General features: G+C 74.8%; 43 protein-coding genes and 3 pseudogenes. 19 read left to right on the top strand and 27 right to left on the bottom strand.

Annotated elements, in window-relative coordinates:
- The first annotated feature begins 200 nt into the window (after positions 1-200).
- Together ACZ56B_RS08045 and ACZ56B_RS08040 are read left to right on the top strand one after the other, a co-directional pair.
- Complete coding sequence (locus tag ACZ56B_RS08045; RefSeq protein ID WP_468787482.1) at positions 201-1325, top strand: LacI family DNA-binding transcriptional regulator; 1125 nt, start codon at positions 201-203, stop codon at positions 1323-1325.
- Positions 1322-2248, top strand: coding sequence for a carbohydrate kinase family protein (locus ACZ56B_RS08040; RefSeq protein WP_468787480.1), 927 nt, complete (start codon positions 1322-1324; stop codon positions 2246-2248). The genes ACZ56B_RS08045 and ACZ56B_RS08040 overlap by 4 nt, the downstream gene beginning before the upstream one ends.
- 187 nt (positions 2249-2435) lie before the next feature.
- On the opposite strand, the gene uvrA is transcribed toward ACZ56B_RS08040, so the two are convergent.
- Complete coding sequence (gene uvrA, locus ACZ56B_RS08035) at positions 2436-5426, bottom strand: excinuclease ABC subunit UvrA (RefSeq protein WP_468787478.1); 2991 nt, start codon at positions 5424-5426, stop codon at positions 2436-2438.
- A 223-nt stretch (positions 5427-5649) separates the two neighbouring features.
- Between uvrA and ACZ56B_RS08030 the strand changes: the two genes are divergently transcribed.
- Together ACZ56B_RS08030 and ACZ56B_RS08025 are read left to right on the top strand one after the other, a co-directional pair.
- Positions 5650-6339 (top strand): maleylpyruvate isomerase family mycothiol-dependent enzyme, encoded by a 690-nt coding sequence (locus tag ACZ56B_RS08030; RefSeq protein WP_468787476.1) that lies wholly within the window; start codon positions 5650-5652, stop codon positions 6337-6339.
- 64 nt (positions 6340-6403) lie between these two features.
- A complete protein-coding gene (locus ACZ56B_RS08025) occupies positions 6404-7060 on the top strand; it encodes an MBL fold metallo-hydrolase (RefSeq protein ID WP_468787474.1) in 657 nt (218 codons plus the stop codon).
- A 10-nt stretch (positions 7061-7070) separates the two neighbouring features.
- On the opposite strand, the gene aroQ is transcribed toward ACZ56B_RS08025, so the two are convergent.
- The 7 genes from aroQ to ACZ56B_RS07990 all read right to left on the bottom strand — a co-directional run bounded on the left by aroQ (position 7071) and on the right by ACZ56B_RS07990 (position 16339).
- Positions 7071-7544, bottom strand: a complete 474-nt coding sequence (gene aroQ / locus ACZ56B_RS08020; RefSeq protein ID WP_468787472.1) for a type II 3-dehydroquinate dehydratase — start codon at positions 7542-7544, stop codon at positions 7071-7073.
- Between the two features lie 148 nt (positions 7545-7692).
- Entirely contained in the window at positions 7693-8805 is a 1113-nt protein-coding gene (locus tag ACZ56B_RS08015; RefSeq protein ID WP_468787470.1) for a calcium:cation antiporter, read from the bottom strand.
- A 359-nt stretch (positions 8806-9164) separates the two neighbouring features.
- Positions 9165-10166, bottom strand: a complete 1002-nt coding sequence (locus ACZ56B_RS08010) for a TerC family protein (protein ID WP_468787468.1) — start codon at positions 10164-10166, stop codon at positions 9165-9167.
- Between the two features lie 288 nt (positions 10167-10454).
- Positions 10455-12458: a TerD family protein gene (locus ACZ56B_RS08005; protein ID WP_468787466.1), complete on the bottom strand. Its 2004-nt coding sequence runs from the start codon at positions 12456-12458 to the stop codon at positions 10455-10457.
- Between the two features lie 61 nt (positions 12459-12519).
- A complete protein-coding gene (locus ACZ56B_RS08000; RefSeq protein ID WP_004989517.1) occupies positions 12520-13098 on the bottom strand; it encodes a TerD family protein in 579 nt (192 codons plus the stop codon).
- A gap of 195 nt (positions 13099-13293) precedes the next feature.
- On the bottom strand, positions 13294-15435 hold the full coding sequence (uvrB, locus tag ACZ56B_RS07995) for an excinuclease ABC subunit UvrB (protein ID WP_468787464.1): 2142 nt from the start codon (positions 15433-15435) through the stop codon (positions 13294-13296).
- A 40-nt stretch (positions 15436-15475) separates the two neighbouring features.
- Positions 15476-16339, bottom strand: coding sequence for an MHYT domain-containing protein (locus ACZ56B_RS07990; protein WP_468787462.1), 864 nt, complete (start codon positions 16337-16339; stop codon positions 15476-15478).
- A gap of 280 nt (positions 16340-16619) precedes the next feature.
- Here ACZ56B_RS07990 and ACZ56B_RS07985 point away from each other — a divergent pair, with 280 nt between their 5' ends.
- Both ACZ56B_RS07985 and ACZ56B_RS07980 read left to right on the top strand, forming a co-directional pair.
- Positions 16620-17486 (top strand): glycerophosphodiester phosphodiesterase, encoded by an 867-nt coding sequence (locus tag ACZ56B_RS07985; protein WP_468787460.1) that lies wholly within the window; start codon positions 16620-16622, stop codon positions 17484-17486.
- Positions 17487-17609: 123 nt separating this feature from the next.
- A pseudogene (locus ACZ56B_RS07980) lies at positions 17610-18115 on the top strand (methylated-DNA--[protein]-cysteine S-methyltransferase); the annotation flags it as partial.
- A 13-nt stretch (positions 18116-18128) separates the two neighbouring features.
- Here ACZ56B_RS07980 and ACZ56B_RS07975 read toward each other — a convergent pair.
- Positions 18129-18557, bottom strand: coding sequence for a VOC family protein (locus ACZ56B_RS07975; protein WP_468787458.1), 429 nt, complete (start codon positions 18555-18557; stop codon positions 18129-18131).
- 101 nt (positions 18558-18658) lie between these two features.
- Here ACZ56B_RS07975 and ACZ56B_RS07970 point away from each other — a divergent pair, with 101 nt between their 5' ends.
- Entirely contained in the window at positions 18659-19570 is a 912-nt protein-coding gene (locus tag ACZ56B_RS07970; RefSeq protein WP_468787456.1) for a pseudouridine-5'-phosphate glycosidase, read from the top strand.
- A gap of 6 nt (positions 19571-19576) precedes the next feature.
- The gene (locus ACZ56B_RS07965; protein ID WP_468787454.1) at positions 19577-20479 is read left to right on the top strand and encodes a carbohydrate kinase family protein; all 903 of its coding nucleotides are present in this window, start codon (positions 19577-19579) and stop codon (positions 20477-20479) included.
- Positions 20480-20614: 135 nt separating this feature from the next.
- On the opposite strand, the gene ACZ56B_RS07960 is transcribed toward ACZ56B_RS07965, so the two are convergent.
- Together ACZ56B_RS07960 and ACZ56B_RS07955 are read right to left on the bottom strand one after the other, a co-directional pair.
- A complete protein-coding gene (locus tag ACZ56B_RS07960) occupies positions 20615-21043 on the bottom strand; it encodes a CBS domain-containing protein (protein ID WP_468787452.1) in 429 nt (142 codons plus the stop codon).
- Positions 21044-21166: 123 nt separating this feature from the next.
- Complete coding sequence (locus ACZ56B_RS07955) at positions 21167-21808, bottom strand: nucleoside/nucleotide kinase family protein (protein WP_468787450.1); 642 nt, start codon at positions 21806-21808, stop codon at positions 21167-21169.
- Between the two features lie 239 nt (positions 21809-22047).
- Here ACZ56B_RS07955 and ACZ56B_RS07950 point away from each other — a divergent pair, with 239 nt between their 5' ends.
- A complete protein-coding gene (locus ACZ56B_RS07950; RefSeq protein ID WP_468787448.1) occupies positions 22048-23538 on the top strand; it encodes a glutamate synthase subunit beta in 1491 nt (496 codons plus the stop codon).
- Between the two features lie 107 nt (positions 23539-23645).
- Here ACZ56B_RS07950 and ACZ56B_RS07945 read toward each other — a convergent pair whose 3' ends face one another.
- The 3 genes from ACZ56B_RS07945 to ACZ56B_RS07935 form a co-directional block, all read right to left on the bottom strand.
- On the bottom strand, positions 23646-24449 hold the full coding sequence (locus ACZ56B_RS07945) for an SAM-dependent methyltransferase (protein ID WP_468787446.1): 804 nt from the start codon (positions 24447-24449) through the stop codon (positions 23646-23648).
- Between the two features lie 101 nt (positions 24450-24550).
- Positions 24551-24835, bottom strand: a complete 285-nt coding sequence (locus ACZ56B_RS07940) for a DUF397 domain-containing protein (protein ID WP_468787444.1) — start codon at positions 24833-24835, stop codon at positions 24551-24553.
- Positions 24836-25696: a helix-turn-helix domain-containing protein gene (locus tag ACZ56B_RS07935; protein WP_468787442.1), complete on the bottom strand. Its 861-nt coding sequence runs from the start codon at positions 25694-25696 to the stop codon at positions 24836-24838. It lies immediately after the preceding gene.
- Between the two features lie 252 nt (positions 25697-25948).
- Here ACZ56B_RS07935 and ACZ56B_RS07930 point away from each other — a divergent pair, with 252 nt between their 5' ends.
- The 3 genes from ACZ56B_RS07930 to ACZ56B_RS07920 all read left to right on the top strand — a co-directional run bounded on the left by ACZ56B_RS07930 (position 25949) and on the right by ACZ56B_RS07920 (position 29448).
- The gene (locus ACZ56B_RS07930; protein ID WP_468787440.1) at positions 25949-26623 is read left to right on the top strand and encodes an ATP-binding protein; all 675 of its coding nucleotides are present in this window, start codon (positions 25949-25951) and stop codon (positions 26621-26623) included.
- Entirely contained in the window at positions 26620-27054 is a 435-nt protein-coding gene (locus ACZ56B_RS07925) for a hypothetical protein (RefSeq protein ID WP_468787438.1), read from the top strand. The genes ACZ56B_RS07930 and ACZ56B_RS07925 overlap by 4 nt, the downstream gene beginning before the upstream one ends.
- Positions 27055-27612: 558 nt before the next feature.
- Positions 27613-29448: an ABC transporter ATP-binding protein gene (locus ACZ56B_RS07920; RefSeq protein WP_468787538.1), complete on the top strand. Its 1836-nt coding sequence runs from the start codon at positions 27613-27615 to the stop codon at positions 29446-29448.
- A 68-nt stretch (positions 29449-29516) separates the two neighbouring features.
- Here ACZ56B_RS07920 and ACZ56B_RS07915 read toward each other — a convergent pair whose 3' ends face one another.
- The gene (locus ACZ56B_RS07915) at positions 29517-29699 is read right to left on the bottom strand and encodes a hypothetical protein (protein ID WP_468787436.1); all 183 of its coding nucleotides are present in this window, start codon (positions 29697-29699) and stop codon (positions 29517-29519) included.
- A 295-nt stretch (positions 29700-29994) separates the two neighbouring features.
- The gene (locus ACZ56B_RS07910; protein WP_468787434.1) at positions 29995-30771 is read right to left on the bottom strand and encodes a nucleotidyltransferase domain-containing protein; all 777 of its coding nucleotides are present in this window, start codon (positions 30769-30771) and stop codon (positions 29995-29997) included.
- A gap of 149 nt (positions 30772-30920) precedes the next feature.
- Here ACZ56B_RS07910 and ACZ56B_RS07905 point away from each other — a divergent pair, with 149 nt between their 5' ends.
- Positions 30921-31328, top strand: a complete 408-nt coding sequence (locus ACZ56B_RS07905; protein WP_468787432.1) for a RidA family protein — start codon at positions 30921-30923, stop codon at positions 31326-31328.
- Positions 31325-31483, top strand: a complete 159-nt coding sequence (locus ACZ56B_RS07900; RefSeq protein ID WP_468787430.1) for a hypothetical protein — start codon at positions 31325-31327, stop codon at positions 31481-31483. Before ACZ56B_RS07905 ends, ACZ56B_RS07900 begins: the two co-directional genes overlap by 4 nt.
- A gap of 20 nt (positions 31484-31503) precedes the next feature.
- On the opposite strand, the gene pip is transcribed toward ACZ56B_RS07900, so the two are convergent.
- The 4 genes from pip to ACZ56B_RS07880 are packed head-to-tail and all read right to left on the bottom strand — an operon-like array spanning position 31504 to position 35170.
- Positions 31504-32472 (bottom strand): prolyl aminopeptidase, encoded by a 969-nt coding sequence (gene pip / locus ACZ56B_RS07895; RefSeq protein ID WP_468787428.1) that lies wholly within the window; start codon positions 32470-32472, stop codon positions 31504-31506.
- A 36-nt stretch (positions 32473-32508) separates the two neighbouring features.
- Entirely contained in the window at positions 32509-33225 is a 717-nt protein-coding gene (locus ACZ56B_RS07890) for a uracil-DNA glycosylase (RefSeq protein WP_468787426.1), read from the bottom strand.
- Positions 33222-34568, bottom strand: coding sequence for an MFS transporter (locus ACZ56B_RS07885; protein WP_468787424.1), 1347 nt, complete (start codon positions 34566-34568; stop codon positions 33222-33224). The genes ACZ56B_RS07890 and ACZ56B_RS07885 overlap by 4 nt, the downstream gene beginning before the upstream one ends.
- Positions 34565-35170 (bottom strand): helix-turn-helix domain-containing protein, encoded by a 606-nt coding sequence (locus tag ACZ56B_RS07880; protein ID WP_468787422.1) that lies wholly within the window; start codon positions 35168-35170, stop codon positions 34565-34567. Before ACZ56B_RS07880 ends, ACZ56B_RS07885 begins: the two co-directional genes overlap by 4 nt.
- A 130-nt stretch (positions 35171-35300) precedes the next feature.
- Between ACZ56B_RS07880 and ACZ56B_RS07875 the strand changes: the two genes are divergently transcribed.
- A complete protein-coding gene (locus ACZ56B_RS07875; RefSeq protein ID WP_468787420.1) occupies positions 35301-35870 on the top strand; it encodes an RNA-binding S4 domain-containing protein in 570 nt (189 codons plus the stop codon).
- 123 nt (positions 35871-35993) lie between these two features.
- Here the strand turns inward: ACZ56B_RS07875 and ACZ56B_RS07870 are convergent, their stop codons facing one another.
- Complete coding sequence (locus ACZ56B_RS07870) at positions 35994-36692, bottom strand: class I SAM-dependent methyltransferase (RefSeq protein WP_468787418.1); 699 nt, start codon at positions 36690-36692, stop codon at positions 35994-35996.
- A gap of 151 nt (positions 36693-36843) precedes the next feature.
- Between ACZ56B_RS07870 and ACZ56B_RS07865 the strand changes: the two genes are divergently transcribed.
- Positions 36844-37119, top strand: a complete 276-nt coding sequence (locus tag ACZ56B_RS07865) for a DUF6343 family protein (protein WP_468787416.1) — start codon at positions 36844-36846, stop codon at positions 37117-37119.
- Between the two features lie 19 nt (positions 37120-37138).
- Here ACZ56B_RS07865 and ACZ56B_RS07860 read toward each other — a convergent pair whose 3' ends face one another.
- The 4 genes from ACZ56B_RS07860 to rpsA all read right to left on the bottom strand — a co-directional run bounded on the left by ACZ56B_RS07860 (position 37139) and on the right by rpsA (position 40991).
- Positions 37139-37519, bottom strand: coding sequence for a tetratricopeptide repeat protein (locus ACZ56B_RS07860; protein WP_468787414.1), 381 nt, complete (start codon positions 37517-37519; stop codon positions 37139-37141).
- Positions 37520-37570: 51 nt separating this feature from the next.
- Positions 37571-38191 (bottom strand): dephospho-CoA kinase, encoded by a 621-nt coding sequence (gene coaE, locus ACZ56B_RS07855; protein ID WP_468787412.1) that lies wholly within the window; start codon positions 38189-38191, stop codon positions 37571-37573.
- A gap of 129 nt (positions 38192-38320) precedes the next feature.
- Positions 38321-39259, bottom strand: a complete 939-nt coding sequence (locus tag ACZ56B_RS07850) for a PAC2 family protein (protein ID WP_468787410.1) — start codon at positions 39257-39259, stop codon at positions 38321-38323.
- Between the two features lie 238 nt (positions 39260-39497).
- Positions 39498-40991, bottom strand: a complete 1494-nt coding sequence (gene rpsA / locus ACZ56B_RS07845) for a 30S ribosomal protein S1 (RefSeq protein ID WP_004989441.1) — start codon at positions 40989-40991, stop codon at positions 39498-39500.
- 302 nt (positions 40992-41293) lie between these two features.
- Here rpsA and ACZ56B_RS07840 point away from each other — a divergent pair, with 302 nt between their 5' ends.
- Positions 41294-42193 carry a class I SAM-dependent methyltransferase gene (locus tag ACZ56B_RS07840; RefSeq protein ID WP_468787408.1) on the top strand — a complete coding sequence of 300 codons (900 nt, stop codon included), beginning with the start codon at positions 41294-41296 and terminating at the stop codon, positions 42191-42193.
- A 4-nt stretch (positions 42194-42197) separates the two neighbouring features.
- A pseudogene (hrpB, locus tag ACZ56B_RS07835) lies at positions 42198-44759 on the top strand (ATP-dependent helicase HrpB).
- A 116-nt stretch (positions 44760-44875) separates the two neighbouring features.
- Here hrpB and ACZ56B_RS07830 read toward each other — a convergent pair.
- Positions 44876-46696, bottom strand: coding sequence for a lytic transglycosylase domain-containing protein (locus tag ACZ56B_RS07830; RefSeq protein ID WP_468787406.1), 1821 nt, complete (start codon positions 46694-46696; stop codon positions 44876-44878).
- Between the two features lie 326 nt (positions 46697-47022).
- On the opposite strand from ACZ56B_RS07830, the pseudogene ACZ56B_RS07825 reads away from it, so the two are divergent.
- Positions 47023-47914: pseudogene (locus tag ACZ56B_RS07825) on the top strand (DUF4184 family protein).
- Here the strand turns inward: ACZ56B_RS07825 and ACZ56B_RS07820 are convergent.
- Complete coding sequence (locus ACZ56B_RS07820; RefSeq protein WP_468787404.1) at positions 47802-48245, bottom strand: hypothetical protein; 444 nt, start codon at positions 48243-48245, stop codon at positions 47802-47804. The pseudogene ACZ56B_RS07825 and the gene ACZ56B_RS07820 overlap by 113 nt on opposite strands.
- Between the last annotated feature and the right edge of the window lie 507 nt (positions 48246-48752).

Below are 48752 nucleotides of genomic sequence, written 5' to 3'. Positions count from 1 at the left end.
AGCCTGACGTGGGGTCGGGCGAAGGGGCGGCCCCCCAAGCGTAAAACGGGGGTACCCGAAAAGGCGGGCCGGGGGGGCGGGGCGGGTCCTGCGCTCCCCCCCGCGCGCAAACGCTTGCGCAAGCGTTTACGTCCGCCGCCGGATGGGATACCTTCCCGGCTCGGAGGGGGCCGCGCGGGGTGCCGGAGGGAGAGCGCACGATGGCGACGATGGCGGACGTGGCACGCAGCGCCGGTGTCTCGGTCGCGACCGTCTCGCACGTCCTGAACGGCACCCGGCCGGTGCTGCCGCACACCCGGCGGGCGGTGCTGGACGCCGTCGAGGAACTCGGCTACACGCCGAACACCCTGGCCCGGTCCCTGGTGACCTCCCGCACCCGCACGATCGGGCTGGCGGTGTCGGCGATCAGCAACCCGTACTTCACCGAGATCCTCCAGGGCGTCGAGGCCGGGGCCCTGGAGCAGGGTTACAGCCTGCTCATCGCCGACCCGCACGACGACCCGGAGCACGAGCGCAAGGTCGTCCAGCTGCTGCACGAGCGCCGGGTGGAGGGCGTGATCGCCGCGCCCTCCGCGCAGCCGCGCAAGCTCCTCGCCTATCTCGGGCGGCACCGGGTGCCGGCCGTGTTCCTGGACCGGGTGGTCGACGACCCGGGGGACGGCAGCGCGCGCTTCGACCAGGTCTGCGCCGAGAACACCGGGCCGACGGCCCGGCTGGTCACCCACCTCGCCGAGCTCGGCCACCGCAGGATCGCCCTGGTCGCCGGGGCGCCGGGGCTCAGCACCACCACCGAGCGGATCGCCGGGTACCGGCGCGGTCTGGCGGCCGCCGGGCTGCCGTACGACGAGCGGCTCCTGGCGCACGGCGACTCCGAGTCGGCCGGTGCCGAACGGGCCACCGCCGCCCTGCTGTCCCTGGGGGCGCCCCCCACCGCGCTGGTCACCGCCAACAACGCCATGACGATCGGCGCGCTGCGCGCCCTGCGGGACCGCGGGGCGTCCGTGCCCGGGGACATCGCGCTGTGCTGTTTCGACGACTTCGCCTGGGCGGACCTGTTCTCGCCCCGGCTCACCGCGATCGCGCAGCCCGGCAGGGACATCGGCGCCCGCGCGGTCCGGGTGCTCCTGGACCGCCTCGCCGAGCCGGACCGGCCCGCGCGGACGGTGCGGCTCCCGTGCGTCTTCGTGCACCGCACGTCCTGCGGCTGCCCGGACCGGCCGGCGTCCGGGCGCGCCGGTCCCCGCCGCACGTCCCGGCAGTCGGAGCAGCCGGAGCAGTCCGTGCAGTCCGTGCAGTCCGTGCAGTCGGAAAGGAACCTTCCGTGATCGTCGTGGCCGGTGAGGCACTGATCGACCTGGTACCGCGGGGCGCGGGCGCGCTCGCGGCGCTGACGCCGGCCCTCGGCGGCGGCCCCTTCAACACGGCGGTGGCGCTCGGGCGCCTCGGCTCCCCCACCGCCTTCTGCTCCCGGGTGTCCCGCGACGCCTTCGGCGAGGCGCTGCTGGACCGGCTGCGGGAGACCGGCGTGGACGTGTCGTCGGTGCAGCGCGGGGACGAGCCGACGACGCTCGCCGTCGCCGCGGTCGGCGCGGACGGCTCGGCGGCGTACACCTTCTACGTGGAGGGGACCGCGGACCGGCTGTTCACGGCGCCCCGGGCGCTGCCGGCCGGTACCCGCGCGGTGTCCTTCGGAACCTGCTCCCTCGTCCTGGAGCCGGGCGCGAGCGCCTACGAGGAGCTGCTGCGCACCGCGTCCGCCCGAGGCGTGTTCACCGCGCTGGACCCCAACATCCGTCCGGGGCTCATCCCCGATCCCGACGCCTACCGGGCCCGGTTCGAGAGCTGGCTGCCGTCGGTGTCGCTGCTGAAACTGTCCGCGGAGGACGCCGAGTGGCTCGGCGGGTCCCCCCGGGAATGGGCGGCCGCCGGTCCGGCGGCGGTGGTGGTCACCCGGGGCGGTGACGGGCTGACCGTGTTCACCCGCGGGGGCGGTGAGCACTCCGTGCCGGGCGAGCGGGTCGAGGTGGTGGACACCATCGGCGCCGGTGACACGGTGAACGCGGCCCTGCTGCACGGTCTCGCGGCCCGGAACGCACTCGGTGACGAGGGCGTGGCCGCCCTGGACGCCGACGGCTGGACGGGGCTGCTCGGCTTCGCGGCGCGCGCGGCGGCGGTCACCTGTTCGCGCGCGGGCGCGGAACCGCCGTACGCGCACGAGGTGGGACACGAGGTGGGAACGGGCCGCTGAGCCCGCGGCGGGTCCCGGCCGGCGGGGCGCCCAGCGTCCCCGGCGGGGTTCCCGGCGTCCCCTGCGGAGGTCCCCGGGCGGCGGAGGCGGCCGGGGCGCCGGCCCGGAAGGCGGCGGGACCCGGCGCCGTGTCCCGGGGAGGCGGGCTCCCGCGGGACACGGCGCGCGCCGGTGCGGACCGGCCCCGTCAGGCCTCGGAGGCCCCGGCCTTCTTCCTGGCGGCGGTGGAGCCGACCGCCTTGGTGGCGGTCTTGCGGGTGGTGGACCGGGCGGCGACCGTCTTCTTCGCCGCCGCCTTGCGCGGGGCCGGCGCCGTCCGGGTGGCGTCGCTGATCCTCTCCGGGCCCAGGATCTCCCGCAGGAACTTGCCGGTGTGGCTGGTCGGCACGCTCGCGACCTGCTCGGGCGTGCCCTCCGCGACGACCAGGCCACCGCCGGAGCCGCCCTCGGGGCCCATGTCGACGACCCAGTCGGCGGTCTTGATCACGTCGAGGTTGTGCTCGATGACGATGACCGTGTTGCCCTTGTCGACCAGGCCCGACAGGACCTTCAGCAGCTTGTTGATGTCCTCGAAGTGCAGACCGGTGGTCGGCTCGTCCAGGACGTAGACCGTACGGCCGGTGGAGCGCTTCTGCAGCTCGCTGGCGAGCTTCACGCGCTGCGCCTCACCGCCGGACAGGGTGGTCGCGGCCTGGCCGAGCCGGACGTAGCCGAGCCCGACGTCGTTGAGCGTCCTCAGGTGGCGGGAGATCGCCGGGACGGCCTCGAAGAAGTGCAGGGCCTCCTCGATCGGCATGTTGAGGACGTCGGCGATGGACTTGCCCTTGTAGTGGACCTCCAGGGTCTCCCGGTTGTAGCGGGCGCCGTGGCAGACCTCGCACGGGACGTACACGTCCGGGAGGAAGTTCATCTCGATCTTGATGGTGCCGTCGCCCGCGCAGTTCTCGCAGCGCCCGCCCTTGACGTTGAAGGAGAAGCGGCCCGGCAGGTAACCGCGGACCTTCGCCTCGGTGGTCTCGGCGAACAGCTTGCGGACGTGGTCGAAGACGCCGGTGTAGGTCGCCGGGTTGGAGCGCGGGGTGCGGCCGATGGGCGACTGGTCGACGTGGACGACCTTGTCGACGAGGTCGTCGCCGTCCACCCGCGTGTGCCGGCCGGGGACGCTGCGGGCGCCGTTCAGCTCGCGGGCCAGGTGGGTGTACAGGATGTCGTTGACCAGCGTGGACTTGCCGGAGCCGGAGACGCCGGTGACCGCGGTGAACACGCCCAGCGGGAAGGACACGTCGATGTCCTGGAGGTTGTTCTCGCGGGCGCCGTGCACCGTGAGCCGGCGCGACGGGTCGTGCGGGCGGCGGACCTCGGGCAGCGGGATGGACTTCCGGCCGGACAGGTACTGGCCGGTCTGCGACTCGGCGTTGTCGAGCAACTCCTTGTAGGAGCCGCTGTGCACGACCTTGCCGCCGTGCTCGCCGGCGCCGGGACCGATGTCGACGACCCAGTCGGCGGTCTTGATGGTGTCCTCGTCGTGCTCCACGACGATGAGCGTGTTGCCCATGTCGCGCAGCCGGACCAGGGTCTCGATCAGCCGGTGGTTGTCCCGCTGGTGCAGGCCGATGGACGGCTCGTCGAGGACGTAGAGCACGCCGACGAGTCCGGAGCCGATCTGGGTGGCCAGGCGGATGCGCTGGGCCTCGCCGCCGGAGAGGGTGCCCGCCGCGCGGTTGAGCGAGAGGTAGTCCAGGCCGACGTCGACCAGGAAGCGCAGCCGCTCGTTGACCTCCTTGAGCACGCGCTCGGCGATCTTCTTGTCGCGGGCGGTGAGCTTCAGCTCGCCCAGGAAGTCCGCGCAGTCGCTGATGGACATCGCGGAGACCTCGGCGATGGACTTGCCCATGACCGTGACGGCGAGGACGACCGGCTTGAGGCGGGCGCCCTCGCAGGCGGGGCAGGGCACCTCGCGCATGTACCCCTCGAAGCGCTCGCGGCTGGCGTCGCTCTCGGCCTCGCCGTGCCGGCGCTTGACGAAGGGGACGGCACCCTCGAAGGCCGTGGTGTACCGGCGCTCGCGGCCGTAGCGGTTGCGGTAGCGGACCTCGACCTGGGTCTTGTGTCCGTACAGCAGCGCCTTCCTGGCGCGCTGCGGCAGGCCCCCGAAGGGGATGTCCGTGCGGAAGCCCAGCGCCTCCGCGAGGGCGCCGATCAGGCGGTCGAAGTAGTCCTTGGTGTGGCCGTGCGACCAGGGGTGGATGGCGCCCTCGTCGAGGCTCTTGTCCGGGTCGGGGACGACCAGTTCCGGGTCGACCTCCATCCGCGTGCCGATGCCGGTGCACTCGGGGCAGGCGCCGAAGGGCGAGTTGAAGGAGAAGGAACGGGGCTCCAGCTCCTCGAAGGACAGGTCGTCGTACGGGCAGTACAGGTGCTCGGAGTACATGCGCTCGCGCTCGGGGTCGTCCTCGGGGAGGTCGACGAAGTCGAGCACGACCATGCCGCCGGACAGGCCGAGGGCGGTCTCCACGGAGTCGGTGAGGCGGCGCTTGGCGCTCTCCTTCACCGTGAGGCGGTCGACGACCACCTCGATGGTGTGCTTCTCCTGCTTCTTCAGCGTGGGCGGCTGGGAGAGCTGGACGGTCTCGCCGTCCACCCGGGCGCGGGAGTAGCCCTTGGTCTGGAGGTCGGCGAAGAGGTCGACGAACTCCCCCTTGCGCTCGCGCACCAGCGGGGAGAGCACCTGGAAGCGGCTGCCCTCCGGCAGTTCCAGGACCCGGTCGACGATGGCCTGCGGCGACTGCCGCGAGATCGGCCGGCCGCACTCGGGGCAGTGCGGCTTGCCGATGCGCGCGAAGAGCAGGCGCAGGTAGTCGTAGACCTCGGTGATGGTGCCGACCGTGGAGCGGGGGTTGCGCGAGGTCGACTTCTGGTCGATGGAGACCGCCGGGGACAGGCCCTCGATGAAGTCGACGTCCGGCTTGTCCATCTGGCCGAGGAACTGCCGGGCGTACGAGGAGAGCGACTCCACGTAGCGCCGCTGCCCCTCGGCGAAGATCGTGTCGAACGCCAGCGAGGACTTGCCCGACCCCGACAGGCCCGTGAAGACGATGAGCGAGTCGCGCGGGAGGTCGAGCGAGACGTTCTTGAGGTTGTGCTCGCGCGCTCCACGGACGATGAGACGGTCGGCCACGCGGGTCCGCACCTTTCTTGAGGGAAGTGACAGGGGCGGGGCCCCCGTGCTTTCTCAGACTAGGGGGAGCCACTGACAACGCCGGTCGGGTTCACGGGTTGAGAACAAACCCAGACCATCCAGCATGCCCGACGCCGCCCACGACCTTATAGCACGCGCATTCGATTTACGGCTCCGCTCGCCTCCCTTCACTCGAAGGTGTGGCGCGGCTAGGGTCGGCGCCATGATGGATCACGCCCATGACCTGGCGTTCGTGCAGACCGCGACCGAACGGCTGCTCACCGCGGTCGGCACCCTGGACAACGCGGCTGTGACCCAGTCGTCACGGTTGCCCGGCTGGACCCGCGGTCACGTGCTGACCCACCTCGCCCGCAACGCGGACGCCCTGGTGAACGTCCTCGAGGGGCGCCCCATGTACGTCTCCGGCGAGGCCCGGGAGGCCGACATCGAGCAGGGCGCGGGGCGCCCCCTCGACGCGCACCTCGCCGACGTGCGGGAGAGCGCGGAGCGCTTCCGGACCGCGTGCGCCGCACCGGCGGACTGGTCGCGCACGGTGGAGCTGCGCAACGGGGTCACCGACCGGGCGGCCCGGGTGCCCTTCCGGCGCTGGGTCGAGGTGGAGCTGCACCACGTGGACCTCGGCGTCGGCTACGAACTGGAGGACCTGCCGGCGGAGTTCGTGACCCGGGAGATCGACTTCCTGGCGCGGCGGTTCGCCGGGCACCGGGACGTGCCCGCGACGCGCCTGACCGACCCCGACGGCCGCTCCTGGAACACCGGGGGCGGGGCCGGGGGCGGCCCGGTCACGGTCGAGGGCGCGGCCGCCGACCTGCTCGGCTGGCTCGCCGGGCGCCGTGACGGCTCCGGGCTGAGGGTGGGGGGAGGCGCGCTTCCGGCGCTCCCGCCGCTGTAGCGGGGACGCTCCCCCGCCGCACCGGGGACGACCGCGCGGGGGTCGCCGCTATAGGCTGGCGGTCATGACGTACAGCGGTCGGGTGACGGTCGGCGGTCCGGCCGACGTGCACGAGCTCAAGGACCTGATGATCACCAAGGTCGCGGTCGGCCCCATGAGCAACAACGCCTATCTGCTGCGGTGCCGGGCCACCGACGAGCAGTTGCTGATCGACGCGGCCGACGACGCGCGGACCCTGCTGGGCACGATCGGTGACGACGGCCTCGCGTCCGTCGTCACCACCCACCGGCACGGCGACCACTGGCAGGCGCTGGCCGAGGTGGTGGCCGCCACCGGCGCCCGCACCCACGCCGGCCGGTACGACGCCGAGGGCATCCCGGTGCCGACCGACGTCCTGGTCGACGACGGCGACACCCTGCGCGTGGGGCGGGTGGAGCTGACCGCCCGCCACCTGGCCGGGCACACGCCCGGATCGATCGCCCTGGTCTACGACGATCCGCACGGGCATCCGCACGTGTTCACCGGGGACTGCCTGTTCCCGGGCGGTGTGGGCAACACCCACCAGGACCCGGAGGCGTTCGCCAGCCTGATCCGCGACGTCGAGACCAAGATCTTCGACGTGCTCCCCGACGAGACCTGGGTCTATCCCGGCCACGGCAACGACACCACGCTGGGCGCCGAGCGCCCGCACCTGCCGGAGTGGCACGCGCGCGGGTGGTGAGCGGCCGGGCTCACGCCTCGGCCACCCCCGTGCCGGCCAGCGCCGCGATCCGCTCCACGGCGAACACGTACCCCTGCACCCCGCATCCCGCGATGACGCCGTCGGCGCGCAGGGAGACGTAGGAGTGGTGCCGGAAGGACTCGCGCCGGTGGATGTTGGAGATGTGGACCTCCACCACGGGCAGGCCGTCGCAGGCGTTGAGGGCGTCCAGGATCGCGACGGAGGTGTGCGAGTACGCGCCGGGGTTGATGACGATCCCGCAGTGGTTCAGCCGCGCCTCGTGGATCCAGTCCACCAGCTGTCCCTCGTGGTTGGACTGGCGCAGGTCCACCGTGCCGTTGTGGGCGGCCGCCGCCCTGGCGCACCGTGCCTCCACGTCGGCGAGGGTGTCGGAACCGTAGATCTCCGGCTGGCGCTGTCCGAGCAGGTTCAGGTTGGGCCCGTTGAGGATCATGATCGGGGCGGTGGCCAGATTGCGGGGCACGGTTCCTCCGGTCCGTTCGGGGTGGGGCGCGGTCCCGCCGGGACCGCCGCTGGGACCCGGTCTATCACGGTGCGCCGCACGGCCGCCCGGTCCCGGGTGAACCGCACGCGGCGGCTCACCCGGGACCGTCGGTCCGCCTCCCGTACCGCTACGGGTTGATCGCCAGCTCCAGATAGGCCGCGAGCAGCACCAGGTGCACTCCGCCCTGGAGCGGTGTGGCCCGGCCGGGGACCACGGTCAGCGCGCTCACCACCACGGTCAGGGCGAGCAGCACCATGTGGGTGCTGCCCAGGCCGAGGACGAGCGGACCGGTGAGCCAGAGGGAGGCGAGCGCGACCGCGGGAATGGTCAGGCCGATGCTCGCCATCGCCGAGCCGAGCGCGAGGTTCATGCTGATCTGGACCTGGTCGCGCCGTGCGGCGCGCACCGCGGCGATGGTCTCGGGAAGGAGGACCAGCAGGGCGATGATCACACCGACGACGGCGTGGGGCAGACCGGCCGTGTCCACCGCGGACTCGATGGCGGGCGAGACCCCTTTGGCAAGGCCGACCACACCGATCAGAGCCAGTCCCAGCAGCCCCAGGCTGATCATCGCGGTGCGCAGGGACGGCGCCTCGGCGTGCTCCTCGACGGGCCCGTCGCCGGTGTCCCCCTCCCCCTGCCGGGCGACGGGCAGGAAGTAGTCGCGGTGGCGCATGGTCTGGGTCGTCACGAACAGGCCGTAGAGGACCAGGGAGATCACCGCCGCGAAGGTGAGCTGCACGGAGGAGAACTCCGGGCCCGGCTTGCTCGTGGTGAACGTCGGCAGCACCAGGCTGAGGGTCGCCAGCGTCGCGACCGTGGCGAGGGCGGATCCGCTGCCCTCCGGGTTGAAGACGGCGGTGCCGTGGCGCAGCGAGCCGACCAGGAGGCTCAGTCCGAGGATGCCGTTGCAGGTGATCATCACCGCCGCGAACACGGTGTCCCTGGCGAGCGTCGCGCTCTTGTCCCCGCCGTCCATCATGAGGGTCACGATCAGCGCCACCTCGATGACGGTGACGGCGACCGCGAGGACCAGGGAGCCGAAGGGCTCACCGACCCGGTGGGCGACCACTTCGGCGTGGTGCACGGCCGCCAGCACGGCCCCCGCGAGGACCACGGTGGCCACCGCCACGACCCCTCCGGGCAGCTCGCGTCCCCAGGTGAAGACCAGCAGGATCACCGCGAGCGGCGGCACCAGGGTCGTCCACCGGGTCGCGAACGGTCTGATCCGAGCGATCACGGGGCGACCGCCCCGGTCCCCGGAGGACGGTGCGCCGCGCCGGAGACCCCTTGGGGCCACCGGTGGACCGGGGCGGGGAGCATGGCCGCCGACGCCGCACGGGGTGCCGGTGTGCTCCGCCGTCCTGATCGCCTCGGGGTCATCATGGTCATGCATGGCCTCCTCGTACGGGTTGATTGCGATGGGCGCCGGCCGTTCGGCGCGGGGGCACGCGCGCTCCGGCCGGGTGTGGACGTGCCTCGGTGGCGTGCCCGTGCAACGCGACACGCCACCGAGACAGGCGGACAGCGGGGAGGAAGGGCCGCGAGGCGCTTCGTCCGTCCCCGGTCCTGGGTGTTGCCCCCGGTGCGACGGCGGGGTCAGGCGTCGATCTCGTCCTTCGCGGGGCCCTCTTCCCGGCCCGCCGCGGCTTCGGCCTCCGCCAGCTTGCGGGAGGCCCGCAGGCTGGTGATCGTGGTGACGATCAGGACCGTGCAGATCACGCCCAGCGAGACCGGGATGCTGATCTCGGGAACGTGGACCCCCGACTCGTGCAGTGCGTGGAGCACCAGCTTCACGCCGATGAAGCCGAGGATGATCGACAGGCCGTAGGAGAGGTGGACCAGCTTCTTCAGCAGGCCGCCGATGAGGAAGTACAGCTGCCGCAGGCCCATCAGGGCGAACGCGTTCGCGGTGAACACGATGTACGGGTCCTGGGTGAGGCCGAAGATCGCGGGGATGGAGTCGAGCGCGAACAGGACGTCGGTGGTGCCGATGGCGAGCATCACGACCAGCATCGGGGTCATGACCCGCTTGCCGTTCTGCTCGATCCACAGCTTGGTGCCGTGGTACCGGTCGGCCACGCCGAAGCGGCGCTCGGCGGCCTTGAGGAGCTTGTTCTCCTCGAACTCCTCGTCCTCCTCGTCGGCCCGGGCCTCCTGGATGAGCTTCCAGGCGGTCCAGATCAGGAAGGCCCCGAAGATGTAGAACACCCACGAGAAGCTGGCGATGATCGCGGCGCCCGCGGCGATGAAGACGGCGCGCAGCACCAGGGCGATGAGGACACCGACCAGGAGGACCCGCTGCTGGTACTGCGACGGCACCGCGAACTTCGCCATGATCAGGACGAAGACGAAGAGGTTGTCGACGCTCAGCGACTTCTCGGTGATGAAGCCGGCGAAGAACTCACCGGCGGGCCGGCCGCCGCCGAAGACCAGCAGACCGATCCCGAAGAGCACGGCCAGGGCGATCCAGACGACCGTCCAGATGCCGGCTTCCTTGATGGACACGTCGTGCGGCTTGCGGCCGATGAAAAAGTCGACCGAGATCAGGGCGGCGAGGCCCACGATCGTCAGGACCCACAGGGTCATGGAAACTTCCACTGCGCCTCCGGCAGATACGTCACACGGCAAATGTCAGCGTCGTCGCTGCCGGAGGTCTCTTCCACCCGGGCCCGGACACCGGAAAGAGCCGGGCGGACCCATGGGCCGACGCCCCGGGATCTGGCCTGATCCGTATTGACGGGGTCGCCGCACAGACGGGGAGTACTCCCCTCCGTACGAGGAACAGTACCCCGATCGCCAAGGATTGGTAAAGAGCTAGATAAGCACCGGTATAGAGGCGCAGGTCACAGTGGGTTCACCGAGGGCTCGGCACCGGGCGCGGGCCCGTCACCGGCCCTCCTGGCGGCGGGCGGCGGCGACCTGGGTGAGCACCTGGTCGAGGACCTGGCTGCCGGGCGGCACCACCGGGGGTTCGTACGTCCAGGCGTGCCCGACCCACGGGTCGGCCAGGTGATCGTCGGCCACCGGGGTCAGTCGCAGCAGCGAACGCCACAGCGGGTCGAGCAGCGGGCCGTGGCCGGCGGAATCCTCGCGGTCGGCGACCATCATCAGGTGCACGCCGGTGGACGGCCCCTCGTCGGCGAGGTAGCGCAGCTGGTTGACGGCCCGGTCGTCGAACCCGTGCGGGAAGTCGTTGACGACCAGCAGGTGCCGGGAGGTGTCGAAGCCGGGGGGCAGCGCGTCGGGCGCGCCTGCGCGCAGCGCCATCTGCACCAGGTCGACCCGCCGGGTGAGCCGGCCCAGGACGTCCGCCACGCCCGCGGCGCCCGGGGCGGGCGGGGCCGCGAGCACACCGGTGCGCGTCAGCGGTGCCAGCGCCCGCGCACCGGATCCGACGGGGTCGATGACGTGCACGGTGAACTCACCGGCCGGGTGGACGGCGAGCAGCCGGGCCGCGTGGGCCACCGCCGCCTCCAGGGCGAGGTGCCGCAGGTCGTGGGAGCCGGTGACCGGCCCGCCGGGCGAACCGGCCCGGCCGCTGTCGATCCACAGCCCGCGCTCCAGCGGCAGCCGGAGCAGCATGGGGATGCGGATCCGGTCGGTCTCGGGGAGGCGGAGGTCGCCCAGGCGCAGCGCCATGGGCGTCTCCACGGGCACCCGGTAGGCGTGCCAGACGGGGTTGTCCCAGCGTGCGAAGGCCCGGGGCAGCGCGGGCTCGACGACCTCGGCCTCGGCGACGAGCTGGACGAGGTCCCGGTCGAAGGCCTCCCGCGCCTGGCCGACGAGCAGGTCGTACCGGGCGCGGGCCGCCTCGCGCGCGGCGTCGCCCGGGCCGCCGATCCGGCTGCGCGGGTCGGACAGGGCCTGTTCCAGCTCCTTGTGCCTGCGCGACTCGGCGAAGTCGACGGCGCTCCGGTAGGCGGCGGTGGTGCGGGCCAGGTCCTCGAACATGCCCCAGACCTGGTTGTAGAGCCGCTCCTCCATGGACCAGCCGGTGGCGTCCCCCGCGACGGGGCGCGCGGGCTGTCCGGGCGGGGCCGGCGGGGCGGTCGGCGGGGGCGGCGGGGCGGAGGTCCGCCGCCGGGGGTGGCTGTAGTCGACCGGGCCGCCGGTGGCCGGGGACGGGTCCGCCGCGCCGGCTTCCCCGTACGCCGGCCGGGGGCCGTCCTGTCCCGGCCGGCCTGCCTGCCGTCCGCCGTGCGCGGACGGCACGGGGTCCGGGTCGTCCCGGGGCGCGGTGCCGCTCCGGTCCGGGCCGACGGCCGGTGCCGCGGCCCGGGGGGAGCGGTCGCCGCCGGACGGGCGGGGCGGGGGTGCCTGCACGGAGCGGGCGAGGCCCTGCGCGACCGCCTCGCCGATACCGGCCGCGAGCTGCCGGGCCTGGGGCAGGCCCTGGTCGGTGAGGAGTTCGGCCAGGCCGCCGGCGTACCCCTGGCCGACGGCGCGCACCTTCCAGGCGCCCTGCCGCCGGTAGAGCTCCAGGGCGACGACGGCCGACTCGGCCTCCAGGCCGGTGATGGTGTAGCTGGCGACCTCGGTGCCGTCCAGGCCGGTGACGGCGACGAAGGGGGCCGCCACGGCGCCGAACCGGGTGGGTCCCGGTCCGCCGTCCGGGGCGGGCAGGGCGAGCAGCACGCTGATCCGGTGGACCGCGTCCGTCATGGCGTCCAGGTCCACCGCGAGGCGGTGGTCGGCGGCCGCCTGCCGCGGCACCTCCAGGCCGGGCCGGGTGGGGGCACCCGGATGGGCCACCCACTCCGTCCCGTGGATCCGGCCGTTCCCGTCGCCGAGCGCGGCCGCGGCCACGACCGGTGTGCCGGTCGAGATCCGGATCTCCAGACGGGACCGGGAGAGCGGGTGGTTCTGCCCCCGCACCAGCTCGGCCGTCATCGCCTTCGTCCCCCCTGTGTCGCGTGTGATGGGCGCGTGTGTCACCCGGCCCCGGGTGCGCCTAGAGAACCGGCAGGATCGCCGGCATCAGGTCCTGGAAGGTGCGGCCGTTGGCCGGGTTGCCGAGGGCCGTCATCGTCCAGCCCGAGCCCGCGCGGTGCACCTTCGCCATGATCTGGGCCGTGTAGGCGCCGCCGCCGGCCAGCGTGTAGCGGGCGAGCTCCTGGCCGTTGGTCTCGTCGACGAGGCGGCAGAACGCGTTCTGCACCTCCTGGAAGGTCTGGCCCGTGAAGGAGTTCACGGTGAAGACGATCTGGTCGATGTGGACCGGGACGCGCGACAGGTCGACGAGGATGGCCTCGTCGTCGCCGCCCTGGCCGACACCGCCGACGAGGTTGTCACCGGTGTGCCGCACGGAGCCGTCGTCGCTCACCAGGTGGCGGAAGAAGACCACGTCGACCGGCTGCTTGTCCGCGAACAGGACGGCGGAGGCGTCCAGGTCGATCTCCCGGGTGCGCGAGCCGAACAGGCCGCGGCGGGGAGCCGCCTGCCAGCCCAGACCCATGCGGACCGCGGTCAGGCTGCCGCCGTCGTCCTTCTGAAGACTGATGGCCTGACCCTTGGTCATGTTGACGGTCACGCGCTGATTCCCCTCTCGAACTGTCCCCTGTTGCCGCGAAGCCGCGGTTGCCAGAACCCTACGCAGGAGCACTGACGGCGACGTACCCCGATCCGCACTTTGTGTCGGTCCTGCAACACACTCCGTGCGGCACGGGGCCGGGAGCGCGTCGGGGGCGCCGGCTGCGGGCTGCGGACCGGGCGCCGTCCGGGGCCGTCAGGACAGGCCCGCCTCCCTCATCTGCCGCAGCTCCTTCTTCATCTCGGAGACCTCGTCGCGCAGCCGGGCCGCGATCTCGAACTGGAGGTCCGCGGCGGCGGCCCGCATCCGTGCGGTGAGCTCCTCGATCTGCTCGGCGAGTTCGGCGGCCGGACGGTCGGTCGGCGCCGCTTCCGCGGCCTTGCCCCTGGCGCTCTTCGCTCCCTTGGCCGCCTTGGAACCGAGGGAGGGCACGGGGGCCTTGGTGCCCCCGCCGTCCTTGCCGGCCTTGCGGTAGCCGGAGCCGAGCAGCTGCTCGGTGTCGACGTCCTCGCGGGCGATCTGGGCGACGATGTCGTTGATCTTCTTGCGCAGCGGCTGGGGGTCGACGCCGTTCGCCCGGTTGTAGGCGATCTGCTTCTCCCGGCGGCGGTTGGTCTCGTCGATGGCCTTCGCCATCGCCGGGGTGATCTTGTCGGCGTACATGTGGACCTGGCCGGAGACGTTCCGCGCGGCGCGGCCGATGGTCTGGATCAGGGAGGTGCCGGAGCGCAGGAAGCCCTCCTTGTCGGCGTCGAGGATCGCCACCAGGGACACCTCGGGCAGGTCGAGCCCCTCCCGCAGCAGGTTGATGCCGACCAGGACGTCGAACTCGCCGCTGCGCAGCTCCCGCAGCAGTTCCACCCGGCGCAGGGTGTCGACGTCGCTGTGCAGGTAGCGCACCTGGATGCCGAGTTCCAGGAAGTAGTCGGTGAGGTCCTCGGCCATCTTCTTGGTGAGCGTGGTGACCAGGACGCGCTCGTCCTTCTCGACGCGCGTGCGGATCTCGTGCACCAGGTCGTCGATCTGGCCCTCGGTGGGCTTGACGACGACCTCCGGGTCGACGAGGCCGGTGGGGCGGATGATCTGCTCGACGACGCCGTCCGAGCGGGAGAGCTCGTACGCGCCGGGGGTGGCCGACAGGTAGACGGTCTGGCCGATGCGCTCCTGGAACTCCTCCCACTTCAGCGGCCGGTTGTCCAGCGCGGAGGGCAGCCGGAAGCCGTGGTCGACCAGGGTGCGCTTGCGGGAGGCGTCGCCCTCGTACATGGCGCCGATCTGCGGGACGGTGACGTGCGACTCGTCGATGACGAGGAGGAAGTCGTCCGGGAAGTAGTCCAGCAGGGTGTTGGGCGGGGAGCCGGGCAGGCGGCCGTCGAAGTGCATCGAGTAGTTCTCCACGCCGGAGCAGGTGCCGATCTGGCGGAGCATCTCGAGGTCGTACGTGGTGCGCATGCGCAGCCGCTGGGCCTCCAGGAGCTTGCCCTGCCTCTCCAGCTCGGCCAGGCGCTCGGCGAGTTCCTTCTCGATGTCGCCCACGGCCCGCTCCATGCGCTCGGGGCCGGCGACGTAGTGGGAGGCCGGGAAGACGTACAGCTGCCGGTCGTCGCTGACGATCTCGCCGGTGACCGGGTGGAGGGTGGACAGCGCCTCGATCTCGTCGCCGAACATCTCGATGCGCACGGCGAGTTCCTCGTAGACCGGGAAGATCTCGATGGTGTCGCCGCGGACCCGGAAGGTGCCGCGGGTGAAGGACATGTCGTTGCGCGTGTACTGGATGTCCACGAAGCGGCGCAGCAGCTCGTCCCGGTCGATCTCGTCGCCGACGCGGAGCGGGACCATGCGGTCCACGTACTCCTGCGGGGTGCCGAGGCCGTAGATGCAGGAGACGGAGGCGACCACCACGACGTCGCGGCGGGTGAGCAGCGAGTTGGTCGCGGAGTGGCGCAGCCGCTCGACCTCCTCGTTGATCGAGGAGTCCTTCTCGATGTAGGTGTCCGACTGCGGGACGTACGCCTCGGGCTGGTAGTAGTCGTAGTACGAGACGAAGTACTCGACGGCGTTGTTCGGCAGCAGTTCGCGGAACTCGTTGGCCAGCTGCGCGGCCAGCGTCTTGTTCGGCGCCATCACCAGGGTGGGACGCTGGAGTTTCTCGATCATCCACGCGGTGGTGGCGGACTTGCCGGTACCGGTCGCGCCCAGGAGGACGACGTCCTTCTCACCTGCTTCGATGCGCCGGGCGAGGTCGGCGATGGCCGCGGGCTGGTCGCCGCTGGGCCGGTAGGGACTGACGACCTCGAAGGGCGCCACCGTGCGTTCGATGTGGGAAACGGGCCGCATGCCATCCACCGTACGGCCCGCCACCGACAACCGGTCCGGGTCAGTGCCTCTGCGGGGTGCGGGAGCGGTGTTCCACGGGGCCCCGCACGCGCGGCCGCCGCCGCGCCGGGGCGTGGCGGACGGAGGAGTGGGCGGGGACGCCGGGCCTGCGCTCGGCGGGCGCCGCGACGGGGCCGCCCCGCACCATCAGCGGGTCGAAGAGCACCACGACGCCCGCGAGGACGAGGAGGGCGAGCGGGCCGACCAGCATCGGCCCGAGCAGCGCCGCCGCGGACTCCCCGGCGGCGGGGCCGGAGACGCTGTGGACGTGCACGTCGAGCGCGGCCATCCCCGTGTAGTGCATGCCGGTGACCCCCAGTCCCAGGACGAGGCTCGCGCCCACGCTCCACCGGAAGCCCCCGGTCCGCCCGGTCGCCCACAGGGCGGCGGTCGCGGCGGCCACGGCGACGGCCACGGACGCGGCGACGGTGGGGACGTCGTAGTCCAGGCGGCCGTCGAGGCTCATGCCGGCCATGCCCAGGTAGTGCATCGAGGCGATGCCGAGGCCCGTGACGGCGCCCCCGGTGAACAGGGCCGTCCCGGACGCGCCCCGGTAACCGACGATGAAGATCCCCGTGCCCACCATGGCGACGGCGATGGCGAGGCTCGCGAACGTCGTCGCCCGGTCGTAGTGGATCGGGGTCCCCTCGACGGTGAAGCCCATCATCGCGACGTAGTGCATCGTCCATATGCCGCAGCCGATGGCCGTCGACCCCAGGGCGAGCCAGCCGGGGCGCCAGGAGCGGGCGACCACCATGGCCCTGGCGGTGCAACGCAGGCCCAGGGCGCCGCCGAGGCAGGCCATGAGGTAGGCCACCAGGGGTGTGACCAGACCGTAGCTGAATCCGTCGACCGTGCTCTGCATGCCCGGCTGCCCTTCCCGCCCTGCGCGTCCCGCAGTCCCCGATATGAGCCCCCTTCCCAGGACCGCACCGGCGGCCGGGGTTGACGCAGAGGGTACGGCCCCCACCGGAACGGCCCAACGGCCGTCCGGCGAAGAAACACGCCTCTGCCCCATATGTGTGCCACCAGTGTGCGCGGAACGGGCCGCTCCGTTCAATCCGCGGCCATCCCTCACCCCTCTCGCGTTGACCCTCGGCTGTCACAGTGGAACCGTCCGTGACCGTCCGACGCGAGGAGTACGCATGCGTGCACGCGCCGTCTCCGTACCGACCGCCGCGCTCCTGGGGACCGCGGCCCTCCTGCTCCCGCCCTCCCCCGCCCGGGCCGCCGGCACGCCCCCCGCGGTGATAGCCCACCGGGGCGCCTCCGCGTACGCGCCCGAGAACACCCTGGCCGCCGTCGACAGGGCGGCCGCGCTCGGCATCGAGTGGGTGGAGAACGACGTCCAGCGCACCCGGGACGGTGAGCTCGTCGTCCTCCACGACGACAGCCTGCGGCGCACCACCGACGTCGAGGAGGTCTTCCCGGGGAGGGCGCCGTGGCGGGTGAAGGACTTCACCGCCGCGGAGATCGCCCGGCTGGACGCGGGCAGCTGGTTCGGCCCCGCGTACGCGGGCGCGCGCGTGCCGACGCTCGAGCAGTTCGTGCGCCGGGTCGAGCACCACCGCCAGAAGCTGCTGCTGGAGATCAAGAACCCGCGGCTGTACCCCGGCATCGAGCGGCAGACCCTCAAGGTCCTGAGCAACGAGGGCTGGCTCGACCGCCGGCACGTGCGGGACCGGCTGGTCGTGCAGAGCTTCAGCGCGGACAGCGTGCGCACCGTCCACGAGCTGAAGCCCGCGGTGAGGACCGGCCTCCTCGGTGCGCCGCCCGTGGCGGACCTGCCCGCCTACGCGGGCTTCACCGACCAGATCAACCCCCCGCACGGTTCCCTCTCCGCCGGGTACGTCACCGCCGTGCACTCCCACGACGGGGCGCACGGCGAGCCGTTGGAGGTCCTCACCTGGACCGTGAACGACGCGGCGGCCGCCCGGCGGGTCGCCGGGTTCGGGGTGGACGGGATCATCACCGACACGCCCGACGTGGTGCGGGACGCGGTGGGCGGCTGAGGCGTTCCCCCGCACCGCCCCGGCCCCGCCCCGGCCCGTCCCGCCCCGTTCCGCTCCGGCGTTGTCGGTGGCGGGCCGTGCGGTGAACACAGGGACGGCCACGGGCGGTGCGAACAGCGGGTCGTGTGGGCCGCCGTCGGCACCGGCACCGGTCCGCTGCTGCCGGCGGCGACGCGTCAGGGCCTGGTCGACGTCGTGTTCCACGCCACGGACACGGTGCGCGAGGGCGCGCCGGAGCGGCCGGCGTCCCGGTTCGGCACCGGGCCCGTCGAGGGTCCCGGCTCCCCTCTCCCGGCCGAGGCGATACGCCGGGTCGAGGCGTACCTCGCGGGCCGGCGGCGGGCTTTCGACCTGCCGCCGGACCGGTCGCCGGCCTCGGGCTTCCCCGCGAGGTCCCGCGGGAGCCGGCCTCCGGCGTGCCGTTCGGCGCGGTCGTCGGGTACGGCGGTCCGGCCGAGCGGGTCGGGCGGCCCGGCGCCGCCCAGGCGGTGGGCACGGCGATGGGCGCCCATCCGCTGCCGGTGGTCGCGCCCTGCCACCGGGTCGTGGAGAGCGGCGGCGGCATCGGCGGGTTCGGGGGCGGACCGGAGACCGGGCGCCGGCCGCCGGCCCTGGAGGGCGCGCCGCCCGGCGGGGCCCGGTTCAGTCGTAGTGGCGCGCTTCGAGGACGTTGCCGTCCGGGTCGCGGAAGTAGAAGCTGCGCCGGGCCGCGCCGCGCGCCCCGAAGGAGTCGTACGAGAGGTCCGTCACCGGTACGGACTGCTCCTCCAGGCGGCCGCGGAGGGCGTCGAAGCCGTCGGCCGTCAGCGACAGGCAGACGTGGTTGACGGGGTGCCCGGAGCTCTCGGCGGCGCCGGGAAGCATCCTCATGCGTTCCGCCATGGCCGACGGCATGAGGTCGAGGATGGTCTCCTCGTTGACGCGCGCCGAGGGGAAGGGGGCCTCGCCGGCCACGTACTCGGCGAGCCTGACGGGTTCGAGGCCCACCGCCTTCTCGTAGAAGCCGGCTGCGGCGACCGGGTCCCGCACCCAGAGGACGACGTGGTCGAGACGTGCCGTGTGATCCGTCATGGGTCCCAGCCTCCGTCGCGGCCGCGGCGGCGCACAAGGGGTTTGACCCGGCCCGCCGCCCGCCAGGGATGAGGGGAGAGCGGGAGACGGGAGGCGGGCACGTGGTGCTCATGGTGTCCGAAGAGGTGCGGGGGGCGATCGCCGCGGGCCGGCCGGTGGTGGCCCTGGAGTCCACGATCATCGCGCACGGGCTGCCCCGGCCGCGCAATCTCCGGGTGGCGCTGGAGCTGGAGGCGGCCGTGCGGGAGGAGGGCGCGGTGCCGGCCACGGTCGCCGTGCTGGACGGGCGGCCCCGGATCGGCCTGGACCGGGAGGAGCTGGAGCGGGTGGCGGGCGGGGACGGCATCCGCAAGCTGGGCCATCGCGACCTGCCGCTCGCGGTGGCCGGCGGGGCGAGCGGGGCGACCACGGTGTCGGCGACCGCCCTGCTGGCGTCGCTGGCGGGGGTGCGGGTGTTCGCGACCGGAGGGCTCGGCGGGGTGCACCGGGAGTGGACGGTGACCCAGGACGAGTCGGCCGACCTGGGACTGCTGGCGCGTACCCGGATCACCGTGGTGTGCGCGGGGGTGAAGTCGGTCCTGGACGTGCCGGCGACGTTGCAGCGGCTGGAGACGCTGGGGGTCGCGGTCGCCGGGTACGGCACGGACCGCTTCCCCGGCTTCTACCTGTCCGACTCGGGGCATCCCGTGGACTGGCGGCTGGACACCCCGGAGCAGGTGGCGGACGTGATGCGGGCGCAGGACGCGCTCGGCGGGCCCGGCTCGGCGCTCGTCGTGGCCAACCCGGTTCCCCCGCAGGAACAGTTGGATCCCGAGGTGCACGCACGGGTCCTCGACGAGGCGCTGCGCGCGTGCGAGGCGGAGGGCGTCACCGGCCAGGCGGTCACCCCGTTCCTGCTCGGCCACCTGGTCCGCCGCACCGGCGGCGCCTCCCTCGCCGCCAACCTGGCGGCGGTCCGGGGCAACGCACGCCTGGCGGCGCGCGTCGCGGCGGCCTGGGCCGCCGGGGGGTGAAGGGGCGTGCGGGGCGGGGCGCTGCTGGTCGTCGGTGACGTGATCACGGACGTGGTCGCCCGGTACCGGGGGCCGCTCGCCGCGGGGACGGACACGGCGGCGGCGGTCCGGACGCTGCCCGGCGGCGCGGGGGCCAACGTGGCCTGCTGGGCGGCGCGCCGGGGCGGCGAGGTGCGGCTCCTCGGCCGGGTGGGGGCGGACGCGGCGGCCTGGCACGAGCGGGAACTGGTCGCCCGGGGGGTGCGTCCCCTGCTCGTCGTCGACGGGCGGGCGCCGACGGGGACGGTGATCTGCCTCGTCGACGGGGACGCGGCCGGCGAACGGACCTTCCTCGCCGACGGCGGCGCGTCGCTGCGGCTGGGGCCCGGTGACTGGTCGGACGCGCTGCTGGACGGGGTGGCGCGGCTGCACCTGTCGGGCTATCTCCTGTTCACCGGAGCGAGCCGGGCCCTCGTCGCGGTGGCCCTGAGGGCGGCACGCGCGCGGGGGGTGCCGGTGAGTCTGGACCCGGCGTCGGCCGGGTTCCTCGCGCGGCTGGGCACCGACCGGTTCCTGGCGCTGGCCGAGGGCGTGGACGTCCTGCTGCCCAACCGTGACGAGGCGTGCCTGCTCACGGGAGCGTCCGACGCGGCGGACGCGGCGGCGCGGCTGAGCCGGCGCGTTCCGCTGGTGGTGGTCACCCGGGGCGCGCGGGGCGCCCTGCTCGCGCGGTCCGGCGAGGTGTGGGCGCGCGTCCCCGCGGTGCGGGCGGTCCCCCGGGACACGACGGGCGCCGGCGACGCCTTCACCGGCGCGTTCCTCGCGGCCCTGCTCGCGGGCGCCGATCCGGAGCAGGCGGCGCGGGAGGGGTGCGGGGCGGGCGCGCAGGCGGTGGAACGCACGGGGGGCCGCCCGCCCGTGCTTCCCTGACGTGCGACGGCGCGGCGGCGCGACGGCGCGGCGGTCGGGGGCGGCAGGGCGGACCGGGGTGGACCGGGGCGGGCCGGGGCGGGGCGGACGCGCCCGGCTCCGGTCCGCGCCGTGCCCGGCGTGCGGCGTCCGCGGTCAGTCCGCGGCGGTCCTGGCGTAGACGTTCTCGGCCCAGGTCGCGATCTGGTCGTCCGTCAGGTGCCGGGCGAGATCGGCCTCGCTGATCATGCCGACGAGGCGCTTGTCCTGGATGACGGGGAGCCGGCGGATCCGGTGCGTCTGCATCTCCTGGAGGACCTCGCTGACGTCGGCGTCCGCCGCGATCCAGCGCGGTGTCCCCTTGGCCATGTCGCCGGCGGTGACCCGGGCCGGATCGTGCCCCGCGGCGACGCAGCCGACGACGATGTCGCGGTCGGTGAGGATGCCGCACAGCCGTTCGTTCTCGTCGCTGATGGGCAGGGCGCCGACGTTCAGCTCGCGCATCAACTGGGCGGCCCGGTCGAGGGTTTCGTGGGCGGGGATCCACTGGGCGCCGCGGTGCATGATGTCTCCGGCGGTGGTCATGGAGTACCTCCCGGTGCCGGACGGCCGGCGCGGCGCGGGGCGCACCGCGAGTCCCGGCGCCCTTCATTCTCGTCGCCCCGTCCCACGGCGGCACCCCGGGGGGAACGGCCCGGACCGGCCGTCTCAGCCGCGCCAGGCCGGATGCCGGGGATCGTCGGCCCGTACCAGCACGTCCGCCGTTGCGGCCGGGTCCGTCTCCCGTTCGTAGCGTTCGAAGGCGGGGAGGGTCCAGTGCTCGGCCTCGGGGGTGCGGCGGCGCAGGGCGCCCGGGGAGAGGAGGACGTGGACGGTCAGGTCGAAGGGGAACCAGTGCCGCAGGAGGAGGGGGCCGTGCAGCACCAGCACCCCGCCGGGCGGGAGCCCGACGTAGGGGCTGCGGGTGGCGCGGTCGGTGACGGGGTCCCACAGGTCGGGCAGGACCCGTCCGCTCCCGCCGGGTTCGAGGGGACCGAACACCTCGCGCCACAGGGCACCGGTGTCGTACCAGCCCCCGTAGTAGGACTCCACGTCCCGGTGTCCGTGCTCGAGGCGGACGGAGGCGGGGCGCAGGAAGCCCTCGGCGCCCACGACGAGGGAGGGGCGGCCGCGTATCCGCAGCGCCTCGGCGACCCGCTCGGCGAGGTCCCCCGGGCGGGCCGCGGGGGCGCCGTCGACGGCGAGCCGCAGCCAGGGCCCGCCGTCGGCCGCCCTCAGTTCCAGCACGCGTTCGACGAGGAGGTCGCCGAGCCGGTCCCAGGTGATCGCTTCCAGTCGCACACGGCCCATGATGCGCCAACGGCCGGTCCGACCGCACGGTCGCCCCGGCCGGTGCGGCCCGTGCGGCCCGCCTCCCGGCGCTCGCCCGGCGGACTTGCCGCACCGGCCCCGGGGGGGAGCGCCGTCCGGCGTCCTGCGGACCCGCGCGGGCGGACGTATCGTGACCGGAGGGCGACCGGGAGGCGGCCGAGGAGCGCCGTCGTCCGGCGACGCACGGCCCGTCACCCGCGCACGCAAGGAAGACGGCCATGGCCGACCCCAGGGGTTTTCTGTCCACGCCGCGCCAGGACCGGCCGCGCAGGCCCGTGGAGGAACGGGTCCGGGACTGGAGGGAGGTCCACGCCCCCGGGGCGCTGCTGCCCCTCGCCGGCCCGCAGGCCGGCCGCTGCATGGACTGCGGCGTCCCGTTCTGCCACGAGGCCTGCCCGCTGGGCAATCTGATCCCCGAGTGGAACGACCTGGTCGCGCGCGGGGACTGGCGGGCCGCGGCGCAGCGGCTGCACGCCACCGACAACTTCCCCGAGTTCACCGGGCGGTTGTGCCCGGCTCCCTGCGAGGCGGGCTGCGTCCTCGCCATCGACCGGCCCGCCGTCACCATCAAGGACGTCGAGTGCGCCATCGCCGACCGGGCCTGGGAGGAGGGCCTCGCGCCGCCCGCCCCGCCGGAGCGGCTGTCCGGCCGGACGGTCGCGGTCGTCGGCTCGGGACCCGCCGGCCTGGCCGCGGCCCAGCAGCTGACCCGGGCCGGCCACACGGCCGCCGTGTACGAGCGGGACGACCGGATCGGCGGGCTGCTGCGGTACGGCATCCCCGAGTTCAAGATGGAGAAGCGCCATCTGGAGCGGCGCATCGGGCAGATGCGGGCCGAGGGCACGAGGTTTTGCACCTCCACGACGGTCGGACGCGACGTGGACGCCGCCGAACTGCGGGACCGTTACGACGCGCTGGTGATCGCCACGGGGGCGACCGCGTGGCGGGAACTCCCCGTACCGGGACGCGGGCTCACCGGGATCCACCAGGCGATGGAGTACCTGCCGCTGGCCAACCGGGTGTGCGAGGGGGACCTGGAGTCGTCACCGCTGTCGGCCGCGGGCCGGCACGTCGTCATCGTCGGCGGCGGCGACACGGGCGCCGACTGCCTGGGCACGGCCGTGCGGGAGGGTGCCGCGTCCGTGACCCAGCTCGACATCTACGGCCGGCCGGGCACCGAGCGGGACGACGACACCGAGCCCTGGCCGACGTACCCCCGGCTCTACCGGCTGTCCGCCGCGCACGAGGAGGCCCGTGATCTGCGCACGGCCCCGGCGGCGGACGCGGACGCGCGCCTGTTCGCGGTGTCCACCCTGCGCTTCACCGGTGACGCGGACGGGCACGTGCGTTCCTTGCACCTGGTCGGGGTGGACGCCGGGCGCCGGCCCGTACCGGGCACCGAACGCACCCTGCCCGCCGATCTCGTGCTGCTCGCGCTCGGCTTCTCGGGCCCGGACCGGGCGGACGGGCTCGTCGACCGGCTGGGGCTCGCACTGGAGCCGCGCGGCACGATCGCGCGGGACGCCGGCTTCGCCACCGGCGTGCCGGGCGTGTTCGCGGCCGGGGACGCCGCCCGGGGGCAGTCGCTCGTCGTGTGGGCGATCGCCGAGGGCCGCGCGGTGGCGGCGGCCGTCGACCGCCGCCTGTCGGGCGGCACCACACGGCTCCCGGCGCCCATCGGCCCGGACGACCGGCCGATGACGCTCTGACCGGCCGATGAGGGTCTGACCGCCCGCCCGCGGCCGGACCGCGGTGGGCGGGCGGTGGCGGAACGCGGGGTTCCCGCCCCGCCGCACCGTCGCCGCCCCGCCGGGGCTCAGGGCTTGCGTCCCACCGCCCCGTAGCCCGGGATCACCCCGTCGTCCTGCCCCTCCACCGGCTCCCCCAGCTCGGGGTGCCACTGGTGCGGCACCCGGACGCCGGGCTCGACCAGTTCGAGACCGTCGAAGAAGCGGGTGAACTCCTCGCGGGAGCGCAGCGCCAGGGTGACGCCCGCGGCCCTGAGCTTCTCGGTGGCCGCCTTCGACTCCTCGGGGGTGAAGTCGGCCGTCGCGTGGGTGACGACCAGGTGGCTGCCGGAGGGCAGGGCCGCCAGCAGCCGCCCGACCAGGTCGTGCGCCCCGTCCTCGTCGGGGACGAAGTGCAGCAGCGCGATGAGCGACAGCGCGACCGGCTCGGTGAAGTCGAGGACCTTCCGCGCGCCCTCCAGGATGGCCTCCGGATCGCGCACGTCCGCCTGGAGGTACTCGGTCGCCCCCTCGTCCGTGCCGCGCAGCAGTGCCTCCGCGTGGGCCAGCACGATGGGGTCGTTGTCGCAGTACACGACGCGCGCGTCGGGTGCGATCCGCTGGGCCACCTGGTGGAGGTTGGGCTCGGTGGGGATGCCGGTGCCGATGTCGAGGAACTGGCGTACGCCCCGGCCGGCCAGCCAGCGCGTGGCCCGGTGCATGAAGGCGCGGTTCACCCGCGCCATCACCGGCACCCTCGGGTCCAGGGTCAGCATCTGCCGGCCCATGGCCTCGTCGACCGGGTAGTTGTCCTTGCCGCCGAGGTACCAGTCGTACATCCGCGCGGGATGGGGCCTGCTCGTGTCGATCTCGGCGGGGTGCTGCCCGGTCATGAGGGACTCCGTAGGTCTCTGCGGTGGTGGGTGGTCGGTTCGGTGCCGCGTCACAGGTCAGGGATCAAGCCAGGGATTAAAAGGAAGAACGAGCAGGAGGTTCAGGACAGGAGGAAATCCGCCTCCCCCGCCTTCGCCCCCTCGATGAAGGCCGTCATCTCGGCAGTGGTGTAGATGAGCGCCGGCCCGTCCGGGTCGGTGGACTGCCGTACGGCGATCCGGCCGTCGGCGAGCTTCATCGCCTCCAGGCAGTTGCCCCCGTTGCCGCCGCTCCACGGTTTGTGCCAGCCCTCACTGCCCAGCTCCCGCGCGGGCATGCCGTTGTAGATCCGCTCGGCGCGGACCCGCGGCTGGGGCAGGGACGTCAGGGACTCCACGAGTTCCATTCACAGCTCCTTGCGGAGACCCCGGAGGATCTCCTTCGTGCGATGTGCCGTGGCGGCCTGCGCCGCCATGCGGTCCATGACCTCGAGATGGGTCGCCACCTCGGAGCGCGCGTCCAGGTAGACGGCGCCGGTCAGGTACTCGCTGTAGACCATGTCCGGCAGTTCGGGCATGGCGAAGCGGAACAGCACGAAGGGCCCGTACGTGCCGGGGTGCGGCCCGCTGGAGAACGGGGCGACCTGCAGCGTCACATTGGGCAACTTCGTAGCCTCGAGCAACTTGTCGATCTGGGCACGCATCACCTCCGGGCCGCCGACCGGGCGGCGCAGCGCGGTCTCGTCCATCACGACCCACAGCCGGGGCGCGTCCTCCCGGGTGAGCAGGGCCTGCCGCTGCATGCGCAGGGCGACGTGGCGCTCGATGTCATCGGGCCGCGTCTGCCCGATGGCGCCCGAGCGCAGCACCCCGCGCGCGTAGTCCTCGGTCTGGAGCAGTCCGGGGACGAAGTGGGGTTCGTAGCTGCGGATGAGCGAGGCCGCGCCCTCCAGGCTGACGTACATCGAGAACCAGCCGGGCAGGATGTCGTGGAAGCGCTGCCACCAGCCGGGCCGGTTGGCCTCCTCCGCCAGCTGCACGAACGCGTCGGCCTCGTCCTCGCCGACGCCGTACGCCTTCAGCAGGAGCTGGAGGTAGGGGATCTTCAGCGCGACCTCGGCCGTCTCCATGCGACGGACGGTGGCGGGTGCGACACGGAGGATGCGGGCGGCCTCCTCCCGCTTGAGTCCCGCGCGCTCCCGCAGGTCCAGCAGGCGCCGGCCGAGGACGACCTGGCCGACCGTCGGCGCGGATCGCGGTTCGCTCACGCTCCACCTCCACGAGAAGAGTCCCTGACAGCCCGGCGGCACCCGTCCGGCGATCCGCCCCGAGGGCCCGCCCGGCCGCCGCTCCGGCCGTCCGGCCGTCGCTCCGACCCCTGTCCGGACAAACCATCGGCGATCTCAACTGACGCCGCGCGAGGTGCTGTTGCGAGCAGTGTGCCACGACCGTCCGGACCGTCACGCAACACTCTGCATTTTTCAGAGTGACACTTGCCAAGTGTTCACGGCGGGGCGATAGTGGCAGGCGTGATTCCGTCCGCGCCCTTAGGAACAGACGCCGCCGCAGGCCCCCTCGGTCTCGGCGCCGCCTCGGGAGACGACCCCGTGGGGGCCGCCGCCGAGCGCCGGTTCCGTTTCGAACTGGCCGCCCATCCGGGTTCCCCCGCTCAGGCCAGACGCCTGACGAGATCACGGCTGACCGGCTGGTCGGTGGACGAGGACACCTGCGACACGGCGGCCCTGGTCGTCTCCGAACTGGTCACCAACGCCGTCGTGCACACGGCGAGCAGCCGCATCGTCTGCGAGCTGCACGACGGCGACGCCCTGGTGCGCATCGCCGTGCGCGACGAGGGCTGCGCACCGGGCCGGCCGCGGGCGAACACCCGGCAGCGGCCGGAGGAGGAGCACGGGAGGGGCCTGCTCCTCGTCGACTCCCTCTGCCACGCGTGGGGCGCCCACGAGCACGGTCCCGGGCTGCTGGTCTGGGCCGACCTGCCCCGCCGGGCCGGCACTCCGCCCGACCCCGCGGAGCCCCGCGACGACCTGGGCTGGGGCGCCCGCCCGACGCCCGGGCCGCCCCACGGCCCGGACGACGGCGGCGGTGACGGCGACCGGTCCGACGAGCCGCGCCGCGCGGCAGAGGGCCTGACCCCGCCCGCGCGCCGGCACCACCCGGACGGGAGGCGGCCGTGACGGCCACGTCCGGCTCCCGGGTGCTGAACCTGGACACGCTGGCGCGCCTCCGGCGCGGACACCGCGCCGGGGGCGCGCTCCGCCGGCTCCCGGTGCCCGAGGGCATGACGGCCCCGATGGGCTGCGACGCGGTGGCGGCCCCCGCCCGCCTCGGTGCCCTGGTGATGCCCCGGCTGCCCCGGGTGGGCTGTGTCTACGCCGATGCGGCCCACTGGTGGTGGCTGGTCCCGTCCGACTCGGACCACGCCCTGGAGTGGCCCGCCCCCGCGCACTACGCCGCCGGCGCGCTCCTCCCCGACGCCCCGGACCTGCCCGGTCTGATCCACCGCCCCGACGGCACGCTCCCCTACACGCCGCCGATCCCCCTCTACCTCGCCCTGTGCCGCCTGACCGGCACCGCACCGGCCTGGTCCCGCCCGGTCAGCGCGTAACCGGCGGGCCGGCGCCGTCCCGCCACTCCGCCCGGGCGGGCACCGGCCCGCACCGTCCGGGACGACGCGCACCGGGCCCGCGCCGTGCCCCCGGCCCCGCGCCCCCGCGTGCCCGGCCCCGCGCACGGCCCTCCGTCCGCGCACCCGGGGCCGGCCCCCGGCGCCCCCGTCCCGCCCGGTCCCCCGGCACGTGCGCCCGCACGCCTCCTCCGCCCCGTCCCGCGCCCTGCCCCGGCGGATCCCGCGCCGCCATAGTGGCCGTTCGTCGGAATCGGTGATCGGGGGAGGTCAGCGTTGGCAGGCACACGGAACGCGGGCGGGCCGGGAACGGACCGCCCGCCGGAGGCGGACCACCCACCGGGAGCGGACGGCCCGCCGGACCCGGACCGCCCCGCCGGGCGGAGGAGGTACCGGCGCTCCGCCCGCCGCGGGAAACGCCCCGGTCCCGACGGCCCGCCCCTCTCCGAGTCCGAGCGCCTGCTCTTCGGAGGGCCGCTGCGCTACGACACGGGCTGGAACCAGCACAGCGACGCCTTCCTCGAGCTGGGGTTCCGCGCCATGATCACCCGGCTGCCCGCCCTGCTGACCACCAGCCTCCGGCTCGCCCTGCAGGCCGACCGGCGGGCCGCGCGGACCGTGCTGGCCGCCGAGGCGGGCCGGGGCCTGGCCCAGGCGGTGAGCCTGCTCGCGGTCAACAGCGTCCTGGGCCGGCTGCTGGGCGGCGGCCCGATCGAGGAACGGCTGCGCGGCGCCGTGCCCGCCCTCGTCGCGGTGGCCGCCGTCATGACGGTCGCGGCGCTGCTGCGGGCGGCGAGCACCTACGCCACCGGACGCCTCGAACCCAAGGTCGAGCGGGTGGCGACCGAGCTGTACCTGGAGCGCGCCGCGGCCGTGGAGCTGGCCGCGATCGAGGACCACGCCTTCCACAAGCTGCTGGACACCGCCCAGTACGGCGCCTCCTCGGCCCGCCGCATGATCATGTACGGCACACGGGTGATCAACGCGATGATCTCGCTGGTCGCGGCGGCCGGCGTGCTCACCGTGCTGCACCCGGCGCTGCTCCCGCTGCTGGTGACGATGACGCTGCCGAGCGCCTGGGGCGCGCTGACGAACGCGCGCCGCCGCTACGCCTCGTTCCACACCTGGGTGCAGCACGCCCGCGCCGGCCACCTGATCAGCGGCCTGCTCACCGAGCCGGAGGCCGCGCCGGAGATCCGGGTGCACGGCGTCGGCCCCTTCCTGCTGCGCCACTTCCGGGCGATGTCGGAGACCGCGGAGGCGGAGCAGGCCCGGCTGGCCCGGCTGGCGGCCCGCACGGGTCTGATCGCGGCGACGTGGACGGGCCTGGCGACGGCGGCGACGTACGCCACGCTCGGCGGGCTGCTGCTGGCCGGGGCGATGGCGCTGTCGGTCGCGGGGACGGCGGTGATCGCGGTCCGCACCGGCTCGGCGAGCCTGGAGACCCTGGTCCTGGAGGTGAACCAGCTGCACGAGGAGGCCCTGTTCGTGGGCGATCTGCAGCGGCTGTACGTCGAGGCGGCCGAGCGCGCGATCCCCGTGGGCGGTCTTCCGCTGCCGGACGACCCCCGGGAGATCCGCTTCGAGAACGTCACCTTCCGCTACCCGGGCGACGCCGCCCGCCCCGCCCTGGACGACGTCTCGCTCACCCTCCCGCTGGGCCGGATCGTGGCGCTGGTCGGCGAGAACGGCTCCGGCAAGACCACCCTGGTCAAACTGCTCGCCGGGCTGTACACACCCGAGCGGGGGCGGATCCTGTGGGACGGCGTGGACGCGGCGGCCGTGGACCGGCACCGGCTGGCCGAGCGCATCGCGATGGTGGCGCAGGACTTCAAACGGTGGCCGTTCACGGCGCGGGTGAACGTCCTCCTGGGACGGCCGTCGGCCCCGGTGAGCGAGGAGCAGCTGGCCGCGGCGATCGCCGAGGCCGGAGCGGAAGCGGTGGTCGCGGACCTGCCGCGCGGCCTGGACACCCTGCTGGCCCGGCACTTCAGCGGGGGCCACGAGCTGTCCGGGGGGCAGTGGCAGCGGCTGGGCATCGCCCGGGCCGCGTACCGGCGCGGGCGCATCCTGATCGTGGACGAGCCGACGGCCGCCCTGGACGCCCGGGCCGAGCTGGAGGTCTTCGACCGGATCCGGGCCCTGGCGGACGGCGGCCAGACGGTGGTGCTGATCACGCACCGGCTGGCGTCCGTGCGCCACGCGGACCTGGTGCACGTGCTCGACCAGGGCAAGCTGGTGGAATCCGGCTCGCCGGACGAGCTGCTGGCCTCGGGCGGCCTCTACGCCGAGCTGTACGCGCTCCAGGCGGAGCAGTTCACCGCGCCGCCCTCCGCGCCCCCGCCCGGGAAGGTGCCGTCACCGAAGGCGGGCTGAACCGTCCGGCCGGCACCGTCCGCTCCGGCCGGTGCCCGGAGCCGTCCCGGCCCCTCGGGCGGCATCGCTCACGCCGCCGCCTCACCGCCGTCGCCGCTCCGTACGATCACCAGGAACATGTCGGTGGCCAGGTCCATGACGACCTCGGCGGGCAGGCCCTCCAGACGCCGCGCCTGCGCGAACTCCTCCGCCGGCCAGGATCCGCGCGGCCCGCCTGCGGGAAAGCGTTCGAGCACCGTTCGCCCGTTCACCCTGCCACCTCCATGTAGCGCTGTACTCGTAGAGTTAAACGCCAACCATGGGGCGGGCGCCTCGTCCGGTGACGGTACTGAGACGTAGTTGACACCCGTTCACCGCACAGTGTGAGCCAGCTCTCATCTCTTCGGAGCAACCCGTCGCGCTCCGTGCCGGCCGCCGCACTCGCCGTGATACCGGGTGTGCTCACTTCTCACAGGCGCCCCGCGAGCCGACGCCCGCCCCTCGGGTTCCCCCGGCTCCTCCCGCCGGCCGGCCCGCGGGGCGAGGTCGTGGCGCCCGCCGGCCGGGTCACCGCCGGGCCGCCTCCACGGCGCGGGCGAACCGCTCCTCCGCGGCCTCCACCGCCCGCGTGAGGGCGTCCGGGTCGCTCGTCAGGCCCTCCAGCAGGGTGTCCACGTCCCCGAGGCCGGCCCGTGCGACGAGTCCCTTCTCATTGGTCACCCACTCCCCCCGCGCCGCCGCCACCGCGTGCGCGGTGTGGGTCGCGGCGACGGCGATGCTCCCCGCGACCTGGGTGAGGGCGCCCTCGGGGGCGTGACCGGTCCTGGCGTAGGCGAGGGTGGCGGCGGCCGTGCCGTGCCAGCGGGGCGGGGCGGCCTCGCGCAGGGCCCGCGGGTAGGCGGCGGGGCGGGGCAGCTCGCCGCGCAGCACCCGGTTGACCGCGAGCTCCGCGACCAGCAGGTACGTCGGGATGCCGGCGAGGTGGAACAGCAGCGGCTCGACGCGGAACCGGCCCCGCTCCGCCTGCGCCAGCTCGTGCTCGACGACCCCGAGGTCGCGGTAGTGGACGTCCACTCGGCGTCCGTCGATCGTCAGCCAGGCGCCGCCGTTGAAGACGCCGCCGCCCCAGTCGCCGATCCCGCAGACCTCGCCCTCCCAGCCGACCGCGCGCAGGTCGTCGGGGTCGAAGGAACCCCGGTAGTAGACCGCCAGGTCCCAGTCGCTGTCCGGCCGTTCGGTGCCCTGGGCGCGGGAGCCGCCGAGGGCGACGGCCCGGACACCGGGGAGGGCGGCGAGCCGGTCGGCGGTCGTCTCGAGGAAGGACCGGTCGGGGAGGGAGGGCACGGCGGCGGCTCCTGACGGACGGAGGTGTGCGCTGGGAAGGCTACGGGGGCGTCCGGGCGGGCGCGAGGAAAATACAGGTGCGGCGGCGGGCCGGACATCGCATGATCGGTGGGTCGTCCACCACCCGTTCCCAGACGATCGGAGCCCGTGTGATCCGGCGTGTCACCGCCCCCGGCCTCTTCCCCCCGCCCACGTACTCCCACGCCTGTGTCGTCGAGGCGGGCACCCGACTGGCGTTCCTCGCCGGGTCGGTGCCGCTCGACGCCGGGGGGAGACTGATCGGCGAGGGGGACCCGGTGCGGCAGGCCGAGCGGGTGCTGGCCAATCTGGAGGAGCAGCTGCGGGCGGTGGGCAGCGACTTGACGCACGTGGTGACGACGGACGTGTACGTGGTGAGCGGCGAACCCGCGGTGCTCTCCGCCGTGTGGGAGGTGGTGGAGGCGTCCGGGCTGAGCACGGGCCCCCACGCGTCGACCCTGATCGGTGTGGCCTGCCTCGGCTACCCCGGGCAGCTCGTCGAGATCACCGCGACGGCCGTCGTCCCGGACGCGCGATGACCGGCGGCCGGCGACCGGGGAAGGGCCTCGCACCGCGGGCCTTCCAGGCCAGCGCGCCCGCCCGCCGCCTCCGCGAGCGGTACGCCTCCACGGCCGTGGAGCGGACGGACGGTCCGGGCGGCGAGGAGCGGGAGCCGGGCGTGCGGGACGCGTGACGGCCGTGGGACGGCCGGGTTCACCGGCCGTCCGCGCGCGCGTACCGGTCCGTCGCCGCCACCAGGGCGTCGCTCCCGGCGGCACCGGCGTCGTGGCCGGCCTCGTCCACGATCACCAGTTCACTGTCCGGCCAGGCGTGGTGGAGCCGCCAGACGGTGCCGAGGAGGTTGCCGAAGTCGAGGCTGCCCTGGACCAGGGTGCCGGGGATGCCCTTCAGCAGGTGGGCGTCCCTCAGGACGACGCCCTCGTCGTTGCCCTCGCCGAGGAAGTGGTCGCGGCCCCAGTAGTGGGTGACCGTGCGGGCGAAGCCGTAGCGGAAGACCGGGTCCTCGAAGCGGGGGATCGATCCGGGCGGGGCGGGGATCGTCGCCGTCTCCCAGTCGGTCCAGGCCCGCGCGGCCCGCTCCCGGACCTCGGGGTCGGGCGACTCCAGCAGCCGGCTGTACCCGGCGGCCGGACCACCGTCCCGCTCGCCGGGGGGCAGGGCGGCGAGGAACCGCTCGTACGCCTCCGGGAAGATCTTCCCCAGCCCCCGGGTGAGCAGGTCGACCTCCCGGTTCGACCCGGTGGCGACCGCCGTCAGCACCAGTTCGGACACCACCCCGGGATGCGTCTGCGCGTACCGCAGGCCCAGGACCGACCCCCACGACGCCCCCCACACCAGCCACCGCTCGATGCCCAGGTGGGCGCGGAGCCGCTCCAGGTCGGCGATGAGGTGGGCGGTCGTGTTGACGCCCATGTCGGTGGCGGGGTCGCTCGCCGGGGGGGTCGAGCGTCCGGCGCCCCGCTGGTCGAGCAGCACGATCCGGTACGCGGCCGGGTCGAAGTACCGGCGCAGGTTCGGGCTCGCGCCGGCGCCCGGTCCGCCGTGCAGCACCAGCGCGGGCTTGCCGTGCGGGTTCCCGCTGGTCTCCCAGTACACGCGGTTGCCGTCGCCGACGTCGAGCATCCCGTGGTCGTACGGTTCGGTCTTCGGATAGAGGCCCATCGGGGCAACATAGCGGCCGCGCCGCGGGTGATCACCTCATTTTCGCGGGGACAGCCCCGCCGCCTCCGCCGCCGCGCGCAGCACCTCCCGGAGCATCCCGGGGGTGAGCCGACCGGTGAAGGTGTTGCGCTGGCTGACGTGGTAGCAGCCGTGCAGGTGCAGGGCGTCCCCGTCCGGCGCGGGGAGCGTGACGCGGGCGCCGTGGGCGAAGGCCGGGCGGGGGCGGGGCACGGTCCAGCCCGCTTCGGCGAACGCGGGCAGCGCGGCCTGCCACCCGAAGGCGCCCAGGACGACCGCGGCCCGCAGCGTCGGCCGCAGCAGACGCAGTTCCCGGACCAGCCAGGGCCGGCAGGCGTCCCGTTCCCCGGGGGTGGGCCTGTTCGCCGGCGGGGCGCAGTGCACGGGGGCGGTGACGCGCACCCCGTGCAGTTCCAGGCCGTCCCCCGCGTGCACGGACGTCGGCTGCGAGGCGAGGCCGGTGTCGTACAGCGCCCGGTACAGCACGTCCCCGGACCGGTCACCGGTGAACATGCGTCCCGTGCGGTTGCCGCCGTGCGCGGCGGGCGCCAGTCCGACGATCAGCAGCCGGGCGTCCGGCGGTCCGAAGCCCGGCACCGGCCTGCCCCAGTACGTCCAGTCCGCGAAGGCCGCGCGCTTGGTGCGGGCGACCTCCTCCCGCCACTCGACCAGTCGCGGGCAGGCGCGGCAGCCGGTGATGCGCCGGTCGAGGCCGGGGAGACCGTCGGGGTTCATGGCTCCACGGTAGGCCGGGGCCCGCGGGGCACCGGCACGGCGTCCCCCGCCGCCGGCGCGGCCCGGCCGCCGCGGCCCGACCACAGCAGGCTCCCGCCGAACAGCACGGCCGCCGTCAGCAGCCAGGGCAGCGGGCCGGGGGCCATCGCGCCGACGACGACGCCGGTGAGGGCCCCGACCGACTGCTGGGCGAGGGACTGCGCGGACAGGGCGGTGGCCCGGCCCTCGCCGGGGACGCGCCGGTGCAGCAGCTCGTTCTCGTTCGGGCCCGCCACACCGAGCCCCAGGTACACGAGTCCGAGGCCGGCCACCACGAGGACGGCGGAGACCGGGTGCGACCAGGCCGCCGTCGCCCCGAGCAGCAGCAGTCCGGCCGCGCCGGTGCCGAGGCCGGCCAGGACCGCCCGTTCGCCGCTGCCGGTGCGGCGGGCCGCGAAGGGGGCGAGGTGGCTGCCGAGACCGGAGCAGACGAAGCCGCCGCAGGCGAGCGCGGCGAAGAGGAGCGCTCCCGGCCCGGGTGCGCCGGTCAGCGTCACGGCGCGGCCCGGCATCAGCAGTTCGACGGCGGCCACGGCGCTGCCGGCCGCGGCCGCGCCGAGCAGCACCCGGCGGACCACGGCGTCCCGGCCGCCCAGGCGGACGCCGCTCAGGACGGTGCCGGGGACGCCGCGCAGGACGGAGCGCGGGGTGGCCGGCGGCCGGGGCGGTTCCCGCAGCGTGGTCAGGACGCAGCAGGTGAAGAGGATCTCGACGGCGGCGCCCAGGAGCACGGGGACGGACAGCGGCAGCACCGCCTGGGAGGTGGCCTCCGTCAGCCGGGAGCCGAGGTCCGGTCCGAGGCCGAGCAGCCAGGGCAGGGCGCCGCCGAGCAGGAGGCCGGTCGCGAGCGCGGCCGAGGTCGCGGTGCTGCCGCGCGCCAGGCCCGTGCGCAGGTCGGCGTCGGGGCCGGCGCACGCCCGCACGGTGTCCACGTACCAGGCCTCCGCCGGCCCGCTGGCCAGGGCGCGGGCCGTGCCCATCAGCACCATGCCGAGGACGAGCACCCCCGCGGTGCCGCCGAGGCCGTGGAGCACCAGGGCGATCGTGTTGAGCCCGCCCGCCACGGCGAGGACGGGACGGCGTCCGAGGACGTCGGACAGGCCTCCGGTGGGCAGTTCCATGACCGCGACGGTGAGGGAGTGGACGGCGAAGAGGCCCGCGACGGCGGCGAGGGACATGCCGCGTTCGGTGAACAGCAGCACCAGCGGGGCCATGGCCAGGCCGGGGGGCAGCCAGAACAGGACGCAGAGGACGACGTAACGGCGGCGGGCGGCGCGCAGGACCGTCTGCGGTGTCCCGGTCACGACGGGGCCCCGGCCCCGTCGGTCGGCGCGAGGGGCAGTGCCGCGGTGACGAGGACGACCCGGCGGGCGCGCGGGTCGTCCGCGTCGCGGGCGGTGAGTTCCTCCAGCTTGCGGTCGAGGACGTCCCGGAGTTCGGCGAGCGACTCGGGGGTCAGGTCCGGCATCAGGTCGCTGATCCCGGACGGCCCGGCCCACTCCGGCCCCAGCCGCCCCTCGGCGAGGTCCGCCTCGTGCCGGACGAGGGACGCCTCCAGGTGCTCGATCTGGCGCCGCCGCGCCATGCCGACGAAGGCGCGGCCCGCGGCCGAGGACTCCATCGCCTCGTTCCTCCAGGACGTCACGGAGTGCAGCGCCCGCCAGCGCCGTTCCCGTCCGTCGCGGTGCTCGGCCTCCGCGATGAAGGCGTACTTCGCCAGGACCCGCAGGTGGTAGCTGGTCGACGCCGAGGACTCCCCCGTCCGCTCCGCCAGCTCGCTGGCGGTGGCCGGCCCGTTCAGCCGCAGCAGTCCCAGCAGCCGGATCCGCAGCGGATGGGTGAGCGCCTTCAGTGCGGCGGCGTCCTTCTCGGGGTCGAGTACGCGCCTGTGCTGGTCACTGGACATGCGGTGAGCGTAGGACGCGGGCCCCACTTGGCAAAAGACTTTTTGCAAAATTACTTTGGCAGTGTTCGGCCGGCCGTGCGCCGCGGCGGTCCCCGTCCGGTCCGGCGGCCCGGGGGACTAAGGTCGGGGCATGGCTTCTGAGGCTGCGCAGGACGACAGGACGCGTGAGGCCGGGGACACGGCGGGGACGACGGGCAGCGGCCCGGAGGCGGCCGCCTCCCCGGATCCGAAGACCGCCGCCGCCGTGGCGGCCGCCGAGGCGGCCGGACCGAAGAACGGCGAGACCGTGCGGATCGACAGCTGGATCTGGTCCGTCCGCCTGGTCAAGACACGTTCCCTCGGCGCCGCCGCCTGCCGGGGCGGCCACGTCCGCGTGAACGGGGAGCGGGTCAAGCCCGCCCACTCGGTCCGCGTCGGCGACGAGGTGCGGCTGCGGCACGAGGGCCGGGAGCGGATCGTCGTCGTCAGACGGCTGATCCGCAAGCGGGTGGGCGCCCCGGTGGCCGCCCAGTGCTACATCGACAACTCGCCGCCGCCCCCGCCCCGCGAGGCCGTCGCCCCGGCCGGCGTCCGCGACCGCGGCGCGGGCCGCCCCACCAAGCGCGACCGCCGCGAACTGGAGCGCCTGCGCGGTCTGGGCGGTCTGGGCGGCCTCGGCGGGCCGGGCGGTCCCGGGCCCGGGAGCACGCGCCGGCCGTGAACCGGTGGCGTCCGGGAGGGCACGGTCCCGCCCGGACGCCGTCCCGGCGGTGCTTCCCGGCGCGGGCCCCCGGAACCGGGCCGGATCCGTGCGCGGGCCCCGCCGCCCGCGGGCATCCCGCCCTCAGCCGCCCGTCACCGGCACCGCCCTCACCCATGTCCGGTCCTCCGTCAGGTACCGGTCCACCCTCAGGCCGGCCTCCCCCAGCGCCTCCTCGAACTGCCGCCTCGTCAGCGGCCGCGACCGGAACGTCTGCGTCCAGGTCGCGTCCGGGAACACGTACTCCGCGTGCACCGAGTCGACCCCGTCGCCGATCGGCTCCGACGACACGATCCGCACGGTGAAGCCCGCGGGGTCCACCCGCTCGCGCGGCACGTCGTCGTGGTAGTCCTCGCCCTCCCGCTGGATCAGCACGCATCCGTCCTCCGCCAGGTGCCGCGCACAGGTGCGCAGCATGCCCCGCCGCACCTCGGCGTCCCCCACGTGCACCAGGAAGGACGCGAGCAGCACCACGTCGAACGTCTCGCCCAGGTCGAGCTCCTCCACGGGGCTGCGCACCGTCCGCGCCCCGCGCACGCGCTCCAGCATCTCGGCGGACTCGTCCACCGCCGTGACCGTGAAGCCGCGTTCCAGCAGGGCGTGGGTCATCCGCCCGGCCCCGCTGCCCAGCTCCAGGACGCGCGCGCCCGCGGGCACCGCCCCGGCGATGACGTCCGGCTCGTCCCCGACGGGCAGCCGCGCGTAGAGCTCCACCGCGCAGCCGTCCGGGGTGATCGCCCCGGGACCCGTCCCCTCGTACCCCTCACGCCTTCTCCGTCCCATGCCCGCCCAACGGCCCGTCTCCGCACAGCCGTTCCCGTGCGGCGCGAATTCACCCGTCCGTGTGAACCAGGGGGGTCACGGGAGGTCCGGCTCCCTCATGGGAGCCCCGCTCCGGGGAACCCGGGGCGGACGGGGGGAGCCGGGAACGGGGGTGGTCGTCGTGAGGCGTACGGGCAGTGAGCCGGTGACCGCGCGCAGTGCGCTGCGGATGCGGTTCTGGCTGAGCGTCTGGGGCGTGGTCTGGACGGTGTCCGGCACCACGGCGTTCGCGCTCGCGGGGCACCGGGGCTGGGCGCTCGCCTGCGGGCTGCTGTGGCTGGTCGTCCTGGTCGACCTGGTCGTCGTCGTGCGGCGCATCCGCCAGGGCCCCCACTACCAGCCGGGCCGCGACGTGCCGCCGTACGAGCCGCCGGCCCGCCGGCCGTAGCGGCGGCGGGCACGGCCGCTCAGGCCTCGAAGCGCGCCGCCCTCAGGTACTCCGGGTTCGGGTCCAGCGCCGCCGCCAGCCGGAAGTGGCGCTTGGCCGGGCGGGGGCGGTTCTGGCGCTCGTAGGTGCGGGCGAGGGCGAAGTGGGCGAAGGCGTTGTCCGGCTCGCGCTCCAGGACGAGGGAGAACTCCAGCTCGGCGGGGCGCAGCTGGGCCGAGGCGAAGAAGGCGCGCGCACGCAGCAGCCGCGCGGCGGTGTTCTCCGGGTGGACGTCGATGACGCCGTCGAGCAGCTTCACCGCGCCCCGCGGGTCGCGGGAGGCGAGCAGTTGCTCGGCGGCACGGAAGTCGATGACATGCGTCTCCGGCGTACGTCCGGTCGAACCACCGGTCTCGGGCACAGCGCGATCCTTCCCTCGTCGGAGGGGGTTCAACGCCCGGTGCGGGGGCCGCTATTCCCGAGGGGTCCGCCGGGGGGCCCGTGCCCTGCGGACGAGGTCGTCCCACACCTCCTCGACCCGCCGCTCCAGCTCTTCCAGGGGAACGTCGTTGTCGATGACGATGTCGGCGATCTCCCGGCGCTGCTCGCGGGTCGCCTGGGCGGCCATGCGCGCGCGGGCGTCCTCCTCGGTCATGCCGCGCCGCCGCACGAGCCGGTCGAGCTGGGTCCCGGGGCTCGCGTCGACGACGATCACGAGGTCGTAGAGGGGGGCGAGGCCGTTCTCGGTGAGGAGGGGGACGTCGTGGACGACGACGGCGTCCTCGGCGGCGGCCGCCTCCAGCTCGCGGGAGCGGGCGCCCACCAGGGGATGGACGATCGAGTTGAGGACGGCGAGCTTGTCCGGATCGGCGAAGACGAGGGAGCCCAGCGCGGCCCGGTCCAGGCTGCCGTCCTCGGCGAGCACCTCCGTGCCGAAGGCCTCCACGACCGCCGCGAGGCCGGGCGTCCCCGGCTCGACGACCTCCCGCGCGATGCGGTCCGCGTCGATCAGCACGGCCCCGCACGCGACGAGCAGCCGGGACACCTCGCTCTTGCCGGCGCCGATCCCGCCGGTCAGGCCCACGGACAGCACGACCGCGCCTCCCCTTTCGTCCGCCCCGCCGCCGCGGGGACCGCTCGCCGGCTCCGGCGGCCGGGCCCACCGGAGCGCCGCCGCGCCGGCGGGGGCCGGCGGACCGCGGTCACCTGGGAGGGTACCGGATCAGCCCTCCCCCTCACGCTCCGCCAGGAACCGCTCGAACTCGCGGCCGATCTCGTCCGCCGAGGGGATCTCCACCGGCTCGGCGAGCATGTTGCCCCGGGTCTCGGCGCCCGCGGCGGCGTCGTACTGGTGCTCCAGGCCCTGGATGAGGGCGGTGAGTTCGTCGTCGCCCTCCCGGACCTGGCGCTCGATCTCGGTCTGGGTGCGGTGCGCCTCGGTGCGCAGGGCGTGGGCGACACCGGGCAGGACCAGTCCGGTCGCGGCCGTGATGGCCTCCAGGACGGTGAGCGCCGCGTCCGGGTACGGCGAGCGGGCGAGGTAGTGCGGGACGTGCCCGGCGACACCCAGGACGTCGTGACCGGCCTGCATGAGCCGGTACTCGACGAGGGCCTCGGCGCTGCCGGGGACCTGCGCCTCCTCGAAGGGGCTGCTGTGTCCGGGGACGAGGTCGGTGCGGTTGCCGTGGGGGGTGAGGCCGACGGGGCGGGTGTGCGGGACGCCCATCGGGATGCCGTGGAAGTTCACCGACAGGCGGACGCCGAGCCGCTCCACGATCTGCCGCACGGCCGCGGCGAAGCGCTCCCACTCCACGTCCGGTTCGGGGCCGGAGAGCAGCAGGAAGGGGGCTCCGGTGGCGTCCTGGACGAGGCGCACCTCGAGGGCGGGCACCTCGTAGCCGCTCCAGCGGTCGCGGGTGAAGGTCAGCAGCGGGCGCCGGGCGCGGTAGTCGATCAGCCGGTCGTGGTCGAACCGGGCGACGACCTGGTGGGGCAGCGAGTCGAGCAGCCGGTCGACGATCTGGTCGCCGGTCTCCCCCGCGTCGATGTATCCGTCGAAGTGGTAGAGCATGACAAGTCCGGCCGACTCCTGGGCGAGCGCCATGTCGACGACGGCCAGGCCCTTCGGCTCCCAGGCGTACAAACCCTGCGGATCAAGCACAGTGACCGCTCCTCCTCGTGTTCGTACTGGACAACGTGGCGCACGGCACTCGCATTCCCGGACGGGGACAACTCCTGATCAAGGACGGGGACGCCTCCCCCGGGGTGCGGGAACCGCGCGCCGGACCCCGCCGGCCCGTACCCCCACGGGGCAACGCCGAAGGGCCGTACCTCGAAAGGTACGGCCCCTCGGTCGGCTGCTAGGCCTCAGCGGCTGGGGGTTCCCCCGCCGGGGGAGTTCAGCTCTGGCCGCCGGCCAGCTTCTCGCGCAGCGCGGCCAGCGCCTCGTCCGAGGCCAGCGCGCCGGACTGGTCGCCGCCCTCGGAGGAGTACGAACCGCCACCGGACGCGGCCGGAGCGGCGGCCTCGCCACCCTCGGCGGCGGCCTTCTCGTCCGCCTCGCGGGACTTGATGACCTGCGCCTGGTGCTGCTCGAAGCGGGCCTGCGCCTCGGCGTACTGGCGCTCCCACTCCTCGCGCTGCTTCTCGTAGCCCTCGAGCCAGTCGTTGGTCTCGGGGTCGAAGCCCTCGGGGTAGATGTAGTTGCCCTGGTCGTCGTAGGACGCGGCCATGCCGTACAGGGTCGGGTCGAACTCGACCGCCGTCGGGTCGGCACCGAAGGACTCGTTGGCCTGCTTCAGCGAGAGGCTGATGCGACGGCGCTCGAGGTCGATGTCGATGACCTTGACGAAGATCTCGTCGTTGACCTGGACGACCTGCTCCGGGATCTCCACGTGGCGCTCGGCCAGCTCGGAGATGTGGACCAGGCCCTCGATGCCCTCGTCCACGCGGACGAACGCACCGAACGGAACCAGCTTCGTGACCTTGCCGGGCACGACCTGGCCGATCTGGTGGGTGCGGGCGAACTGCTGCCACGGGTCTTCCTGGGTCGCCTTCAGCGACAGGGAGACGCGCTCGCGGTCCATGTCGACGTCGAGGACCTCGACGGTGACCTCCTGGCCCACCTCGACGACCTCGGACGGGTGGTCGATGTGCTTCCAGGACAGCTCGGAGACGTGGACCAGACCGTCGACGCCACCCAGGTCCACGAAGGCACCGAAGTTGACGATCGAGGAGACGACGCCGGAACGGACCTGACCCTTCTGGAGGGTGGTGAGGAACGTCTGGCGGACCTCGGACTGGGTCTGCTCCAGCCAGGCACGACGGGACAGGACCACGTTGTTGCGGTTCTTGTCCAGCTCGATGATCTTCGCCTCGAGCTCCTTGCCCACGTAGGGCTGGAGGTCGCGGACACGGCGCATCTCGACCAGGGAGGCCGGGAGGAAGCCGCGGAGGCCGATGTCGAGGATGAGACCACCCTTGACGACCTCGATGACGGTACCGGTGACGATGCCGTCCTCTTCCTTGATCTTCTCGATGGTGCCCCAGGCACGCTCGTACTGGGCGCGCTTCTTCGAGAGGATCAGGCGGCCTTCCTTGTCCTCCTTCTGGAGGACCAGGGCCTCGATCTCGTCGCCGACGGCGACGACCTCGTTCGGGTCGACGTCGTGCTTGATCGAGAGCTCGCGGCTCGGGATGACACCTTCGGTCTTGTAACCGATGTCGAGCAGGACCTCGTCCCGGTCGACCTTCACGATGACGCCGTCGACGATGTCGCCGTCGTTGAAGTACTTGATCGTCTCGTCGATCGCTGCGAGGAACGCTTCCTCGTTACCGATGTCGTTGACCGCTACCTGCGGGGTGGTGGCGGTGGTCTCGGTGCTGCTCGTCATGTGGGAAAGGGCTCCGGTACGGACATTGAAGTCGTAGGTACTGCTACGCCGGAGCCCGTTTCGCTCTGTAGAAGCCGGACAGCCAAGGAAGCACCTCACCGGTGACGGTGACGCGCCTCGACAACCGAGGGGACATACAACAGATGCGAGCGCAGCCTGCTACGTCTGAGGTGCGCAGGCCCGCAGCGCAACTTGTAGCATACGGGGGCAGCCGGGCAGGGTCAATGCACGAAGCCGCCCACCCGGGGTGGATCGCCGTATAACCGGCACAATTCCCCCGCACGGCGGAGCCGCGTCACCGGGTGCGCCCGGGCCGCGCAGCCCGCGCCGCGCCCCCGGCGGCGACGCGCCGGGGACGAGATGGACGGAAGAGTACGACGAGGGAGCCGATCATCCAAGAGCCCGAAGGTCCCGAACCGGAGGCGACCCGGCGGGAGGCCGGCGTCACCGAGAGCTCCCGTGCCAACCGGGGCTGGTGGGACCGCAACGCGGACGAGTACCAGACCGAGCACGGCGCGTTCCTCGGCGACGACCGCTTCGTGTGGGGCCCCGAGGGCCTGGACGAGGTGGAGGCCGGGCTGCTCGGCCCGCCGGAGGAGCTGAAGGGGCGGGACGTCCTGGAGCTGGGCGCCGGCGCGGCGCAGTGCTCGCGCTGGCTGGCCGCCCGGGGCGCGCGCCCGGTGGCCCTGGACATCTCGCACCGGCAGCTGCAGCACGCGCTGCGCATCGGCGGGTCCTTCCCCCTGGTGTGCGCCGACGCGATCGCGCTCCCCTTCGCGGACGGCTCCTTCGACCTGGTCTGCTCGGCGTACGGGGCGCTGCCCTTCGTCGCCGATCCGCGGCTGGTGCTGCGCGAGGCGCACCGGGTGCTGCGGCCCGGCGGCCGGCTGGTCTTCTCGGTCACGCACCCGATCCGCTGGGCGTTCCCGGACGAGCCCGGCCCGGAGGGGCTGAGCGTGTCCGGGTCGTACTTCGACCGCACGCCCTACGTCGAGCAGGACGAGGAGGGCCGCGCGGTGTACGTCGAGCACCACCGGACGCTCGGCGACCGCGTCCGGGACGTCGTCGCCTGCGGCTTCCGCCTGGTGGACCTGGTGGAGCCGGAGTGGCCGGACTGGAACACCTCGGAGTGGGGCGGCTGGTCCCCGCTGCGCGGCGGCCTGATCCCGGGGACGGCGGTCTTCGTGTGCGTGCGGGACTGAGCGCGTGATCCGTCAGGACGCCCTGGACGCCCTCCCCGTGCGCGACGCCCTGCCCGGGCTGGCCGGCGCCCTGGAGACGCACGGCACCGCGGTGCTGGTGGCGCCGCCCGGCACCGGCAAGACGACACTGGTGCCCCTGGCCCTGGCGGGGCTGCTCGGCGGGGGGCCCGCGCGGCGGGTGGTGGTCGCCGAACCGCGGCGGATCGCGGCGCGCGCGGCGGCGCGGCGGATGGCGTGGCTGCTCGGCGAGGACGTGGGCGGGTCCGTCGGTTTCACGGTGCGCGGGGAGCGGGCCGTCGGGCCGCGCACGCGCGTGGAGGTCGTCACGACCGGCGTGCTCCTGCAGCGGTTGCAGCGCGACCCGGAGGCGGCCGGCGTGGACGTGGTGGTGCTCGACGAGTGCCACGAGCGGCATCTGGACGCGGACACGGCGGCGGCGTTCCTGTGGGACGTGCGCGAGACCCTGCGCCCGGAGCTGCGCCTGGTGGCCGCGTCGGCCACGACGGACGCCGACGGCTGGGCCCGGCTGCTGGGCGGCGCGCCGGTGGTGGAGGCGTCCGGCGCCGCGTTCCCCGTCGAGGTGGTGTGGGCGCCTCCCGCGCGCCCGGTGCGGCCGCCGCACGGCCTGCGGGTCGATCCGGCGCTGCTGACGCACGTGGCGTCGGTGGTGCGGCGGGCGCTGGCCGAGCGGGACGGGGACGTGCTGGTGTTCCTGCCGGGGGTGGGCGAGATCGCCCGGGTGGCCGGGCAGCTCACCGGCCTCGGGGACGTCGACGTGCTCCAGGTGCACGGGCGGGCGCCGGCGGCCGTGCAGGACGCGGTGCTGGCGCCCGGCGCGGGGCGCCGGGTGGTGCTGGCGACCTCGGTGGCGGAGTCGTCGCTGACGGTGCCCGGGGTGCGGGTGGTCGTGGACGCGGGGCTCGCGCGGGAGCCCCGGGTCGACCACGCCCGCGGGCTGAGCGCGCTGACCACGGTGCGGGCCTCGCGGGCGGCCGGGCGGCAGCGGGCGGGCCGGGCCGGACGGGAGGCTCCGGGCGCGGTCTACCGCTGCTAGACGGAGGCGGAGGACGCGCGGCTGCCGCGGTTCCCCTCCCCCGAGATCAAGGTGGCCGACCTGACGGCGTTCGCGCTCCAGGCGGCCTGCTGGGGTGATCCGGACGCCTCCGGGCTGGCGCTGCTGGACCCCCCGCCGGGCGGGGCCATGGCGGCGGCCCGGGACGTGCTCGCGGCGATCGGGGCGGTCGGCCCCGACGGGCGGGCCACGCCGCGGGGCGCACGGCTCGCGCGGCTCGGCCTGCACCCCCGGCTGGGGCGGGCGCTGCTGGACGCGGCCCCGGCCGTGGGCCCCGGGCTCGCGGCCGAGGTGGTCGCGCTGATCGGCGAGGAACCGCCGCGGGAGTACGGGGACGATCTCGCCGGTGCGCTGCGGGCCGCGCGGCGCGGCGGTGACGCGTACGCGGGGCGGTGGCGGGCGGAGGCGCGCCGACTGCGCCCGCTCGCCGCGGAGGCCGCGGAAGCCGCGGAGGGTTCCGGGGACCCGGGGGTGTCCTGGAGGGCCGTCCGCGGTTCCGGCTCCCCGCCGGTGCGGCCGGGCGGGGAGGACGCCCGGGTGGGGCTGGTGGCCGCGCTCGCCTTTCCCGAGCGGGTCGCCCGCGCGGACGGCGGGTCGTACCTGATGGTGTCCGGGACCCGTGCCGAGGCGGCGGGGGCCGGGTTGCGCGGCGCGTCCTGGATCGCGGTCGCCGTGGCCGACCGGCCCGTGGGTCGGGGGCACGCGCGGGTGCGGCTCGGCGCGGCCGTCGACGAGGACGTCGCGCGCGCGGCGGCGGGGACGCTGCTGGAGTCGCGCGAGGAGGTCCGGTGGGCCGACGGGGACGTCGTGGCGCGCCGGGTCGAGCGGCTCGGGGCGGTGGAGCTGGCCGTGCGACCGCTTCCCGACGCCGATCCCGCGCTCGTCCGGGCGGCGCTGCTGGACGGACTGCGGCGGGAGGGGTTCGGGCTGCTGCGGTGGCCGGCGGGGGCGGTCGTGCTGCGGCAGCGGCTGGCGTTCCTGCACCGCCGGCTCGGCGCGCCGTGGCCCGACGTCTCGGACGAGGCGCTGCACGCACGCGTGGCGGAGTGGCTGGAGCCGGAGCTGGGCCGGGCCCGCGGGCGGGCCGACCTCGCGCGCATCGACGCCGGGCAGGCGCTCGGGCGGCTGCTGCCCTGGGCCTCGGGCCGGGCCGCGCTCCTCGACGAGCTGGCGCCCGAGCGGATCACCGTGCCCAGCGGGTCCGCGATCCGGGTGGACTACTCCGATCCGGAGCAGCCGGTGCTCGCCGTGAAGCTCCAGGAGATGTTCGGGCTCCGGGAGACGCCCCGGGTGGCCGGCGTGCCGCTGCTGGTGCACCTGCTGTCCCCGGCCGGACGGCCGGCCGCGGTCACCGCCGACCTCGCCTCCTTCTGGAAGGACGGCTACCGCGGGGTACGGGCCGAGCTGCGCGGGCGGTATCCCCGGCACCCGTGGCCGCAGGACCCGTCCACCGCCGAACCGACCCGGCACACCAACGCACGGCTCCGCCGGTGAGCCGCCCCGGTCCCGTCCCCGGCGCGGGGCCTTCGGGAAGGCGCCGGGGCGCACACGGCGACCGGGGGCCCCGCCGTCGTGACGGCGGGGCCCCCCGGTCCGGCGAGGGGCGGCGGTCACGCGCCGGGGCTCGCCGACGGGCCGCTGGACGGGTCGGCCGACGGGCCGCTGGACGGACCGGTGGAGGGGTCGGCCGACGGGCCCGGTGACGGCGTCCCGGCCGCCGCCACGGTCAGTTCGACCGTGAGGGTGGCCCCGCCCGCGGTGGTGACGCGGAGCAGGAACGTGCCGGTGGCGTCGTCGGCGTACAGCCGCGGCAGCCTCAGCAGGCCGTTCGCGTCCGTCTCCAGGCCGGTCAGGATGCGGACGGCCCGGCCGTCGGCGTCCTTGAAGTAGGGGCCCTCGTCGTTCGGGGCCGGGTCGTCGGCCGAGGTGATCAGCGTGGCGGTGGCCGCGACCCCGCCGGCGGCGGCGCCGTCGTACGTGGCCCTCACCTCGACCCGGTCCGCGAACTCGCCGCCCGGGGCGCAGGTCAGCGCCTCGTCACCGGTGCGCACGAGGGTGTCGGCGACGCGCTCGGTGACGGTGGCCCGGTAGTCGAGGCCGGGGACGGCGCGGCCGGCGACGGTGGCGCGGACGGTGACGGCGCCGGTCTTCCCGCCCGCCCGGAGCGCGGGCGCCACGGCGACGCCCGAGCCGTTGGTGACGACGACGGCCACGCTCTCGCCGCCGGCGAAGACGGTGCCGGTGTCGCCGAGGAGGGTGAAGCGGATCCGCACCCCGGCCACCGCCTTGCCGTCGTCCGTCTCGGCGCGGGTCCTGACCCTCTCGCCGAACACCTCGCCCGTCCGCGCGGTGAGCTTCCCGGTGCCGGCGTTCTCCAGGTGGTCCACCGTGTCGGTGGGCGTCCGCGGCGGTGTCGACGGGGTCGACGGCCCGGGGTCCGGGGTGCCGGGCGAAGCGGGCGGCGTGCCCGGGGTGCCGGGCGCGGCCGGCGGCGTGCCCGGAGTGCCGGGCGCGGCCGGCGGCTCGGGGCGCGGGCTGCCGCCGGACGGCTCGCCGGGCTTGGACGGGGAGGCGCCCGGCCCGGACGGGGAGGGCCGCGCCGGGGTCTCGTCGCTGCGGTCCACGGGCAGGGTGCCGGTGCCGTCCGGGATCTCGTGGGTGCCCTTGCGGTAGTACTCCAGCCAGGACAGGACGGTGTTCAGGTAGTCCGTGGAGTTGTTGTAGCTGAGGATCGCCTTCCTGAGGTCGCCCCGGTCGGACAGGTCCCAGCCGAAGCGGCACAGGTAGTGGCCGGCCGAGAGCGCGGCGTCGTAGATGTTGTTGGGGTCCTTGCGGCCGTCGCCGTTGCCGTCGCGGCCCGCCCACTGCCAGGTGGACGGGATGAACTGCATGGGGCCGACGGCGTTGTCGTAGGCGCTGTTGCCGTCGTACACGCCGTCGTCGGTGTCCTTGATGAGCGCGAAGCCGTTGCCGTCGAGCTGCGGGCCGATGATCGGGCTGAGGGTGGTGCCGTCGGCGTCGACGCGTCCGCCGCGGGCCTGGCCCGACTCCACCTTGCCGATGGCGGCGAGCAGTTGCCAGGGCAGGTTGCAGCCCGGCTTGGCCTCGCGCAGCGCGGCCTCCGCCTTCTTGTAGGCGTCGAGGACGGTCGCCGGTATGCCGGCCTCGGACCCGCCGGGCGTGCCCGGGCCGGTGCTCGCGGACGGGGAGGGGTGGGGGCTGTTGAGCGGCGGCAGGTCCGTGTAGTACGGCGAGTTGCCGGTCGCGCCGACGTCGGCGGTCTCCCCGGGCGCGGGTGCGGTGTCCGCGGTGGCCTGGTCGCCGGCCGTCACCCCCGGTGCCTGGGACGCGGACAGGGCCGCCACCGCCGCCGCGGCCACGGCGGTGGTTGCCGCTCCCCTGCGCAGCCTCCTGCCGAATTGCGCCGCCATAGAGTGAACCCCTCCCGTGGACGCCGGAGCGTCCGTCGACGTCTGTCGTCTCCGCCCCGTGGGGCGGTCCGCCCGTCTCACCGGTTGCCCTCGGCGGGCGGGCGCATGTGCCGTCGTTCTCCGTCCGCGCCCGTCCTGCGCCCCGGCACGACAGCTCTCGTGACCCTACGACAACTTCCTTTGCGCGCACACCCGTTCGTGCCCGATATCCGACGGTTGGCCGCTTTCGTTCGTGACCGGTGGTGGCGCGGGGCGTCCCGCACACTGGAGCGCGTCGATCGCCGGGGCCCACCGGGCTCCGTCAACGCCTGTCGCGGGGAGTCGAGTTGCCGTTCACGCTGAGCCATGCGGCGGCGGTGCTGCCCCTCGTGCGCGCCGACGGGGCCGGCCGGGGCCCGCTGGTGCCGGCCGTGCTCGTCGCGGGTTCCCTCGCGCCCGACCTGACCTATTACGCGGCGAGCTTCCTTCCCGGGCGATGGAGTTCGGGGACGTCACGCCCTCCTTCCGGGGCGTGCTCACGGTCGACGCGCTCCTCGCCTGGGCGCTGGTGGGACTGTGGCCGCTGGTGCGCGAACCGCTGGTGGCGCTGCTGCCCCGGGCCCGGCAGGGGCGGGCGGCCGCCCTGCTGCGCTGCGCGGGACGCCCCGCGCGCGGGTGCGGCCGTCCCCGGTGCTGCGCTGGTGCGCCTCGGCGGTGCTCGGCGCGCTGACGCACGTCGCGTGGGACGCCTTCACCCACCCGGACCGGTGGGGGATGCGGGTGTTTCCCGTGCTCGGCGAGGAGATCGCGGGCTCGCCCCTGTACCGGTGCCTGCAGTACGGCGGCTCGGTGGTGGCCGCGCTCGTGATCGCCGCGTTCCTGGTGCGGGCGCTGCGCCGGGCACCCCGGGCCGCGGGGCCCGTGGGGGTGCCGGCGCTCTCGGGTGCGGACCGGTGGGGGGCCGCCGCGCTGCTCGGCGGCTGCGTGCTGGGGGCGGCGGTGCGGCGGGCCGTGCGGTGGTGGGCCCACCGGGGGCCGGCCGCGAAGCCCTGGGAGCTGATCCCGGCGGTGTGCTTCGGGGCGGGCGCGGGGCTCGTCCTCGCGCTGACGCTGTACGCGGTGGCGGTCAGGGTGTGGCGTCCGGTCCCGGGCGTGCGGGGCCCTGGAGCGGACCGGACGCGGCGGCCGGACCGTACGGCCGCGCGCTGGGGGTCTCGCCGGCCGCGACGAACACGGTGATCGTGCGGACCGGGCGGGGCCGGGGCAGCAGGGTGAGGGCGAGTGCGAGGTAGCCGCGGGCCAGCTCGGCCCACAGGCGCCAGGCCGGCGGCTCGCCGGGGCGTGCCGGTCCCGCGGCGGCAAGGGCGCGGTCGGCGCGCCGCCGGCCGTCGGTGACGCGGCGGCCGAGACCGGCCGCGGCGCGCCGCAGCGCGGTCGCGAGGGTGGCGGGGACGCGGGCGGTACTCGCGGCGGCGGCGAAGCCCGGAACCGGCACGAACGCCTCGTGGGTGGGTCCGTCGGCGTCGGCCCGCGGGGGTGCCGCTCTGCGGTGAAGCATGCGTATACCCATGCCCCGCATCCTGGCGGGCGGGGGTGCGGGGGGCCGCTTCGCGAGGGCCACGCGGGTGAAGGGCGGTGCGGGAAGGGGCGGCGCGGGAGGGCCGGGAGGGCGTCGTCGCCCCTGGTCCGGCGGATGCCGGGGACCGCGGGCACACGGCCGGCCGGGCCGCGCCGCCGCGGGCCCCCGGCCGCCCGCATCCGGGGGCTCGCGGCCCGCCGGGGAGCAGGGGCGGAGGGGCGGGAGAGGGGCCTGTGGCTCCTCCCGCCCGGCGGGACCGGGACCCGTCCGGCGGGTCGTGCCGGCAGTCACGGGGCCGCGGTGCTCCCTCCCCGGGTTCTCCGGGCGGGGACCCGGCGGCGTCGCCGCCGGGCGCCGGCTCCTCCCGGGCTCTCGACGGGGGTGGGGGGGGGGGGGCCCCCCCCCCCCCCCCCCCCCGGCCTTGGGGGGCAGGGGGGGTTCTCCCAGGCGGTTCTGCCCGAAAAGAGGAAAAGGTGTCGGGAGGGGGGGAAAAAGTGA

The organism is Streptomyces sp. NPDC034670, assembly GCF_055574875.1.
This window is presented reverse-complemented; position numbering and strand designations above follow the sequence as displayed.

What these genes read in the sequence shown, in the direction of transcription:
- ACZ56B_RS08005 (WP_468787466.1), bottom strand. Translation starts at nt 12,458, where the DNA reads ATGACGGCCGAGCTGGTGCGGGGGCAGAACCACCCGCTCTCCCGGTCC.
- rpsA (WP_004989441.1), bottom strand. Translation starts at nt 40,991, where the DNA reads ATGACGAGCAGCACCGAGACCACCGCCACCACCCCGCAGGTAGCGGTC.
- ACZ56B_RS08045 (WP_468787482.1), top strand. Translation starts at nt 201, where the DNA reads ATGGCGACGATGGCGGACGTGGCACGCAGCGCCGGTGTCTCGGTCGCG.
- uvrB (WP_468787464.1), bottom strand. Translation starts at nt 15,435, where the DNA reads ATGCGGCCCGTTTCCCACATCGAACGCACGGTGGCGCCCTTCGAGGTC.
- pip (WP_468787428.1), bottom strand. Translation starts at nt 32,472, where the DNA reads ATGGGCCTCTATCCGAAGACCGAACCGTACGACCACGGGATGCTCGAC.
- ACZ56B_RS07880 (WP_468787422.1), bottom strand. Translation starts at nt 35,170, where the DNA reads ATGTCCAGTGACCAGCACAGGCGCGTACTCGACCCCGAGAAGGACGCC.
- ACZ56B_RS07975 (WP_468787458.1), bottom strand. Translation starts at nt 18,557, where the DNA reads ATGACGGATCACACGGCACGTCTCGACCACGTCGTCCTCTGGGTGCGG.
- ACZ56B_RS07820 (WP_468787404.1), bottom strand. Translation starts at nt 48,245, where the DNA reads ATGGGTATACGCATGCTTCACCGCAGAGCGGCACCCCCGCGGGCCGAC.
- ACZ56B_RS07830 (WP_468787406.1), bottom strand. Translation starts at nt 46,696, where the DNA reads ATGGCGGCGCAATTCGGCAGGAGGCTGCGCAGGGGAGCGGCAACCACC.
- ACZ56B_RS07985 (WP_468787460.1), top strand. Translation starts at nt 16,620, where the DNA reads ATGCGTGCACGCGCCGTCTCCGTACCGACCGCCGCGCTCCTGGGGACC.
- ACZ56B_RS07990 (WP_468787462.1), bottom strand. Translation starts at nt 16,339, where the DNA reads ATGCAGAGCACGGTCGACGGATTCAGCTACGGTCTGGTCACACCCCTG.
- ACZ56B_RS07955 (WP_468787450.1), bottom strand. Translation starts at nt 21,808, where the DNA reads ATGGGCCGTGTGCGACTGGAAGCGATCACCTGGGACCGGCTCGGCGAC.
- ACZ56B_RS07900 (WP_468787430.1), top strand. Translation starts at nt 31,325, where the DNA reads ATGACCGGCGGCCGGCGACCGGGGAAGGGCCTCGCACCGCGGGCCTTC.
- ACZ56B_RS07920 (WP_468787538.1), top strand. Translation starts at nt 27,613, where the DNA reads ATGATCACCCGGCTGCCCGCCCTGCTGACCACCAGCCTCCGGCTCGCC.
- ACZ56B_RS07890 (WP_468787426.1), bottom strand. Translation starts at nt 33,225, where the DNA reads ATGAACCCCGACGGTCTCCCCGGCCTCGACCGGCGCATCACCGGCTGC.
- ACZ56B_RS07960 (WP_468787452.1), bottom strand. Translation starts at nt 21,043, where the DNA reads ATGACCACCGCCGGAGACATCATGCACCGCGGCGCCCAGTGGATCCCC.
- ACZ56B_RS07870 (WP_468787418.1), bottom strand. Translation starts at nt 36,692, where the DNA reads ATGGGACGGAGAAGGCGTGAGGGGTACGAGGGGACGGGTCCCGGGGCG.
- ACZ56B_RS07945 (WP_468787446.1), bottom strand. Translation starts at nt 24,449, where the DNA reads ATGACCGGGCAGCACCCCGCCGAGATCGACACGAGCAGGCCCCATCCC.
- ACZ56B_RS08030 (WP_468787476.1), top strand. Translation starts at nt 5,650, where the DNA reads ATGATGGATCACGCCCATGACCTGGCGTTCGTGCAGACCGCGACCGAA.
- ACZ56B_RS08025 (WP_468787474.1), top strand. Translation starts at nt 6,404, where the DNA reads ATGACGTACAGCGGTCGGGTGACGGTCGGCGGTCCGGCCGACGTGCAC.
- ACZ56B_RS07875 (WP_468787420.1), top strand. Translation starts at nt 35,301, where the DNA reads ATGGCTTCTGAGGCTGCGCAGGACGACAGGACGCGTGAGGCCGGGGAC.
- ACZ56B_RS07940 (WP_468787444.1), bottom strand. Translation starts at nt 24,835, where the DNA reads ATGGAACTCGTGGAGTCCCTGACGTCCCTGCCCCAGCCGCGGGTCCGC.
- ACZ56B_RS07950 (WP_468787448.1), top strand. Translation starts at nt 22,048, where the DNA reads ATGGCCGACCCCAGGGGTTTTCTGTCCACGCCGCGCCAGGACCGGCCG.